This is a genomic window from Mycobacterium sp. 1245805.9 (assembly GCF_001672915.1).
In the GTDB taxonomy this organism is placed as follows: domain Bacteria; phylum Actinomycetota; class Actinomycetes; order Mycobacteriales; family Mycobacteriaceae; genus Mycobacterium.
The window spans coordinates 1-45,235 of the sequence record NZ_LZKR01000177.1 but is presented as its reverse complement, the minus strand read 5'-3'; the positions used below and the strand labels follow the sequence as shown (position 1 = coordinate 45,235).

Annotated in this window: 40 protein-coding genes and 3 pseudogenes; 30 read left to right on the top strand and 13 right to left on the bottom strand. The window is 70.6% G+C overall.

Going from position 1 to position 45,235, the window contains the following annotated elements; all coding sequences use genetic code 11:
* From A9X00_RS24150 to A9X00_RS24140, 3 genes and pseudogenes are all read left to right on the top strand, one after another.
* Positions 1–381 (top strand): MmpS family transport accessory protein (locus A9X00_RS24150; RefSeq protein WP_082975476.1); only part of this gene is annotated, 381 nt, incomplete at its 5' end.
* The gene (locus A9X00_RS24145) at positions 381–1,016 is read left to right on the top strand and encodes a DUF2561 family protein (protein ID WP_067159216.1); all 636 of its coding nucleotides are present in this window, start codon (positions 381–383) and stop codon (positions 1,014–1,016) included. The genes A9X00_RS24150 and A9X00_RS24145, both read left to right, overlap by 1 nt.
* Positions 1,017–1,141: 125 nt before the next feature.
* Positions 1,142–1,420, top strand: a pseudogene (locus tag A9X00_RS24140) (hypothetical protein); the annotation flags it as partial.
* Here A9X00_RS24140 and A9X00_RS24135 read toward each other — a convergent pair.
* Genes A9X00_RS24135 through A9X00_RS24120 form a run of 4 tightly spaced genes read right to left on the bottom strand, consistent with a single transcriptional unit; the run spans position 1,417 to position 5,763 of the window.
* Positions 1,417–3,075 (bottom strand): cytochrome bc complex cytochrome b subunit, encoded by a 1,659-nt coding sequence (locus A9X00_RS24135; protein WP_067159211.1) that lies wholly within the window; start codon positions 3,073–3,075, stop codon positions 1,417–1,419. The pseudogene A9X00_RS24140 and the gene A9X00_RS24135 overlap by 4 nt on opposite strands.
* Entirely contained in the window at positions 3,072–4,253 is a 1,182-nt protein-coding gene (locus A9X00_RS24130; protein WP_067159209.1) for a ubiquinol-cytochrome c reductase iron-sulfur subunit, read from the bottom strand. Before A9X00_RS24130 ends, A9X00_RS24135 begins: the two co-directional genes overlap by 4 nt.
* Positions 4,250–5,116: a cytochrome c gene (locus A9X00_RS24125; protein ID WP_067159206.1), complete on the bottom strand. Its 867-nt coding sequence runs from the start codon at positions 5,114–5,116 to the stop codon at positions 4,250–4,252. The genes A9X00_RS24130 and A9X00_RS24125 overlap by 4 nt, the downstream gene beginning before the upstream one ends.
* Positions 5,117–5,151: 35 nt before the next feature.
* Positions 5,152–5,763, bottom strand: a complete 612-nt coding sequence (locus tag A9X00_RS24120; RefSeq protein WP_066913412.1) for a heme-copper oxidase subunit III — start codon at positions 5,761–5,763, stop codon at positions 5,152–5,154.
* A gap of 137 nt (positions 5,764–5,900) precedes the next feature.
* On the opposite strand from A9X00_RS24120, the gene trpD reads away from it, so the two are divergent.
* A complete protein-coding gene (trpD, locus tag A9X00_RS32140; RefSeq protein WP_082975473.1) occupies positions 5,901–6,983 on the top strand; it encodes an anthranilate phosphoribosyltransferase in 1,083 nt (360 codons plus the stop codon).
* On the opposite strand, the pseudogene A9X00_RS24105 reads toward trpD, so the two are convergent.
* Positions 6,921–8,771, bottom strand: a pseudogene (locus tag A9X00_RS24105) (DEDD exonuclease domain-containing protein); the annotation flags it as partial. The gene trpD and the pseudogene A9X00_RS24105 overlap by 63 nt on opposite strands.
* A 138-nt stretch (positions 8,772–8,909) precedes the next feature.
* Between A9X00_RS24105 and A9X00_RS24100 the strand changes: the two are divergent.
* The 4 genes from A9X00_RS24100 (at position 8,910) to pimB (ending at position 12,546) form a co-directional block, all read left to right on the top strand.
* Positions 8,910–9,149, top strand: a complete 240-nt coding sequence (locus A9X00_RS24100; RefSeq protein WP_067159197.1) for a hypothetical protein — start codon at positions 8,910–8,912, stop codon at positions 9,147–9,149.
* 204 nt (positions 9,150–9,353) lie between these two features.
* On the top strand, positions 9,354–10,517 hold the full coding sequence (gene ripC / locus A9X00_RS24095) for a peptidoglycan hydrolase RipC (RefSeq protein WP_082975472.1): 1,164 nt from the start codon (positions 9,354–9,356) through the stop codon (positions 10,515–10,517).
* Between the two features lie 43 nt (positions 10,518–10,560).
* Positions 10,561–11,394: a hypothetical protein gene (locus A9X00_RS24090; RefSeq protein ID WP_082975475.1), complete on the top strand. Its 834-nt coding sequence runs from the start codon at positions 10,561–10,563 to the stop codon at positions 11,392–11,394.
* Between the two features lie 9 nt (positions 11,395–11,403).
* Complete coding sequence (gene pimB, locus A9X00_RS24085; protein WP_067159194.1) at positions 11,404–12,546, top strand: GDP-mannose-dependent alpha-(1-6)-phosphatidylinositol monomannoside mannosyltransferase; 1,143 nt, start codon at positions 11,404–11,406, stop codon at positions 12,544–12,546.
* Here the strand turns inward: pimB and A9X00_RS24080 are convergent.
* A complete protein-coding gene (locus A9X00_RS24080) occupies positions 12,543–14,348 on the bottom strand; it encodes a long-chain fatty acid--CoA ligase (RefSeq protein ID WP_067159225.1) in 1,806 nt (601 codons plus the stop codon). The two genes, pimB and A9X00_RS24080, sit on opposite strands and share 4 nt — an antisense overlap.
* Before the next feature lie 180 nt (positions 14,349–14,528).
* On the opposite strand from A9X00_RS24080, the gene A9X00_RS24075 reads away from it, so the two are divergent.
* The 5 genes from A9X00_RS24075 (at position 14,529) to A9X00_RS24055 (ending at position 17,923) form a co-directional block, all read left to right on the top strand.
* Positions 14,529–14,918, top strand: a complete 390-nt coding sequence (locus A9X00_RS24075; RefSeq protein WP_156772265.1) for a polyketide cyclase / dehydrase and lipid transport — start codon at positions 14,529–14,531, stop codon at positions 14,916–14,918.
* 103 nt (positions 14,919–15,021) lie between these two features.
* On the top strand, positions 15,022–15,459 hold the full coding sequence (locus A9X00_RS24070; RefSeq protein ID WP_067159188.1) for an SRPBCC family protein: 438 nt from the start codon (positions 15,022–15,024) through the stop codon (positions 15,457–15,459).
* Positions 15,452–16,711: an ArsA family ATPase gene (locus tag A9X00_RS24065; protein ID WP_197515251.1), complete on the top strand. Its 1,260-nt coding sequence runs from the start codon at positions 15,452–15,454 to the stop codon at positions 16,709–16,711. Before A9X00_RS24070 ends, A9X00_RS24065 begins: the two co-directional genes overlap by 8 nt.
* Complete coding sequence (locus A9X00_RS24060; protein WP_067159184.1) at positions 16,708–17,109, top strand: hypothetical protein; 402 nt, start codon at positions 16,708–16,710, stop codon at positions 17,107–17,109. The genes A9X00_RS24065 and A9X00_RS24060 overlap by 4 nt, the downstream gene beginning before the upstream one ends.
* 85 nt (positions 17,110–17,194) lie before the next feature.
* Positions 17,195–17,923, top strand: coding sequence for a 1-acyl-sn-glycerol-3-phosphate acyltransferase (locus tag A9X00_RS24055; RefSeq protein ID WP_067159181.1), 729 nt, complete (start codon positions 17,195–17,197; stop codon positions 17,921–17,923).
* Here A9X00_RS24055 and A9X00_RS24050 read toward each other — a convergent pair whose 3' ends face one another.
* On the bottom strand, positions 17,924–19,219 hold the full coding sequence (locus tag A9X00_RS24050; protein WP_067159178.1) for a glycosyltransferase 87 family protein: 1,296 nt from the start codon (positions 19,217–19,219) through the stop codon (positions 17,924–17,926).
* 89 nt (positions 19,220–19,308) lie between these two features.
* On the opposite strand from A9X00_RS24050, the gene A9X00_RS24045 reads away from it, so the two are divergent.
* Genes A9X00_RS24045 through A9X00_RS24035 form a run of 3 tightly spaced genes read left to right on the top strand, consistent with a single transcriptional unit; the run spans position 19,309 to position 22,149 of the window.
* The gene (locus A9X00_RS24045) at positions 19,309–20,193 is read left to right on the top strand and encodes a hypothetical protein (RefSeq protein ID WP_067159175.1); all 885 of its coding nucleotides are present in this window, start codon (positions 19,309–19,311) and stop codon (positions 20,191–20,193) included.
* Positions 20,194–20,213: 20 nt separating this feature from the next.
* Positions 20,214–20,726: a polyadenylate-specific 3'-exoribonuclease AS gene (locus A9X00_RS24040; RefSeq protein ID WP_067159172.1), complete on the top strand. Its 513-nt coding sequence runs from the start codon at positions 20,214–20,216 to the stop codon at positions 20,724–20,726.
* Between the two features lie 34 nt (positions 20,727–20,760).
* On the top strand, positions 20,761–22,149 hold the full coding sequence (locus A9X00_RS24035; protein WP_067159169.1) for a class II 3-deoxy-7-phosphoheptulonate synthase: 1,389 nt from the start codon (positions 20,761–20,763) through the stop codon (positions 22,147–22,149).
* A gap of 85 nt (positions 22,150–22,234) precedes the next feature.
* Here the strand turns inward: A9X00_RS24035 and A9X00_RS24030 are convergent, their stop codons facing one another.
* Entirely contained in the window at positions 22,235–23,434 is a 1,200-nt protein-coding gene (locus A9X00_RS24030; protein ID WP_067159166.1) for a protein kinase, read from the bottom strand.
* 68 nt (positions 23,435–23,502) lie between these two features.
* Between A9X00_RS24030 and A9X00_RS24025 the strand changes: the two genes are divergently transcribed.
* Positions 23,503–23,907 (top strand): Rv2175c family DNA-binding protein, encoded by a 405-nt coding sequence (locus A9X00_RS24025; protein WP_067159163.1) that lies wholly within the window; start codon positions 23,503–23,505, stop codon positions 23,905–23,907.
* Here A9X00_RS24025 and A9X00_RS24020 read toward each other — a convergent pair.
* Both A9X00_RS24020 and idsA2 read right to left on the bottom strand, forming a co-directional pair.
* A complete protein-coding gene (locus tag A9X00_RS24020; protein ID WP_067159160.1) occupies positions 23,894–25,405 on the bottom strand; it encodes an alpha-(1->6)-mannopyranosyltransferase A in 1,512 nt (503 codons plus the stop codon). The genes A9X00_RS24025 and A9X00_RS24020 overlap by 14 nt on opposite strands.
* Positions 25,406–25,409: 4 nt before the next feature.
* Positions 25,410–26,459, bottom strand: coding sequence for a bifunctional (2E,6E)-farnesyl/geranyl diphosphate synthase (idsA2, locus tag A9X00_RS24015; RefSeq protein ID WP_067159157.1), 1,050 nt, complete (start codon positions 26,457–26,459; stop codon positions 25,410–25,412).
* Between the two features lie 188 nt (positions 26,460–26,647).
* Between idsA2 and A9X00_RS24010 the strand changes: the two genes are divergently transcribed.
* A complete protein-coding gene (locus A9X00_RS24010; RefSeq protein WP_067159222.1) occupies positions 26,648–27,532 on the top strand; it encodes a mycobacterial-type methylenetetrahydrofolate reductase in 885 nt (294 codons plus the stop codon).
* Position 27,533: 1 nt separating this feature from the next.
* Here the strand turns inward: A9X00_RS24010 and A9X00_RS24005 are convergent, their stop codons facing one another.
* On the bottom strand, positions 27,534–28,181 hold the full coding sequence (locus tag A9X00_RS24005) for a DUF3153 domain-containing protein (RefSeq protein WP_067159219.1): 648 nt from the start codon (positions 28,179–28,181) through the stop codon (positions 27,534–27,536).
* A 125-nt stretch (positions 28,182–28,306) separates the two neighbouring features.
* The gene (locus tag A9X00_RS24000) at positions 28,307–28,915 is read right to left on the bottom strand and encodes an N-acetyltransferase (protein WP_067159154.1); all 609 of its coding nucleotides are present in this window, start codon (positions 28,913–28,915) and stop codon (positions 28,307–28,309) included.
* 327 nt (positions 28,916–29,242) lie between these two features.
* Between A9X00_RS24000 and A9X00_RS23995 the strand changes: the two genes are divergently transcribed.
* The 12 genes from A9X00_RS23995 to murC all read left to right on the top strand — a co-directional run bounded on the left by A9X00_RS23995 (position 29,243) and on the right by murC (position 44,857).
* Positions 29,243–29,644 carry a DUF3040 domain-containing protein gene (locus tag A9X00_RS23995; RefSeq protein ID WP_067159151.1) on the top strand — a complete coding sequence of 134 codons (402 nt, stop codon included), beginning with the start codon at positions 29,243–29,245 and terminating at the stop codon, positions 29,642–29,644.
* Between the two features lie 391 nt (positions 29,645–30,035).
* Positions 30,036–30,467, top strand: coding sequence for a division/cell wall cluster transcriptional repressor MraZ (mraZ, locus tag A9X00_RS23990; RefSeq protein ID WP_067159148.1), 432 nt, complete (start codon positions 30,036–30,038; stop codon positions 30,465–30,467).
* Entirely contained in the window at positions 30,442–31,611 is a 1,170-nt protein-coding gene (rsmH, locus tag A9X00_RS23985) for a 16S rRNA (cytosine(1402)-N(4))-methyltransferase RsmH (RefSeq protein WP_082975470.1), read from the top strand. Before mraZ ends, rsmH begins: the two co-directional genes overlap by 26 nt.
* On the top strand, positions 31,608–32,789 hold the full coding sequence (locus A9X00_RS23980) for a hypothetical protein (protein ID WP_067159140.1): 1,182 nt from the start codon (positions 31,608–31,610) through the stop codon (positions 32,787–32,789). Before rsmH ends, A9X00_RS23980 begins: the two co-directional genes overlap by 4 nt.
* On the top strand, positions 32,786–34,798 hold the full coding sequence (locus A9X00_RS23975) for a penicillin-binding protein 2 (protein WP_067159137.1): 2,013 nt from the start codon (positions 32,786–32,788) through the stop codon (positions 34,796–34,798). The genes A9X00_RS23980 and A9X00_RS23975 overlap by 4 nt, the downstream gene beginning before the upstream one ends.
* A 162-nt stretch (positions 34,799–34,960) precedes the next feature.
* Positions 34,961–36,487, top strand: a complete 1,527-nt coding sequence (locus A9X00_RS23970; protein WP_067159135.1) for a UDP-N-acetylmuramoyl-L-alanyl-D-glutamate--2,6-diaminopimelate ligase — start codon at positions 34,961–34,963, stop codon at positions 36,485–36,487.
* Positions 36,484–38,007, top strand: a complete 1,524-nt coding sequence (murF, locus tag A9X00_RS23965) for a UDP-N-acetylmuramoyl-tripeptide--D-alanyl-D-alanine ligase (protein WP_067159132.1) — start codon at positions 36,484–36,486, stop codon at positions 38,005–38,007. Before A9X00_RS23970 ends, murF begins: the two co-directional genes overlap by 4 nt.
* A complete protein-coding gene (gene mraY / locus A9X00_RS23960) occupies positions 38,004–39,083 on the top strand; it encodes a phospho-N-acetylmuramoyl-pentapeptide-transferase (protein WP_067159129.1) in 1,080 nt (359 codons plus the stop codon). Before murF ends, mraY begins: the two co-directional genes overlap by 4 nt.
* A 1-nt stretch (position 39,084) precedes the next feature.
* Positions 39,085–40,536 (top strand): UDP-N-acetylmuramoyl-L-alanine--D-glutamate ligase, encoded by a 1,452-nt coding sequence (gene murD / locus A9X00_RS23955; RefSeq protein WP_067159126.1) that lies wholly within the window; start codon positions 39,085–39,087, stop codon positions 40,534–40,536.
* A 6-nt stretch (positions 40,537–40,542) separates the two neighbouring features.
* Entirely contained in the window at positions 40,543–42,204 is a 1,662-nt protein-coding gene (gene ftsW, locus A9X00_RS23950) for a putative lipid II flippase FtsW (RefSeq protein ID WP_067159123.1), read from the top strand.
* Positions 42,201–43,391: an undecaprenyldiphospho-muramoylpentapeptide beta-N-acetylglucosaminyltransferase gene (gene murG / locus A9X00_RS23945; protein WP_067159120.1), complete on the top strand. Its 1,191-nt coding sequence runs from the start codon at positions 42,201–42,203 to the stop codon at positions 43,389–43,391. Before ftsW ends, murG begins: the two co-directional genes overlap by 4 nt.
* Positions 43,388–44,857: a UDP-N-acetylmuramate--L-alanine ligase gene (gene murC, locus A9X00_RS23940; RefSeq protein WP_067159117.1), complete on the top strand. Its 1,470-nt coding sequence runs from the start codon at positions 43,388–43,390 to the stop codon at positions 44,855–44,857. The genes murG and murC overlap by 4 nt, the downstream gene beginning before the upstream one ends.
* Here the strand turns inward: murC and A9X00_RS23935 are convergent.
* Positions 44,826–45,194, bottom strand: a pseudogene (locus A9X00_RS23935) (cell division protein FtsQ); the annotation flags it as partial. The gene murC and the pseudogene A9X00_RS23935 overlap by 32 nt on opposite strands.
* Positions 45,195–45,235: the final 41 nt, after the last annotated feature.

Below are 45,235 nucleotides of genomic sequence, written 5' to 3'. Positions count from 1 at the left end.
CCATCAGGTACGTCGCCGCCGCCACCGGCGACGAGCGCACCGGCGCCCCCGCCGGCGACCACCACGTCGGCAGCGGCCCCACCGCCGCCGGCGACCACGACCCCGACCGGTCCGCGGCAGGTGACCTATTCAGTGACCGGCACCAAGGCGCCCGGCGACATCATTTCGGTGACCTACGTCGATGCGTCGGGCCGGTCGCGCACCCAGCACAACGTGTACATCCCGTGGTCGATGACCGTGACACCGATCTCGACGTCTGACGTCGGATCGGTCCAGGCGTCCAGCCTTTTCCGGGTCAGCCGGCTCAATTGCTCGATCACCACCAGCGACGGAACGGTGTTGTCGTCCAACAACAACGACTCACCGCAGACGAGCTGCTGATGGTCAGCAGGTATTCCGCCTATCGGCGGGGTTCGGACACCATTCCGCCGGATGTCATCGATCGCATACTGATGGGCGCGTGCGCCGCCGTCTGGTTGGTATTGCTGGGCGTGAGCGTGGCCGCGGCCGTCGCGCTGGTGGATCTGGGCCGGGGTTATCACAAGACGGTCGGGGGATCGCACACCTCGTGGGTGCTGTACGCCGTCATCATCGTCTCCGCGCTGATCATCGCCGGGGCGATCCCGGTGCTGGTGCGCGCCCGTCGCATGGGTCTGATCGAGCCGGCGGCCCGGGCGCCCGCGCGCCCGCCGAGCCGCCCCCCGGTGCGCCTGATGGCGCCCGCGCCGCGCACCGCGGCCGAACGGGCCCGCCAGCCGCGGATGCAGGCGGCGGAGCCGGCCGCCGAGTGGTCGGGCGCCGCGGTGGACCGGATCTGGTTGCGCGGCACCGTCCTTCTGGCGGGAACGATGGGCACCGCGCTGATCGCCGCGGCGACGGCGACGTACCTGATGGCCGTCGGGCACGACGGCGGGTCCTGGGTGGCCTACGTGCTGGCCGGGGCCATCACCGCCGGGATGCCGGTGATCGAGTGGCTGCACGTTCGCCAGCTGCGCCGTATCGCCGACGCGCGCTAGCGCCGTACTCGCGACACTTGAACAGCGCACAACACGCCGGGACGTGTCGCAGCCTGGAGCCCGGCCGGCGCGGTGCGACGTCTTTCGTTTGTGGACGAGGCATTCAGAGGCAGCGAGGCGCTGCGCAGATACCGGTGCACGAAAACTGGCAACTGGTGGCCGTGCTGGACATGGGTTGGGAGGAGTACCAGGTGGCGGCCGAGTACGACGGCGACCAACATCGCGCCGACCGTCGGCAATATGTCCGGGACCAGGCGAGGCTGCGCAAGCTTGCCGACCTCGGCCGGATCGTCGTCCGGGTGATCGCCGAGGACAGGCGCTCGCCCGTCGCGGGCACCGCGAAACTTAAACCGCCGCTACGGTTTTCGTGTCGTGTGCGTGGTTTAAGTGTCGCGGAACGCTAGTGCTCGCTGTGCTCGCCGTTGGGCGAGCCGTTGAGGCTCTCCTGGTGCTCGCGCAGCGCGGTCAGCGAGCGGTGCTCGGCGGAGTGGGCCGCCTCGCGCAGCGCGGCGTCCTCAGACGCCGGATCGGCGAACAAGAAGCTGCCGCTGCCCGGCGTGCCCGCCGAGCCCAGCTTGTTCATTCGCTTGGGCAGCGCCGCGCCCTGGTATGCCAGCGGGATCGGGTGGCCGTGGTCGTCCACCGGTCCGAGCGGCTGATGCAGCTCGATGTAGGCACCGTGCGGCAGTCGCTTGATGATGCCCGTCTCGATGCCGTGCTCGAGCACGTCGCGGTCGCTGCGCTGCAGACCAATGCACCACCGGTAGGTGATGAAGTAGACGAACGGCGGCAGGATCACCATGCCGATGCGCCCGATCCACGTCGTCGCGTTCAGCGAGATGTGGAACTTGAACGCGATGATGTCGTTCATCGCGGCCAGGGTCAGCACCATGTAGAAGGCGATCGCCATGGCCCCGATCGAGGTGCGCACCGGAACGTCACGCGGACGCTGCAGCAAATTGTGGTGCGCGTAGTCGCCGGAGAACCGCTTCTCCAGGAACGGGTAGATGATCAGCAGGATGAACACCGCGCCCATGATCAGCGCGACCCACACCGGGGCGGGAATGGTGTGGTGCCAGAAGTAGAACTCCCATGGCGGCCAGATGCGGGCCAGGCCCTCCGTCCACATCATGTAGAAGTCGGGCTGGGAGCCCGCGGAAACCTGGGATGGCTTGTAGGGACCCAGGTTCCAGATCGGGTTGATCTGTAGCAGGCCGCCCATCAGGCCCAGCACGCCGACGATGGCCGCGAAGAACGCGCCGGACTTGACCGCGAAGATCGGCATCACCCGCACGCCGACGACGTTGTGCTCGGTGCGGCCGGGGCCGGGGAACTGGGTGTGCTTCTGGAACCACACCAGCGCCAGGTGAAGGCCGATGAGGGCCAGGATGATCCCGGGCAGCAGCAAAATGTGCAGCGCGTACAGGCGGGGGATCAGGATGGTGCCGGGGAAGTCGCCGCCGAACAGCGCCCAGTGCAGCCAGGTGCCGATCACCGGCATGCCCAGCGTGATCGACGACAGCGCGGCGCGCAGGCCGATGCCGGACAGCAGGTCGTCGGGCAGCGAGTAGCCGAAGTAGCCCTCGAACATGGACAGGATCAGCAGCAGTGAGCCGATCACCCAGTTCGCCTCGCGGGGACGGCGGAACGCTCCGGTGAAGAAGATGCGCGCCAGGTGCACCATGATCGCCCCGGAGAACATCAGCGCTGCCCAGTGGTGGATCTGGCGGACGAACAGGCCGCCGCGGACCTCGAACGAGATGTTCAGCGCCGATTCGTACGCGCGCGACATCTCGACGCCGCGCAGCGGTTGGTAGACGCCGTTGTAGGTGACGTCGACCATGGACGGGTCGAAGAACAGCGTCAGGTACACGCCGGTGATCAGCAGGACGATGAAGCTGTACAACGCGATCTCGCCCAGCAGGAACGACCAGTGGGTGGGGAAGACCTTGTTGAGCTGCCTGCGCACCGCCGCCGACGGGTGGTAGCGCGTGTCGATGTCCTCGCCTTGTTTGGCCAGGACGTCACCGATCTTCGGGGGACTCAGTTTGGGACTCATGTTGTCGTCCTCTCCCAGAATGCCGGACCGACGGGCTCGATGAAGTCACCGTTGGCGACCAGATACCCGTTGGAGTCAATGGTGATCGGCAGTTGCGCCAACGCCCGCGCGGCGGGGCCGAAGATCGGCTTGGCGAAATGCAGTGCGTCGAACTGCGACTGGTGACACGGGCACAGGATTCGGTAGGACTGCTCCTCGTACAGGGAGGCGGGGCAGCCCAGGTGCGAGCAGACCTTGGTGTAGGCGAAGAACTCGCCCCAGTTGAAGCTCTCCTGACCCTGACGCTTGACCATCCGCGGCATGTCGGTGGGCCGAATGCGGATGAGCATCACCGGGTTCCGGACGCCCATCTTGATCGCGGTCAGCTTCTCGTGGGACTCGGCGGTGGTGCCGTCGCCGTCGGACTCGCGCCACGGGAACACGGTCTCCATGCCGCCGGCGTCCATGTCCTCGGGGCGCATCTTGACGAACGGCGCTCCGGAATGCGAACCGGTGGCCCGCGCCAGGAAGATGGTTTCGCCGTGGTAGCGCGGGGTCCAGCCCGACGTCCACAGCTGGGCCTTCATGCCGTCGGCGGTGGGCACGACGGGCTTCCACGGGTTCTTGATCAGGCCGCCGGCAAACGCGACCAGGGTGCCCAGGCCGAACGCGCCCAGCCCCATGCCCAGCGACAGCCCGACGAGCTTGCGCCGGCCGATCGTCGAACCCTGGTAGGCGTCGCCCAAGTTCGCCACGACCGTCTTGCGGTCGATCTCGCGCGAGGCGCCGTCGTGGCGCTCCTGAATCGAGATCTCTTCCGGGATAAACCTTTTCTGGTAGAGCACGGCGCCGATCGCGATGCACAGGATCGACATCCCGAAGGTGAAGCCGTACAGCGGCGTGGCCAGCGAGTACAGGAAGTTGCCCGAGGCCTCCTTGGGCCGGTATTCCCACGGCCAGAACAGGAAGACCACCAGCAACGCCAGCCCGAATCCGCCGCCCAGCAAAAGCCAACGCGCCACCGAGCGCTCGGCGCGCTTTTCGGCCTTGGTGCCCTCGACGGGCCAGCGCGGCTCCTTGAACACGGTCTCGACGCCGTCGAGCTTGCCGCCCAGCGTCACCAGTTCCCGCTGCGACATCGCGGCGAGCGCCGCCTCGTCGGGCTCCCGGGCCACCGCGTCCTTATCGGTGTCGCTCATGATGCTCGCGCCCCAATCCACAGTGCCATTGCGATGGCGGCCACCATTCCGATGATCCAGAAGGCCATGCCCTCGGGTGCGGGTCCGAATCCGCCGAGGCCGTAGCCACCCGGCTGCCGTTCCTCGCTGACCGCTTTGACGTAGCCGATGATGTCCTTCTTGGCGTCGAAGGACAGCTGGCGGTCGGAGAACTTCGGCATGTTCTGCGGGCCGGTCAGCATCGCGGTCAGGATCTGCTGCTCGTTGGCGGGACCCAGGTCGGGCGCGTACTTACCGGACGACAGCGCCCCGCCCTTGCCGGTGAAGTTGTGGCACGACGAGCAGTTCAGCCGGAACAGGTCGCCGCCGCGGCCCAGGTCGTCGCCGCGCAGCGAGTGCATCGCCAGGCTGCCGTCGGGGTTGCGCGCGACGGTGGGTCCGCCGCCGTTGGCCTGCACGTACGCGCCGATCGCGTCGATCTGCGCCTCGTCGAAGATCGGTTCCTTGCGCGGCGCCTGCGCCTCGCCGCGCATCGCGGGCATCCGGCCGGTGGACACCTGGAAATAGACGGCCGCCTCGCCGACGCCGATCAGGCTCGGCCCGTGGTCGACGACGCCCTGCAGGTTGGCGCCGTGGCAGGACACGCAGGACGTGTCGAACAGCTGCTTGCCGTTGCGCAGCAGCGCCGACGCCGACTCGTCGGCGACGGCCACCTGCGGGGTGGGGGTCAGCACGGCCGCCAGGCCGCCGGCGATGGTCAACGCGATCAGCAGCAGCAGGCCCCCCGACAGCCGGCGCCGTAGGCGCCGTCGCGAGCGATCACGCTGCCCTTTTCGCGGCTGATCCCGCCGCGCACCGTTTCGGGTAGACCCCAGTTTCTTCAACCGAGCACTCCTGTCCGTCTAGGTCTAGCGCCGGCTCATCGAATGAAATAGATCACGGTGAACAGCGCGATCCACACGATGTCGACGAAATGCCAGTAGTACGAGACGACGATGCTGGCCGTCGCCTGAGCGGGCGTGAACTTGCTCATCGCGGTGCGGGCCAGCAGGAAGATGAAGGCGATCAAGCCGCCGGTCACGTGGAGGCCGTGGAAGCCGGTGGCCAGGTAGAAGACGGTGCCGTAGGCGCTGCCGGGGATGGTCGTCCCGTGCGACATCAGGTGGTAGTACTCGTAGCCCTGGCCGAGGACGAAGAACAGGCCCATCAGGAACGTGATCACATACCAGCGGCGCAGGCCGAAGACGTCACCGCGCTCCGCCGCGAACACGCCCATCTGACACGTGAACGACGACGCGATCAGCACGAGCGTCACCGGCACGGCCTGGTAGAGGTTCAATTCGGTGGGCGGCGGCGGCCACTTCCCGCCGGCCTGCGCCCGCGCCGTGAAATACATCGCGAACAGGCCAGCAAAGAACATCAGTTCGCTGGAAAGCCAAACTATGGTGCCGACGGCCACCATGTTGGGCCGATTCAGCGAATGCACTCGCGACGTGATCGCAGTACCCGAGGTCCCCACAGCGCTGGTCACATCCGCAAGTATGACGCTTTGTAGTTGTCGAACTCTACCCGGGTCGGAAATTTCGCGAATCGGCGTTTCCGGCGCCGCTACCGGCCCGCATGGAGCAACGGTTGGGAGCCGGGTGATCCTCGTGGGACCATCGGCGCGTGCCCGCGTCGTCCGAAGCCACCCAGACCCCCGGGGGAACCCGGTCGTGGTCCCGGGTCCTCGGACACCTGACGGGCGGGCAGGACCTGGCGCGGGGGCAGGCCGGCTGGGCCATGGACCAGATCATGTCGGGCGACGCGAGCCCCGCCCAGATCGCCGCGTTCGCGGTGGCGATGACGATGAAGGTCCCCACCGCCGCCGAGGTGGGCGAGCTGGCCGACGCCATGCTCAGCCACGCCCGCTCGTTGCCCGCCGCGGGGATCCCCGACGACGCGGTCGACATCGTGGGCACCGGAGGCGACGGCGTCAACACCGTCAACCTGTCCACGATGGCGTCGATCGTGGTGGCGGCCGCCGGGGTGCCGGTGGTCAAGCACGGCAACCGGGCGGCGTCGTCGCTGTCGGGGGGCGCCGACACCCTGGAGGCGCTCGGGGTGCGCATCGACGCAGACCCCGAGGAGGTCGCGCGCAGCGTCGCCGAGATCGGGATCGGGTTCTGCTTCGCGCCGTTGTTTCACCCGTCCTACCGGCACACCTCCGTCGTGCGCCGCGAGATCGGGGTGCCGACGGTGTTCAATCTCCTTGGGCCCCTTACCAATCCGGCCAGGCCGCGGGCGGGTTTGATCGGCTGCGCGTTCGCCGACCTCGCCGAGGTGATGGCCGGGGTGTTCGCGTCGCGCCGGTCCAGCGTGCTGGTGGTGCACGGCGACGACGGCCTCGACGAGCTGACCACCACCACGACGAGCACGATCTGGCGGGTGCAGGCCGGCACGGTGGACCGGTTGACGTTCGACCCGGCCGGCTTCGGGTTCGCCCGCGCCGAGCTGCAGGAGCTGGTGGGCGGCGACGCCCAGGCCAACGCCGCCGAGGCGCGCGCGGTGCTGGGCGGGGCCAAGGGCGCGATCCGCGACGCCGTCGTGCTCAACGCCGCCGGAGCGATCGTCGCGCACGCCGGCCTATCCAGCCGCGCCGAATGGTTGCCGGCGTGGGAGGACGGGCTGCGGCGCGCCTGCGCGGCCATCGATTCCGGGGCGGCCGAACAGCTGCTCGCGCGATGGGTGCGGTTCGGCCAGCAGCTCTGAGCCGCGCCGGGCCTGTGCCGGATCCTGTTGCGAGGCCACCCGCGCCGAGCGGGCCAGCGCCGCCCACGCCGACCAGGCGCCGGCCGACCGCACCGGCGACGCCCATCCGTCGTCGGTGGCGCCCGAGACCCGCACGATGCGCACCCCGGGCGCGGCCAGCCAGCGCGCGATGAGCGCCGTCTCCTCCACCAGCGCCCCGCCGAGCGGGGCCGCCGCGCGCAGGATCGCCTGTGCCCCAGCGTGAATGGCGTCTATCACCGGCATCGGCGGCACCCCGCGCCTGGCCGTGCCGGCCGCCGCGAGCTGGCCGTAGCGGACGACGGCCAGGTGGTAGCCGCCCTGACCGTCGGGCGCGGCGGCGATCAGCTCGGGCAGCGCGGCCAGCGCACGCAGCCGCGGGCCGCGCCACAGCGTCTCGATGGCGGCGGCGGTGCGGTCGCGCAGCCGCGCCGCGCTTTCGAAGTGCCGTTGCTCGGCAAGCGCTTCGACCTGGCGCACGGCGGCGGCCAGGGCGCCGTCGTCGAGTCCGTCGATCAGCGCCGCCACCCGCGCCACCGCCGCGGCGTACTGGGTCGCCGTGACGCCGCGCTGCGCCGGGCAGGGCGACACCTCGGCCTCCGGGCAGGCCGGCCCGTGCAGGGCCGAGCGGGCCAGCCGCGCGGTGCAGGTCCGGGCGCCGGTGAAGCGCGCCAGCACGGCCGCGGTGTCGGCGGCGTCGGCGCGGGACCGAAACGGGCCGACGGCGCGGTCGTGGCGCGGTGCCCGCACCGCCGCCAGCCGCGGGAACGCCTCGTCGGTGAGCGTCAGCCACCACCATCGCTGCGGGAACCTGGATCGCCGGTTGTAGGGCGGGGCGTGGGCGGCCAGCATCCGCAGCTCTCGGACGCCGGCCTCCAGCGCGTGCGCGCATTCGACGTGGTCGACGGCGCCGGCCAGCGTGACCATCTCCTTCATCCGGCCGCGCGGATCGGCGCCGGTGAAGTACTGGCCGACCCGCCGCCGCAGGTCGACGGCGGTCCCGACGTAGAGCACCTCGCCCGCCGGTCCGCGGAACAGGTAGACCCCGGGCCGGTGCGGCAGCCCCTCGGCCAGCACCTTCTTGCGGCGCTGGGCCGGTGTCACGTCGGGCAGGTAGGAACGCAGGTCTGCGTAGGTGTGCACGCCCTGGTTGCCGACTCGCTCGATGAGGGCGTGCAACACCTCGACGGTGGCGCGGGCGTCGTCGAGGGCGCGGTGCGTCGGCTGGGCGGCCGCGAACAGTCGCGCCAGCGCGGCCAGCCGCACGCTGGGGGCCTCCTCGCGGCTGAGCACCCGGCGGGCCAGCCGGACCGTGCACAGCACCGGCGGCCGGGGCCAGGCGATGTCGCATTGCCGCGCGGCGGCCCGCAGGAATCCGACGTCGAACCCGGCGTTGTGCGCGACCAGCACCGCGCCGCGGGCGAACTCGAGAAACATCGGCAGCACGGCGTCGATGGTCGGGGCGTCGCACACCATCGCCGTCGTGATGCCGGTGAGCTGAACGATCTGGGGCGGGATGCTGCGCTGCGGGTCGACGAGGGTGGCGAACTCGCCCAGCACGACGCCGCCGCGGACCTTGACCGCCCCGATCTCGGTGATGGCGTCGCACGGCGTGCCGTCGGCGCTTTTGGTGCGCCCGCCGGTGGTTTCCAAGTCGACGACGACGAAAGTCGTTTCGCGCAAGGGGAGTTCGTCGGCGGGGGAGGCGGCCGGGTCCCAGCGCGGGCCCAGGTCGGCGAAACTCAGCTGAGTCGCACCGCTCGCCCTCATGGCGGTGACGTTAGGCAACTCCACCGACAGCTGCGGGGTTCCCACGCCGGGCGGGATGCAGCCGGCAAAACATGTCGGTGGCCGCCGTTAGCGTGCGGGTATGAGCTTTGCGACGCCAGACCGAGAGGACGGCACCTGATGGCATACGGCAACAGCGCGGCGCACCCCGACGGGGCGGCGCCGGTGGTGATCGACTGCGACGACTGCGCGGTGCGCGGGCCCGGCTGCCGCGACTGCGTGGTCAGCGTCCTACTCGGGGTGCCGGAGACGTTGTTGCAGGACGAGCGGGAAGCACTCGAGGTGCTCGCGGAGGTCGGACTGGCGCCGCGGTTGCGCCTGGTGCCGATTCATCGCGGGCGCGGGTCTGGTGTAGCTTAATTGCCTTGTGCGCCAGAACCGCTGGACCGTCTTAGGGGATTGCCATCATTCACAAACGAATGACAGAAATCTTTCTGATTTCTTAACGGTCCCGCTTGGACAAACGCCGATATCGTTTCGTAACCTGTTTGAGACCTAAACTCGTCCGACGGCGCTTCGGCAGTGCCAAGCATCAGCCGTCCTAGGCCGTTTAAGGATGCAATTTTGAGCTTCGCTAGTAGGTACCCGCGTGCGCGTGTCATTACACGTTCTGCCCTCGGGACGTTAGCGGGCTTGACCGTCTTCGCGGGGACTTTTGCCGCGAATTCCTCCGCCGATCCGGCCGAGGACGCGCTGGCGAAACTCAACCAGCTGTCGCGTCAGGCCGAGCAGACCACCGAGGCGATGCACACCGCACAGCTCGACCTGAACCAAAAGCTGGCGGCCCAGCAGGCGGCGGAAAAGAAGCACGCCGATGACCAGGCCGCCGTGGACTCGGCGAAGGCCCGGCTGGCCGCCTTCCAGGGGGCCGTCAACAAGCTCGCCGCCGCGCAGTACATGGGCGGCCGCGTCGACGGCATGGAGGCCATGCTGACCGCGGCGTCGCCCCAGGGCCTGATCGACAAGCTGGCCGTGCAGCGGCTGATGGCGACCCAGATGCGGACGCAGATGGCGAACTACCGCATCGCCGGTGAGCAGGCCGCCAAGGCCGAGCAGGCATCCGCCAAGTCCGCGGCCGACGCGAAGAGCGCCGCCGAGCAGGCCGCCGCGGTACGGGCGAGCCTGCAGTCCAAGCAGAGCCAGCTGCAGGTGCAGATCGCCGTCGTCAAGTCGCAGTACGTGTCCCTGACGCCGGAGCAGCGCACCGCGCTCGCCGACCCAGGGCCCGTCCCAGCCGGTCTGCCGGCTCCGGGCGCGCCGGCGCCGGAAGCGGCGCCCCCCGGCGCGCCGCCCGGCGACGCTCCGCCCCTCAGCGCGATGATGCCCGGAATGCCCGGTCCTGGGGCGCCCGGAATGTTGCCCGGCGGCGGTGTGGGCGGAGGTGACCGCGCGACCGTCGTGCAGGCCGCGCTGACCCAGGTCGGCTCGCCCTACGTCTGGGGCGGCGCCGCACCCGGCGGGTTCGACTGCTCCGGTTTGGTGATGTGGGCGTTCCAGCAGGCCGGCATCTCGCTGCCGCACTCCAGCCAGGCGCAGGCCCAGGGCGGTCAGCCGGTGGCGCTGTCGGACCTGCAGCCCGGCGACGTGGTCACCTTCTATAACGACGCGTCACATAGCGGCCTCTATGTCGGTGACGGCATGGTGATCCATTCCTCCACCTACGGCCAGCCGGTGCGGGTGGTTCCGATGAATGCCGCAGGCCCAGTCCACGACGCCCGTCGCTACTGACCGTCCCGTCTGGCGTCGGCGGCTGCCGATCCTGCTGGCCTGGGTGTTTGCCCTCGAGCTGATTGTGGCCGCGGCCGTGCCCTTCGACGAGGCCGCCGACAGCAAGGCAAGACACGCGCAACTGATCACGCCCGCGCGCGGCCAGGCCGGCGCCGCGGCGAAATCGCTGGTGGTCGGCGATCGAACCGTCCGGCTGGTGGACCTGGGCGGCGCGGTCGGCGACCGCCTGCTGGCCCGGGTGGCGGCCAACATCGGGACCGCGATCAAGGCGGTCGAGGCCTTCTGGGGTGTCGACTGGCCGCGCGAGATCTCTGTGCTCGCCGCCGGCTCCGACGAACAGTTTCGCGCCGCGGCCGGCGGGGGACCGCCGTCACAGTGGGCCGACATCGCCGCCGTGACGGTCGCCGAGCGCGTCGACCCCGTGCGCCGGGAGGTGCTCGGCCAACGGATCGTGTTCGCGCCGGGCGCCGCCAACATGAATGAGGGCGCGCTGCGAATTGTCTTGACGCACGAGCTTTTTCACTATGCCGCTCGTCCGTACACCACATCGGACGCGGCGCAGTGGGTCACCGAGGGCGTGGCCGATTTCGTCGCCCGGCCGCAGACCCCGGTGCCGGCCGATGCGGTGCCGGTGCCGCTGACGCTGCCGACCGACGCCGATCTGGAAGCGCCCGGGCCGCAGCGCTCGCTGGCGTATGACCGCGCGTGGTGGTTCGCCCGGTTCGTCGTCGACACCTACGGGGCGCCCAAGCTGCGCGACCTGTACCTGGCCAGCTGCGGTGTTGGGCACACCGACGTGCCCACCGCCGTGCACGCGGTCCTCGACATCGACCCCGCCGGGCTGCTGGCGCGCTGGCACCAGTGGCTGGCCAGCTAGGGTACCCGGGTGAGCCGAGTCCTGCTGGTAACCAACGACTTTCCGCCGCGGCCGGGCGGCATCCAGTCCTACCTCGGTGAGTTCGTCGGCCGGCTGGCGGGCGCGGGCTCGCACTCCCTGCTGGTGTACGCGCCGCAATGGAAGGGCGCCGACGCCTTTGACGACGCGGCCGAGGTGGACGGATACCGGGTGGTGCGCCACCCGGGCACGCTCATGCTGCCGGGGCCGGGGGTGGACGGGCGGATGCGCCGGCTGATCGGCGAGCACGGCATCGACACCGTCTGGTTCGGTGCGGCCGCGCCGCTGGCGCTGCTGGCGCCGCGGGCCCGGCAGGCCGGGGCGACCCGGGTGCTGGCCAGCACGCACGGCCACGAGGTCGGCTGGTCGATGCTTCCGGTCGCGCGGTCGGTGCTGCGTCGCATCGGCGACGGCACCGACGTCGTCACCTTCGTGAGCCGCTACACCCGGTCGCGCTTCGCGTCGGCCTTCGGCCCCGAGGCGAGGCTGGAATACCTTCCGCCCGGCGTGGACACCGACCGGTTCCGGCCCGATCCGGCCGCGCGGGCCGAGCTGCGTGCCCGCTACGGGCTCGGGGAGCGGCCGACCGTGCTGTGCCTGTCGCGGCTGGTGCCGCGCAAGGGCCAGGACGCGCTGATCAAGGCGCTGCCGTCGATCCGGCGGCGGGTCGACGGGGCGGCGCTGGTAATCGTCGGCGGCGGCCCGTACCTGGACGCGCTGCGCAAGCTGGCCACCGACTGCGGCGTGGCCGAGCACGTGACGTTCACCGGCAGCGTGCCGGCCACCGAACTACCCGCCCACCACGCGCTGGCCGACGTCTTCGCGATGCCATGCCGCACCCGGGGCGCCGGCATGGACGTCGAGGGTCTGGGCATCGTCTTCCTTGAGGCCTCGGCGACCGGCGTGCCCGTCATCGCCGGCCTGTCGGGCGGGGCTCCGGAAGCCGTGCGGCACAACAAGACTGGGCTGGTGGTCGACGGCCGCTCGGTGGACGAGGTCGCCGAGGCCGTCGCCGAGTTGCTGGCCGATCCGCAGCGGGCCGCCGCGATGGGCGCGGCCGGCCGCGAGTGGGTGACGTCCCAGTGGCGCTGGGACACGCTGGCGACGCGGCTGGGCGACCTGCTGCGCGGTTAATCCTTCTCGTAGATCGATTCGATGTCGGAGGCGAACTTCTCGGCAACCACGTTGCGCTTGACCTTCATCGTCGGGGTCAGCTCGCCGGTGTCCTCGGTGAAGTCGACGGGCAGGATGCGGAACTTGCGGATCGACTCGGCGTGCGACACCGCCTGGTTGGCGTTTTTGACGGCGGCGTCGATCTCGGCGAACAGGTCGGGGTCGGTGGCCAGATCGCCAACGGACGCGTCGGCAGGCTTTTGATTGCGTTCCTTCCAGGGGCCGAACGCCTCGGGGTCGATGGTGATCAGCGCACCGACGAACGGCTTGGCGTCGCCCACCACCATGGCCTGGCTGATCAGCGGGTGCGCCCGCAGCTGGTCCTCGAGCACCGCGGGGGCGACGTTCTTGCCGCCGGCGGTCACGATGATCTCCTTCTTGCGGCCGGTGATCTTCAGGAAGCCGTCCTCGTCGAGCGCGCCCAGGTCGCCGGTCTTGAACCAGCCGTCGGTGAACGCGTCGCGGGTGGCCTGCTCGTTGTGCCAGTAGCCGCTGAACACCACGCCGCCGCGCACCAACAGCTCCCCGTCCTCGGCGATGCGCATGCTGTTGCCGGGCAACAACGTTCCGACGGTGCCGATCTTGACGTTGCCGACCTGGTTGACCGTGATGGCCGAGCTGGTCTCGGTCAGGCCGTAGCCCTCGTGGATGGTCAGGCCCACGCCGCGGTAGAAGTGGCCCAGCCGCGCGCCCAGCGGTGCACCACCGGAGACGGACGCGTGGCACTCGCCGCCCAGCGCCGCGCGCAGCTTGTGGTAGACGAGCCGGTCGAACAGCGCGTGCCGGGCCCGCAGCAGCAGGCCCGGTCGCCCGCCATCGGCGTGGGCCTGGCTCCAGTCGACCGCGGTTTGCACGGCCATCGCGAAGATGCGGCCGTTGCCGTCGTTCGCGGCGTTCTGCTCGGCGGTGTTGTAAACCTTCTCGAACACGCGCGGCACCGACACCACGACCGTCGGCTTGAACACCGCGAACATCGGCAGCAGGTTCTTGATGTCGCTGGTGAAGCCGACCGTCACCTTGTTCGCGCACGCGGACAAGGTCAGCGACCGGGCCAGCACGTGGGCCAGCGGCAGGAACACCAGCAGCCGCTGCCCCTCGTTCAGCAGGGTCGGCAGGCACTCCTTGGCGCCCCGGCTCTCGTAGAGCAGGTTGGAATGGGTGAGCTGGCAGCCCTTGGGCCGTCCGGTGGTGCCCGAGGTGTAGATCAGGGTCGCGGGGTCGTCGGCGCGCAGCGCGTCGAGGCGGGCGGTCAGCTCGGCCGGCTCGACGTCGGCGCCGGCCTCGGCCAGCTGCTCGAGCGCCTTGGGGCCCGAACCGTCGATGTGGAGCACCCGGCGCAGCTCGGGCAGCTCGGCGGTGAGCTCGGTGACCATGGCGGCGTGGGCGTCGGTCTCGGCGAAGGCCACCACGGCCGCCGAGTCCTGCAGCACCCAGCGCACCTGCTCGGCCGACGACGTCTCGTAGATCGGCACCGTGACCGCACCCACCGCCAGGATCGCGAGGTCCAGGATCGGCCACTCGTAGCGGGTGGCAGAAAAGATGGACACCCGGTCGCCGGCCTGCACGCCCAGGGAGATCAGGCCCAGCGCCGCGGCACGAACCTGCTTGGCCGCCTCGGCGCAGGTGACGTCGGTCCATTCCCCGTCGATCTGCCGTCGGAAGATGACGAAGTCCGGGTCGTCGCGCTCGTGCTCGAAGACCATGGCCGCGACGTTTTCGTGCTCGCCGACGGTAAAGCGGGCGGGGACGCTGTACTCACGCACTCTGGTGACCTCGATTGGCTCGTGATGTTGCCCGCCCATTGCGGGGCCGGCTTGCTGTGCCCAGCCTAATCCGCGAATTTGCGCAGCATGGCGGAGGTCGCCCGGGCCGCCGCGAGGCTTGCGGTGTCGCGCCGGGTCCCTACCCGCGGGCGATTCGGATCGGTGTGTGAAGCTATGGCGGTGAACAGCATTCAGATCGCCGACCAGACGTTCGTCGCCGCCGACGGCGCGCGGGTGGGCGCCGTGGTCGCCGACCCGTCGTCGTGGCGCCGGTGGTGGCCGGACCTGCGGCTGCAGGTCGTCGAGGACCGCGCCGAAAAGGGGATCCGGTGGACGGTCACCGGCGCGCTGACGGGCACCATGGAGATCTGGCTGGAGCCGTCGCTGGACGGGGTGGTGCTGCATTACTTCCTGCACGCCGAACCCAGCGGCGTGGCGGCCTGGCAGCTGGCAAAGTTGAATTTGGCGAAGATGACGCACCGCCGTCGGGTGGCGGGTAAGAAAATGGCCTTCGAGGTCAAAAGGACGGCGGAACGATCGCGTCCGGTCGGCGTTTCTCCGGTAGCTTAACCGGATCAAGGTTGCGCGGTAGGAGTACCGTTTCGCCCCGGAGGCCGGGGTAGTCCTTTACGTACGGGGCTTACTCGCTTGCGGGAGAGAGGGCATCAGCCAGGTGGCGGACAAGACGACGCAGACCATCCACATCGACGCCGATCCCGACACGGTCCTGGAGGTGATCGCCGACATCGATTCCTACCCGGAGTGGATCTCGGAATACAAGGAAGCCGAGGTGCAGGAGCGGGGCGCCGACGGCTACCCGAAGACTGTGCGCTTCGTGATGGACGCCGGCATCATCAAGGACACCATGGTCATGTCCTACCAGTGGCCCAAGGACCGCCAGTCGCTGAGCTGGACCCTGGTCTCCAGCTCGCTGCTGCGCTCGCTCGAGGGCTCATATCGCTTGGCGCCCAAGGGATCCGGCACCGACGTCACCTATGAGCTCTCCGTCGACCTCGCTCTGCCGATGATCGGCTTGCTCAAGCGAAAGGCCGAGCGGCGCCTGACCGACACCGCGTTGAAGGATCTAAAGAAACGAGTCGAGGCTGAGTGAGTCCAGCGCCACCCCGGCCCGGATCAGCCTGTTCGTTGGGAAGGGCGGGGTAGGAAAGTCCACCCTGGCAGCTGCCACCGCGGTCGCCGACGCGGGCACGGGACAGCGAGTGCTGGTGGTGTCGACCGACCAGGCGCACTCGCTGGGCGACGTGCTCGGTGTCCCCGTCCCGCCCAGCGGCCAGGGCGAGCTGGTGCGGGTCCTCGCCGATGACGCGGAGGCGGGCGGTGGCTTCCTCGACGCGCTGGCGCTGGACACCCTGGCATTGCTGGAGGCTCGCTGGCACGACGTGGTCAGCACGTTGGATGGCCGGTTTCCCGATTCCGAGTTGAGCACCATTGCGCCCGAAGAACTTTCGGCGTTGCCGGGCGTTCAGGAAGTGCTGGGCCTCTACGCGGTCGGGGAGCTCGCGGCCTCGGGGCGCTGGGATCGCATCGTCGTCGATTGCGCCTCGACCGCGGACGCGTTGCGCATGCTGACGTTGCCCGCCACCTTCGGGCTCTACGTGGAGCGCGCGTGGCCGCGGCATCGCCGGCTGTCCATCGCCGCCGACGACGCCCGCTCGGGTGCGATGGTGGAGCTGCTGGAGCGCATCAGCGCCAGCGTCGATCGCCTCAGCGAGTTGCTGACCGACGGCGACCTCGTCACCGCGCATCTGGTGCTCACCCCCGAGCGGGTGGTGGCGGCCGAGGCGGTGCGCACGCTGGGTTCGCTGGCGCTGATGGGGGTGCGGGTCGAGGAGCTGATCGTCAACCAGGTTCTGACCGAGGACGAGTCCTACGAGTACCGCAACCTGCCCGAGCACCCGGCGTTCTACTGGTACGCCGAGCGCATCGCCGAACAACGCGTCGTGCTCGACGAACTCGACGCCACCATCGGCGACGTCGCGCTGGTGCTGACCCCGCACCTGTCCGGCGAGCCGATCGGGCCAAAGGCGCTGGGCGCGCTGCTCGACAGCGCCCGGCGACGCGGCGGGGCGGCGCCGCCGGGTCCGCTGCGGCCCGTCGTGGACCTCGAATCCGGCTCGGGGCTTGGGTCCATATACCGTATGCGGCTAACGTTGCCCCAACTTGATCCCGGAGGACTTTCGTTGGGCCGAGTCGACGACGACCTGATCATCAGCGCTGGGGGGTTGCGGCGCCGGGTTCGGTTGGCGTCGGTGCTGCGGCGTTGCACAGTGCTCGACGCGCACCTGCGGGGCGGTGAGCTGACTGTTCGTTTTCGACCGGATCCGGAGGTGTGGCCTAAGTGAGTGGGGCACATGCCGACATCGGTCCGGAGCTGCGCAGGCTCGCCCAGGCGATCCTGGACGGGATCGACCCGGCGGTGCGAACGGCGGCGGCTTTGACGGCGGGCGGCGGGGTCGGGACCGGCAAGTGCCAGCAGGTGTGGTGCCCGGTGTGCGCGCTGGCCGCGTTGGCGACCGGTGAGCAGCACCCGTTGCTCACCGTGATCGCCAACCACAGCATCGCCCTGCTGGAGGTGATCCGCGGGATCGTCAACGACGTCAACGACATCGACCGTTCGCCGACACCGCCCGACGGGTCGCCCGGCGGCGGCGTCGGAGCGGAGCCCGACGGCGGCGCCTCCGCGGGAGACGGCGGCGTGAAGACCCGATACCAGCCCATCCCGGTCACCGTCGAGGAGTGACAGGCCCGGATAGAAGGTGGTCCCTTGCCCCGGGTATCGGTACAGTTGGCCAGAACACTGCGGGTGGCGGGCGAGAGGGAGGGCCATGTGGTATTGGCTATTCAAGTACATCCTGCTGGGCCCGTTGCTGTCCCTGCTTGGCCGGCCGAAAGTTGAAGGGCTGGAATACGTTCCGAGTTCCGGGCCGGCGATCCTGGCGAGTAATCACCTCGCCGTGATGGACAGCTTCTTCCTGCCGCTGGTGGTCCGGCGCCGGATCACCTTCCTGGCGAAGTCCGAATATTTCACGGGCACCGGCCTGAAGGGCTGGTTCAGCCGGTGGTTCTTCACCGCCGTCGGGCAGGTGCCGATCGACCGCACCGACGCCGACGCCGCCCAGGCCGCCCTCAACACCGCCGAGCAGGTGCTGAAGCAGGGCAAGCTGCTGGGCATGTATCCCGAGGGCACCCGCTCGCCCGACGGCCGGTTGTACAAGGGCAAGACCGGTCTGGCGCGGCTGGCGCTGCACACCGGTGTCCCGGTCATCCCCGTCGCGATGATCGGCACCAACGTGGTCAACCCGCCGGGCACCACGATGTTGCGCTTCGGTCGGGTCACCGTCCGGTTCGGCAAGCCGATGGACTTCTCCCGGTTCGAGGGCATGGCCGGCAACCGCTTCATCGAACGCGCCGTCACCGACGAGGTGATCTACGAGCTGATGCGCCTCTCCGGGCAGGAGTACGTCGACATCTACGCGGCCAGCTTGAAAGAACGCGGCAACGGCGCGGACCCTAGCGACGAGGCCGCGCGGATCCCCGAGACGGCCGCCGGCTAGCTAGCTCGCGGCCGAGACCGGCGTCAGCGGGCGTGCCGCCGAATCCCGTGACGTCACCCGCGCGGTGACGGTCAACCCGGCCGCGACGATGACCGCCAGGGCCCACCACACGTAGGACGCGCCGACGAGTTGGCGCCACCAGTTCGCGGTCGTCTCGTGGTGCTTGGGCAGCAGGTCGATCGGCGTCCATCTCATCAGCGCCACCCCGATGGCGCTGAGCGCGCCCAGCGCGATGTTGCGGCGCCGCCACGCCAGCACTGCGGTCACCAGCACCGTCGGCAGCGCCCATACCCAGTGGTGTGACCACGAGACCGGGGATACCACCAACCCGAACAGGGCGACGCAGATCACCGCCATGATGGGCTCGCCGGCCCGCAGCACCCGCCGCATCGCCCAGATCGTCGCCGCCAGCACCAGCAGGCACGCGGCCACCCACAGCGGGAACCGCTGGTGCTCGTCGAGCCCCAGCCGGGCCAGGGCGCCCGCGATGTTCTGGTCGGTGTTCAGCGCGGCCTCACCGATCCGGTCGGTGTGGTGGACGGTCCGGGTCCAGTACTCCCACGAATCGCTCCACGCCAGCGCGAAGCCCAGCAGGGTCATCGCCGCGAACGACGCCATGGCGGTCAGGGCCGCGCGATTGTCGCGGCGTAGCAGGAAGTAGAGCAGGAAGACCGCCGGGGTGAGTTTCAGCGCGATGCCCAGACCCAGCAGCACCCCGCGGGGCCATGGCGTGCGGCGCGGCACGCAGTCGGCGATCACCAGCGTCATCAGCACGACATTGATCTGGCCGAACGCGAAGTTGGAAACGACTGGCTCCAGCCAGGTCCCCGCGGCGGCCGTGATGAGCACCGCCAACCACACCCGGCGCAGCCACGCCGGGCCGCCGAGCACGGCCGAGGTGTTCCACACGTCGAGGCCGGTCAGCAGGATCGTGGTCGACACGATCAGCAGCACCAGCGTCAACACCGTGATCGCCACGCTGGCGGCCGGCATGTGCAGCCAGGAGAACGGGCAGAACACGATGGCGGCCAGCGGGGGATAGGTGAACGGCAGGTTCAGCCCGATGGGTGTGTGGAACTTCACGTCGCCGTGGTAGAGGGGATGGTTGTCCAGCCAGGCCTGGCCGCCCATCTGATAGACGTCGATGTCGATGCGGTACGGGGTATGCCCGAATAGCTCCGCTGCCACGTAATACATCGCCGCGGCGGCAACCAGCCAAGCCAGGCACCACAGCAATGCACGCCCGGCGCCACGTTCGCTCAGGAAAGCCACGCCGGGCGCCCGCCATCTACTCATGTCGAAAACAGCGTAATGGGTGCCGGCACCTCCGACGTGTCGCAGCGCGGCTCCCGCGTTGCCCGGAGCTGCGGGCGTACGTTTCTAGGGTGCTGCACTGGTTCGTGTTCGGGGTGGCCCACTGGTTCGCGCACGACATCATCGACCGCGGCCGGCTGCCGTTGCTGTGCTGCCTGGTCGCCTTCATCCTGACTTTTTTCGTCACGCGGACGTGCGTGCGGGTGATCCGCCATCGCGCCCTAACCGGTCGTCCGGTGCGATGGTGGCAACCGCGCAACGTCCACATCGGGGAAGTCCATATCCATCACGTGGCGTTCGGGGTGGTCCTGGTGATGCTCTCCGGTTTGACGTTGGTGACCCTGTCCGTCAGCGGGCAGGAACCCGAATTCACTTTGGCGGCAACACTTTTCGGGGTCGGCGCCGCGCTGGTCCTCGATGAGTACGCGTTGATCCTGCACCTGTCCGACGTCTACTGGGAAGAGGACGGCCGCACCTCGGTGGATGCGGTGTTCGCCGCGGTGGCGGTGGCCGGGCTGTTGATGATGGGGCTGCACCCGCTGATGTTCTTCCTTCCGTTCTGGCACGGCGCCGATGCGGTGGTGCTGCGCGCCGGGGTGGCCGGTGAGCTGGTGTTCACGCTGCCGCTGGCCGTGGTGGTGGTGCTGAAGGGCAAGGTGTGGACCGGTTTGCTGGGCATGTTCATCGTCGTGCTGCTGGTCATCGGCGCGATCCGGTTGTCGCGTCCGCACGCCCCGTGGGCCCGGTGGCGCTACACCACCCAGCCGGACAAGATGCGGCGCGCGCTGCAGCGGGAACGGCGGCTGCGCCGCCCGGTGGTGCGGGTCAAGCTGTGGGTGCAGTGCGCGATCGCCGGAACCCCGCGGCTGCCCGACGAGCGCCTGGTCGACGCCACCCTCGACCATGACGTGCACGCCGCACCGCCGCCGACGGGGCCCATCCTGATCAGCAGGTAGGCAGCTCATAGGCTTTCCAGGTGCGGTACTTCTACGACACCGAATTCATCGAGGACGGCCGCACCATCGAACTGATCTCGATCGGGGTGGTCGCCGAGGACGGCCGCGAGTACTACGCCGTGTCCACCGAATTCGACCCCGAGCGCGCCGGCAGCTGGGTGCGCGCCAACGTGCTGCCCAAGCTGCCGCCGCCGTCGTCGCAGTTGTGGCGCTCGCGCAAGCAGATCCGTGAGGACCTGGAGGAGTTCTTCGGCGTGGGCGGGGCCGAGCCGATCGAACTGTGGGCCTGGGTCGGGGCCTACGACCATGTGGCGTTGTGCCAGCTGTGGGGCGCGATGCCGGCGCTGCCCCCGGCGATACCCCGTTTCACCAGGGAAGTGCGCCAGCTGTGGGAGGAGCGGGGATCCCCCCGGATGCCGCCGCGGCCGCGGGACGCCCACGACGCCCTGGTCGATGCCCGCGATCAGCTCCGGCGATTCCGGCTGATCACCTCCGGCCGGGGCGAGGGGGACGTTCGCCCTGATCAGTCGTGATCAGGCACTGGTCGGACCCGGTTACCATGGACCGATGAACTGGACCGTCGACATACCGATCGAGCAGCTGCCGCCGCTGCCGCCGCTCTCGACCGAGCTGCGGGCGCGGCTGGACGCCGCGCTGGCCAAGCCGGCCGCCCAGCAGCCCAGCTGGGACGCCGACCAAGCCTCCGCGATGCGCACGGTCCTCGAGAGCGTGCCGCCGGTGACGGTGCCGTCCGAGATCGTGCGGCTGCAGGAGCAGTTGGCGCAGGTCGCTCGGGGCGAGGCCTTCCTGCTGCAGGGCGGTGACTGCGCGGAGACCTTCGTCGACAACACCGAGCCCCACATCCGCGGCAACATCCGCACCCTGCTGCAGATGGCCGTCGTGCTGACCTACGGCGCCAGCATGCCGGTGGTCAAGGTGGCCCGCATCGCGGGCCAGTACGCCAAGCCGCGGTCGGCCGACATCGACGCGCTGGGCCTGAGGTCCTACCGCGGCGACATGATCAACGGCTTCGCGCCCGACGCCGCCGCGCGCGAGCACGACCCGTCGCGGCTGGTGCGCGCCTACGCCAACGCCAGTGCCGCGATGAACCTGGTGCGGGCGCTGACGTCGTCGGGCCTGGCGTCGCTGCATCTGGTGCACGACTGGAACCGCGAATTCGTCCGGACCTCGCCGGCCGGCGCGCGGTACGAGGCGCTGGCCACCGAGATCGACCGCGGGTTGCGGTTCATGAGCGCCTGCGGGGTGGCCGACCGCAACCTGCAGACCGCCGAAATCTACGCCAGCCATGAGGCTTTGGTGCTCGACTACGAGCGGGCGATGCTGCGCCTGTCCGACGTCGAGGGCGGCGAGTCGCAGTTGTATGACCTGTCGGCGCACACCGTGTGGATCGGCGAGCGCACCCGCCAGCTCGACGGCGCGCACATCGCGTTCGCGGAGGTGATCGCCAACCCGATCGGCGTGAAGATCGGCCCGACGATGACCCCCGAGCTGGCCGTCGAATACGTCGAGCGCCTCGACCCGCACAACAAGCCGGGGCGGCTGACGCTGGTGAGCCGGCTGGGCAACAACAAGGTGCGCGACCTGCTGCCGCCGATCGTCGAGAAGGTGCAGGCCACCGGGCACCAGGTGATCTGGCAGTGCGACCCGATGCACGGCAACACGCACGAGTCGTCCAACGGCTACAAGACCCGTCACTTCGACCGCATCGTCGACGAGGTGCAGGGGTTCTTCGAGGTGCACCGCGCGCTGGGCACCCATCCCGGCGGCATCCACGTCGAGATCACCGGCGAGAACGTCACCGAGTGTCTGGGTGGGGCGCAAGACATTTCGGACACCGACCTGGCGGGGCGCTACGAGACCGCCTGCGACCCGCGGCTGAACACCCAGCAGTCGCTGGAGCTGGCCTTCCTCGTCGCCGAGATGCTGCGCGACTGAGTTCACCTTTTCTCGCGAGCGTGCGTGTTTGTACGCCGACACGCCGTGGGAGGCGTACAACTGCGCACGCTGGCCGGGGAGGAAACTACAGCAGTCCGTTGAGGTTGCTGCCGATCGTCCAGGCCACGGTGGCTACCAGCCCGGTGAGCGCGATCACGACGGCCACCCACACCAGCACCATCCGCCGCGCGTGCTGGCGGGCCCAGACGAACTCGCTCATCGCGATGCCCGCGAATTCGCCTGCGACGGGCTGGTATTCGTTCTCGCGGCCGTCGGCTTCGCGGGGGAGCTGTCGGGTGGGATTGCGGACCGGCGGCGCGGCCGGCTGGCGCGGTTGCGGTGCGGCGGCCGGGCGCTGGCTCATCCGGCTGTGGTGCAGCGCCGCCGATCTGTGTTGGGCGGAGTTGCGCGGCGCGGGCACCCGGAACTCCGGCAGCGCGAGTTCTTCGGCGATCGCCGCGAGGTCGGCGCCCATCTCGATCGCGTCGGCGTAGCGGTCGGCGGGATCACGCGCGGTCGCCCGCGCCACCAAGTCATCGAATTGCGTTGGCACGCCGGCGATCGCGGCGCTGGGCGCCGGCACATCGGTGTCCAGGCGCCGGTAGGCGATCGACAACGCCGAGTCGCCAGTGAACGGCGTGCGCCCGGTCAGCACTTCATAGGTGAGGATCCCGGCGGAGTAGACATCGCTGCGCGGGCCGGCGTTGCCGTCGCGCACCTGCTCGGGCGACAGGTAGGCGGCGGTGCCGAGAATGACGCTGGTGGAGGTGATTCCGGCGGCGGCGACGGCGCGGACCAGCCCGAAATCGGCGATCTTGACGTCGCCGTCGTCGGAGATCAGGACGTTCTCCGGCTTGACGTCGCGATGGACCAGGCCGGCCCGGTGCGCGGCGGCCAGCCCGCCCAGCACCGGCCGCAGCACCGCGGCCACGGCGTGCGGCGGCATCGGGCCGCGCTCGGCCAGCAACTCGCGCAGCGTTCCGCCCTCGATGAGCTCCATCACCAAAAACGGATGCCGGGCGTCCATGCCCTGGTCATAGACCGCGACCAGCCCCGGATTTTTCAGGCGGGCGACGGTGCGCGCCTCGAGCTGGAAGCGGGTCAGGAACTGGTCGTCGCCGGCATAGCGGGAGTCCATCACCTTCACCGCGACGGGGCGGTCGAGCCGGACGTCGAGGCCGCGGTACACCGTTGAGGTGCCGCCGCTGGCGATCCTGGATTCCACCCGGTAGCGGCCGTCCAGCAACGTGCCCTCCAAGGGGTCGCGGATCCCGGCTTCGCTCACCGGGCCATCGTAGGTGCGGGACGCGAAAACCTGGGTCCAAGGCGCTAAGCAGGGCCTACACTGGCGCCGTGAGCAGTATTCCGGCCGGCGACGACGTCCTGGATCCCGACGAGCCGACCTACGATCTGCCGGGGGTAGCCCAGGTGCTCGGCGTGCCGGTCAGCAAGGTGGCCCAGCAGCTGCGGGAAGGTCACCTGGTCGCGGTCAAGCGCGGCGGCGGCGTGGTGGTGCCGCAGGTGTTCTTCACCAAATCCGGTGAGGTGGTCAAGAGCCTGCCCGGGCTGCTGACGATCCTGCACGACGGTGGCTATCACGAGACGGAGATCGTGCGCTGGCTGTTCACCCCCGACCCGTCGCTGACGATCACGCGCGACGGCAGCCGCGACGCCATCAGAAACGCCCGGCCCGTCGACGCCCTGCATTGCCACCAGGCGCGGGAAGTGGTGCGGCGCGCGCAGGCTATGGCGTACTAGTCGCCGCCTCCGGAGCCCGGTACAGCGCGTACCAGGCGGCCAGCGCGCAGGCGGTGGCCAGCGAAAAGTGCAGCCACGAATACATGCCGTGCGACCCGTCGGGTTTGAAGATCACCATGACCCAGGTCGACAGGCCGCCGATGGCCGCGACGGCCCGTCGGGACTGCGTCAGCGGCGCCGCCACCGCCAGCGGCCAGGAGTAGTACCAGGGCAGGGCGGCCGGCACGAACAGCACCACGATCAGCATCGACCACGCGATTCCGGTCAGCGCGGCGCGGTCGTCGCGGCGGAACCGCCACCACAACAGCGGCAGTGACACCGCGATGATCGCGATGCCGATGAACCGGGTGATCCGGAGCGTGGCGTAGAAGTCGACCGCGAAGAAGCCGCTGCCCAGGGCGTGGATCAGGTTGGCGACCGCGGTCGGCACGGTCAGCCAGTTGATGATCTTCACCGACCCGGCCAACGCGGTCAGCCACCCCAGCCCGACGCCGGCCGCCGCCGACAGGATCGCGAACACGACCGCGAAGACCGCCACGGACGCCGCGGTGGCCGCCAGGAACGCCGGCAGCGCCCGGTATCCCCGCTTGTCGCGCAGGTGGCGCATCCACACCCACACCAGGAAGGGCAACGAGATTCCGGCGGTGGCTTTGACCGCGATCGCCGCGGTGATCAGCACGACGCCCAGGACGTGGCGGCCCTGGAAGGTGAGCGCGATGCCGGCGGTCATCAGGCCCACCATCAGCATCTCGTTGTGCACACCGCCCATCAGGTGGATGAGCACGAGCGGGTTGAGGACGCAGATCCACAGCGCCAGCGCGCCGTTAGTGCCCAGATGGTGGGCGAGCCGGGGGGCGGCCCAGATCAGCAGCGCCAATCCGGGCAGCATGCACAGGCGCAGCAGCATCGTCCCGGCGATCACGTGGTTGCCCACCACCATCGTGACCAGCTTGGCGATCAGGATGAACGCCGGCCCGTAGGGCGCCGTGGTGATCGTCCATATAGGACTCACGTTGTCCAGCAAGGGATTTGGATTGGCGACCGGGCCGACGGCGTAGGGGTCGAAGCCGTCGCGCAGCAGCGCGCCCTGCGCCAGGTAGGAGTACGTGTCGCGGCTGAAGACGGGCACCGACAACAGCAACGGCGCCAGCCAGAAGGCGGTGGTCGCCCGCATGGTGAACTCGGTTGCGGTCCCGCCCAGCGCGCGCCGGCCCAGCATCACCCACGCGATCAGCATGAGGCCCACGCCCGTCCACAACACGATCGAGGACAGCACCAGTCCGTGGCCGAAGCGCAGCCAGGACAGGTGCAGCGCCTCCAGCAGCGGGTCGTGCGGTTTGGTGCTGCCGGCGCCCAGCCCGCCCAGGGTGATCAGCACGGAGCCGAGGAAGCCCAGCTTCGCCGGTCGGGCCTCGGGGGTGGCGGCGAACGCGACGAGCCGCGAAAGGTGCTGAGCTACAGGGCGTTTGGCGGCCGGAGCCTGAGTGGGACTAGTCATCGGCTCAGGCGGACCGATTCGTGGCCATCCTGGCGAGCTCGGCCAGCCCCGCCTTGGCCGCCGCGTTGATAGGGGCCGCCGCGAGCGTGCCCAGCGCCCGTTCGGTCAACGCGGCGATGCGGTGCTCCGCCGCGGCCAACGCGCCCACCGATTCGATGACGTCGCGCAGTTCGGCAACCTGCGCATCAGTCAGCTGGGCACCGATCGAGCTGCGTAACCGGTTGGCCGCCAACGGGTCCGACTTGTCGGCCAGCTCGACCGCCTCGGCCAGCAGCACCGTTCGCTTGCCGGACCTCAGGTCGTCGCCGGACGGCTTGCCCGTCACGGCGGGGTCGCCGAACACGCCCAGCACGTCGTCGCGCAGCTGGAACGCGACGCCGAGGTCGGTCCCGAACTCTTTGAAGGCGGCCTGCACGTCGGGCCGGTCGGCGGCGGCGGCCACGCCCAGCTGCAGCGGCCGCGCCACCGTGTAGCAGGCGGTCTTGAAGGTGTCGACGTTCATCGCCGACGCGATCGACTCGGCGCCGCTGTTCTCGGCGACGATGTCGAGGTATTGCCCGCCGAGCACCTCGGTGCGGATGTCGGCCCACACGGGCTGGACGCGCCCGCGCGCATCGGGCGGGAGCGCGGCCCCGAAGACGATGTCGTCGGCCCACGCCAGCGCGAGGTCGCCGAGCAGGATGGCGGCCGACGTCCCGAACCGCTCGGGCGAGCCGCGCCAGCCCCGGTCGCGGTGCAGCGCGGCGAAGCGCACGTGCGCGGTCGGCTTGCCGCGGCGGGTGGAGGAGTCGTCGATCACGTCGTCGTGCACCAGCGCGCAGGCGTGCAGCAGTTCGAGCGCGGAAAACAGCAGCAACACTTCGGGTTCGGGCTCGCCGGTCGCCACCGACCGCCAGCCCCAGTAGGCGAACGCGGGCCGCAGCCGCTTGCCGCCGCCCAGCACGAAGTCCTCGAGGGCGCCGATCAGGACGTCGTAGTCGGCGCCGATATAAGCCGTCTGGGCGTGTCGGTCGTGCAGATATCGCCGGAGTTGCTCGGTGATTGCGCCGGTCAACTCGGCGGTTGCCGCTGCGTCTGAAGCTTTCAGGCTCAGCGCGGCGCCCCTTTCTGCTCGGCAGGTCCCTGGGCCGACAGTGTATGTCGCTTCGGATGCCCCAGTTGCTTCGACTGCCTCACTATTCCGCCCCTATGCTGGCGATCTGGAAGACAAGTCGTCCGGTGGATCTGATCGATAGGAGCCGCGTGACCCTCAACACCATCGCGCTCGAGTTGGTGCCCCCCAACGTCGAAGATGGCAAGGAACGGGCCCTCGAAGACGCGCGAAAAGTGGTGCGGTACTCGGGCGAATTCGGCCTCGACGGCCAAATCCGGCACGTGATGATCCCCGGGATGATCGCCGAAGACGACGATCGGCCCGTCGCCATGAAGCAGAAGCTCGACGTCCTGGACTTCTGGTCGATCATCAAGCCCGAATTGCCGGGGTTCCAGGGCCTGTGCACCCAGGTGACCGCGTTCATGGACGAGGTGTCGCTGCGCCAGCGGCTCACCGACCTGTGCGACGCCGGCATGGAGGGCGTCGTCTTCGTCGGCGTCCCGCGAACCATGAACGACGGCGAGGGCTCCGGCGTCGCGCCGACCGACGCCCTGTCGATCTATCGAGACCTGGTCACCAACCGCGGCGTGATCGTGATCCCTACCCGCGAGGGCGAGCAGGGCCGGCTGAACTTCAAGTGCAACCAGGGCGCGACGTACGGCATGACCCAGCTGCTGTATTCCGACGCCATCGTGGGCTTTCTGACCGACTTCGCCAACAACACCGATCACCGGCCCGAGCTGCTGCTGTCCTTCGGGTTCGTGCCGAAGGTGGAGAGCCGCGTCGGCCTGATCAACTGGCTGATTCAGGACCCGGGCAACGCCGCGGTGGCCGGCGAGCAGGAGTTCGTGAGGCGGTTGGCCGGCAGCGAACCGGAGCAGAAGCGCCGGCTGATGGTCGACCTGTACAAGCGCGTCATCGACGGGGTCGCCGAGCTCGGCTTTCCGCTGAGCATCCATTTCGAGGCGACCTACGGGGTGTCCGGGCCGGCATTCCAGACCTTCGCGGAGATGCTCGACTACTGGTCGCCCTAGGCTAGCCGGGCGGGTGGTCGCGCGGCGCGGTAAGCCGTGGTGAGCGGTCGCGGCTCATCCAGGCCAGCACCGCCACCACGCCGGCCGCCGCGAAGGACGCGATGCCCAGCCACACGCCGGCGCCGGTGAAGTTCCGGGTGTTCGGATCGGTGTAGCGGGCGTTGGCGCTCATGGTGGTCACCACGCCCGGTTTGAGCTTCCACGACACCACGTCGGCCTCGACGCGGTCGCCGTTGGTGGACGTCACGACGCCGGGGAAGGCGACCGTCAGCTCTACGTCGGCGTCGTTGTCGGTCACCGACGTCAGGTCCGCCCGGCCCTCGAGGATCACCAGGTTGCCGTTCCGGCGCAGTGACAGGTTCACCCCCTGGGCGTCGGGGTTCATGTTCGCCAGCTGCGGCAACTCGGCGAAGGTCAGATCGGAGAACACCGCCTGCGAGCCGACGTAGCCGTCGCTGTCGTAGTTCGACACGGCCACTTTCTGGCCGAACGGCAGGTTGTTGGTGTCGAGCTGCGGGCCGGTGTCCTTCGGCGTCTTCGGTTTGGCCGCCGCGATGATCTCGCCGGACACCAGGTCATCGGGCGAGATGGTGAGCGACGCCCGGACCCGTAGGCACCCGCCGGCCAGGGGCACGATCAGCAGCAGCATCGCGATGGCCAGGGCGCGGCGCCGCCGGGGTGTGAAGCCGCGGGGCCGAACCGGGGCGGGGCTGGCGTGCACGAGGTCATCGTGCCAGATCCGGCGCGCCGGGTGTGGCGCGCCGGGCGGTGTCGCTACAGCGGAAGGGTGCGGCCCAGGATCGCGAACGCGCGTGGGTCCCCGGCGAAGTGGTAGCGCCGGATGATGTCGGTGAAGCCCAGCCGCCGGTACAGCCGCCAGGCACGGTTCGGTTCCCCGTTGATTTCCGGCGTGGAAAGCAGCACGTTCTCCTCGGGGCGCCCGGCGAGCAGCCGGCGGGCCAACGCCTCGCCGAGGCCGCGGCCCTGCGCGCGGGGGTGGATGTGCAGCTCGGTCAGCTCGAAGTAGCTGTTCATCAGCCGGGCGATCTCCTGGGGCGGCGAGCCGCCGCGTTGCAAGCCCAGGACCACCTGCTGCTGCCACCACTGCCCGGGCGCCCCGGGGTAGCCGTAGGCCACCCCGAGCAGCGGGGCGTCGCTCAGTTCGGCCGGCGACGGGGCCTGGGCGCCGGGACCGTCGGGCGCCTCGGCCTCGACGGCGGCCACCCCCTGCCAGCCGTGCCGACGGATGTGTTCGAGCCACATTGCGGCCCGCTGGTTCTCGGTGCCGCGCGGGTATCGCATCGCTTCGACGTAGACGCCGAGGGCGTCGGGCAGACGGCGCTCCATATCGTTCGGCGGCAGATCGATGAGGAATATCGCCAACTCGCGGTGTCCTCCTCATCGGATGGCTTCAGGTGTGAGTTCGGCCCCGTGGCGCTGTCGCCATTATCCGACCCCCGCGGCCCGGCGCGCCCGGCGGCTGCGGGTAACGGCATGCCAACAGCGGGCCGAAACGTGCCGCTTCGGCAAGCGGGTTGCGGCGCACCGTGGTTGCGAGGTCTGCGGGCGTGCGAGCGCGGCCGGGATAGAATCGCTGCCGAACCAGTGGTACGCCGCAGATTGACCTCGTATCATTTGTGGTAGTTGCCCTTAACGGGCATCCGCGTGCTATCGATAGTTACGTGCCAAACTGTCGGCAAGGAGGGACGAATGCCACTCTCCGATCATGAACAGCGGATGCTCGATCAGATCGAGAGCGCCCTCTACGCGGAGGATCCCAAATTCGCGTCGAGCGTCCGCGGCGGAGGGTTGCGCGCGCCGACCGCGCGGCGGCGCCTGCAAGGCGCGGCGCTGTTCGTCGTCGGCCTGGCGATGTTGGTCTCCGGGGTGGCGTTCAAAGCCACGATGATCGGAAGTTTCCCGATTCTCAGCGTCTTTGGCTTCATCGTGATGTTCGGCGGCGTGGTCTATGCGATCACCGGCCCCCGGTTGGCGGGCCGGCCGGACCGTTCCGGATCGGCGCCCGGATCGGCGCGCCAGCGTCGCAACAAGCCCGGCGGCTCGTTCACCAGCCGCATGGAGGATCGCTTCCGCCGGCGCTTCGACGAGTAGCGGGCACAACGCGTCGCAAGGGGTAGCCATCACGGCTACCTCTTTTTTTGCGCTCGAGCGAGCGATGCGCGGGGCGTAGTTCAATTCGACTCCCAATCGAGCCCAAATTGAGCCCATCAGCCACGACACGCCCCACCGGGCCCCACCGAGGCGCCCCACTGCGCCCCACCCGCCGATTTCATGGCTTTGAAGTGCGATTTTCCGGTGCGGCGGTCGGGCGTCAACGGGACTCCGGGAGCCGTCGACCGGCGCCGCGACCGCGCTTGGTGGCGGACAAGCGGGAAAACTCGGCCGCGACACCCTAGAAATGGGGCGAAGTGGGGGATGGTGGGGTATGGTGGCTGAAGCGTTTGGGTGAGGCGAGAGCCGGGTCTCCACGGGAGGTGAGCTGGTGTTTCTCGGCACCTACACGCCCAAGCTCGACGACAAGGGGCGGCTGACGTTGCCCGCCAAGTTCCGCGACACGTTGGCAGGGGGGTTGATGGTCACCAAGAGCCAGGACCACAGCCTCGCGGTCTACCCGCGGACCGAATTCGAGGCGCTGGCGCGCCGGGCCAGCAAGACCTCACGCAGCAACCCCGAAGCCCGAGCCTTCCTGCGCAATCTCGCCGCCGGCACCGACGAGCAGCATCCCGACGCGCAGGGCCGCATCACCCTGTCGGCCGACCACCGTCGCTACGCGAACCTGACCAAGGACTGCGTGGTGATCGGGGCGGTCGACTACCTCGAGATCTGGGATGCGCAGGCCTGGCACGACTACCAGCAGACCCACGAAGAGAACTTCTCCGCGGCCAGCGATGAAGCACTCGGCGACATTATCTGAGGCGCATGCCCGTGCATCGTGGCCTCTGCCCGAACCGACCCTGGCGTACTTCCCCAACGCCAGGTTCGGACCTTCGGACAGGGACCTGGGTGCAGGGGCGCCTCTCCGGGAAGGCCTTGCGGTGGCTGAGAATTCGGATGACTTCGGGCATGTGCCCGTCCTGCTGGACCGCTGCGTCGAGCTGCTCACCCCCGCCCTGACGCGCCGGCACCCGGACGGTGGCGGCGCGGTCCTGGTCGACGCCACGCTGGGCGCCGGCGGTCACGCCGAGCGATTCCTGACCGACCTGCCCGGTCTGCGCCTGATCGGACTCGACCGCGACCCCAGCGCCCTCGACATCGCCCGGGCCCGACTGGACCGGTTCGCCGACCGGGTCACCCTGGTGCGCACGCGGTACGACGGCCTGCCCGACGCGCTCGCCGAATCCGGCTGTGCCGCAGCCGAATCCGTCGACGGGATCCTGTTCGACCTCGGCGTCTCCTCCATGCAGCTCGACCGCGCCGAACGGGGCTTCGCCTACGCCCAGGACGCGCCCCTGGACATGCGGATGGACCCGTCGTCACCGCTGACCGCGGCCGACATCGTCAACACCTACGACGAGGCCGCGCTGGCGGACATCCTGCACCGCTACGGCGAGGAGCGGTTCGCCCGCCGCATCGCCAAGCAGATCGTCGCCCGGCGCGCCCGCGCCCCATTCACCTCGACCGCGGAGTTGGTAGAGCTGCTGTACCAAGCGATTCCGGCGCCCGCCCGGCGCACCGGCGGACACCCGGCCAAGCGCACCTTCCAGGCGCTGCGGATCGCCGTCAACGACGAACTGACCTCGCTGCGCGACGCCCTCCCCGCCGCGCAGGACGCGTTGACGGTCGGCGGGCGCATCGCGGTGATGGCCTACCAATCGCTGGAGGACCGGATCGTCAAGCGCGTCTTCGCCGACGCGGTCGCGTCGCGCACGCCGGTGGATCTTCCGTTCGAACTTCCCGGCCACGAGCCGAGATTCCGGTCGTTGACCCGCGGCGCCGAGCGCGCGGACGCGGCCGAGATCGAACGCAACCCGCGCAGCGCCGCGGTGCGACTACGGGCGCTGCAACGGCTCGAGCCAAACGGGCAATCACGGCAGGCTAGCGGGAAGGGCGACTCATGAAGGTAAGGCGCGAGACGCCCAAGCGCCGGGCCGGACGCGACGGCGCGGCCCGCAAGGGCCGGCGCGCCGCGGGCGACTCGGCGTCCGCTCGCCGCACGCGGCCCGGGACCGCCTCGGCCAACGCCCGCGAGGGCCGGTCGCACAACTCCGGGCCGCAAACCAGCCCGATCGCCCGGCCGGTCGAGCGGTCGGGCCGGCCCAAGAACACCAGCCAGGCCAAGGCACGGGCGAAGGCACGGAAAGCCAAGGCGCCCAAGGTCATCCGTCCCCGGCTGACCGAGCGCCTGGCAACCCGGCTCGCGTCGATCGACCTGCGGCCCCGGACGCTGGCGAGCAAGGTTCCGTTTGTCGTGCTGATCATCGGCGCCCTCGGCCTGGGCCTGGGCCTGACGCTGTGGTTGTCCACCGATTCCGCCGAGCGCTCCTACAAGTTGAGCCACGCCCGCGAGAAGAACCGGATGCTGCAGCAGCAGAAGGAATCGCTGGAACGCGATGTGCGCGAGGCGGAATCGGCGCCGGCGCTGGCCGAAGCGGCCCGCAAACAGGGCATGATCCCGACGAGGGACACCGCGCACCTGGTCCAGGATCCGACCGGTAACTGGGTGGTCGTCGGCAGCCCGAAGCCGGCCGACGGCGTGCCGCCGCCACCCCTGAACAGCAAGATCTCCGACGCGCCCCCACCGCCTCCGCCGCCGCCGGCGCTTCCACCGGAGGTCCCGGTCCGGGTGATGCCCGCGCCCGGGGCACCCGGGGCGCCACCCGTGCCGGCGAGGTCGGGACCGGAGGCGCTGTTGCGCGCCCCGGACGGCTCGTCGACCGTGGGTGGCCAGCACCTGCCCGCGCAGCTGCCCGTCGCGCCGCTGCCGGGGATGCCCGGCGGGCCGGCTACCGGGCACTTCCAGGGTGTGGTGCCCGTGCTCCCGACGCCGGGGCTGCCGTCCCCCGCGGGCCCCGCGCAACCCCCGGTGCCCGCCGAGGTTTCGATCCCCATGGGCGGGCTGCCGATCCCGGCCCCCGCGCCGGTGCCCGCCCCGCTGCCGGCGGAGGTGCCGGTCCCGGTGCGCCCGGCAATGCCCGGCCCGGCCGCGCAGGCCCCCCAGGTTCCGCAACCGGGCGTGCCGGCTAACGGCCAGCAGTTCGTGCCCCCCATCGCCACGACGCCGGGCGCCGCCCGGTGAGCCGCGGCGAGGACGGGCGGGCGCGCCGGTCGCCGTCGGCGCGGCCGCCGCGTCGGCCCCGCAAGCCGCAGGAGCCCAAGGACCTTCGGCAACCGAAGAAGCCCCGTAAAGCCAAGCAGGCCAAGCAGACCCGCTCAGCCGAAGCCGCGGCCGTCGGACACTCGGCACGCGAGCGGCGCACCCGCCAGATCGTGGAGGTGGGGACGCGCGGCGCGTCGTTCGTCTTCCGGCATCGGGCCGGCAACGTGGTGATCGTGGTGCTGATGGCGGTCGCGGCGGCGCAGCTGTTCGTCCTGCAGGTGACCAACGCCCCGAAGCTGCGCGCCCAGGCGGCCGGGCAGCTGAAGGTCACCGACGTCGAGAAGGCGGTCCGCGGCAGCATCGTGGACCGCAACAACCAACAGCTGGCGTTCACCATCGAGTCCCGCGCATTGACGTTCCAGCCCAAGCGGATTCACCAGCAGCTGGAGGAGGCGAAGAAGAAGAACCCCGCCGCCCCCGATCCGCAGGAGCGGCTGCGCGACATGGCCAAGGAGGTCTCCGCCCGGCTGAACAACAAGCCCGACTACGCGACGGTGCTGAAGAAGCTGCAAAGCAACGAAAACTTCGTGTATTTGGCGCGCGCCGTCGACCCCGCCGTCGCCAGCGCGATCTCGGACAAGTTCCCCGAGGTCGGCTCCGAACGCCAGGATCTGCGCCAGTATCCGGGCGGATCGCTGGCGGCCAACATCGTTGGCGGCATCGACTGGGACGGCCACGGGCTGCTCGGGCTGGAGGACTCGCTGGATTCGGTCCTGTCGGGAACCGACGGCTCGGTCACCTATGACCGCGGATCCGACGGCGTCGTCATCCCCGGCAGCTACCGCAACCGGCACCGGGCCGTCAACGGTTCGACCGTGCAGCTGACCCTCGACGACGACATCCAGTTCTACGTCCAGCAGCAGGTCCAGCAGGCGAAGAATCTGTCTGGGGCGCACAACGTTTCGGCCGTCGTGCTGGACTCCAAGACGGGCGAGGTGCTGGCGATGGCCAACGACAACACCTTCGACCCCTCCCAGGACATCGGGAAGCAGGGCGACCGGCAGCTGGGCAACCTGGCGGTGTCCTCGCCGTTCGAACCGGGATCGGTGAACAAGGTGATCACCGCGTCGTCGATCATCGAGTACGGCCTGTCCAACCCCGACGAGGTGTTGCACGTGCCCGGCTCGATCCAAATGGGCGGCGTCAGCATCCACGACGCCTGGGATCACGGCGTGATGCCCTACACCACCACCGGCGTGTTCGGAAAGTCGTCGAACGTCGGCACCCTGATGCTCGCGCAGCGCGTCGGCCCGGAACGCTTCTACGACATGGTCCGCAAGTTCGGGCTGGGCCAGCGCACCAACGTCGGGCTGCCCGGCGAGAGCGCGGGTCTGGTGCCGCCCATCGACCAATGGTCGGGCAGCACCTTCTCCAACCTGCCTATCGGCCAAGGGCTTTCGATGACCCTGCTGCAGATGACCGATATGTACCAGACGATCGCCAACGACGGCCTGCGGGTGCCGCCGCGGATCATCAAGGCCACGATCGCGCCCGACGGCACCCGGACCGAAGAACCGCACCCCGACGGTGTCCGGGTGGTGTCGCCGCAGACCGCGCAGACCGTTCGGGGCATGTTGCGCGCCGTCGTGCAGAGCGACCCGATGGGCTACCAACAGGGCACCGGGCCGGCGGCCGCGGTGTCCGGCTACCAGATGGCCGGCAAGACGGGGACGGCCCAGCAGATCAACCCGGGCTGCGGCTGCTACTTCGACGACGTCTACTGGATCACGTTCGCCGGCATGGCCACCGTCGACAACCCCCGCTACGTCGTCGGCATCATGATGGACAACCCACAGCGCAACGCGGACGGCACGCCCGGGCATTCGGCGGCCCCGCTGTTCCACAACATCGCGGGCTGGCTGATGCAGCGCGAGAACGTGCCGCTGTCCCCGGATCCGGGGCCCCCGCTGACCCTGCAGGCCACCTAGCCTCTCCGCCGCGCCCTCTCCGCCGCGACGGTGCGTGTCTGTACGGCGACACGCGGCGGAGGGTGTACAACTGCGCACGCTCGCCCGGGAACGCCTCGCGGCCGGCGCCCCTCGGTAGGGTGTCATGGCCGATCAAAAGGACCACGCGGGTGGACGGGAGGTGTGTCGGTGTCCACGGATTTGCGCCCCAGCGCCGGCGCCGGCGTCCGGTTGCCCGTCCTGGCGGCCCGGGTCGGTGCGGTGATGGCCCACGGGGTGGCCGTCCCCGACGTGCCGGTCACCGGCGTGACGCTGCGCGCCCAGGAGGTGCGGCCCGGTGACCTCTACGCCGCCCTGCCCGGCTCGACCACGCACGGCGCCCGGTTCGCCGGCGACGCGATCGAGGGCGGCGCCGTCGCGGTGCTCACCGACGCCGCCGGGGTCGCCGAGATGGGCGAGGCGGCCGCGACCCTGCCCACCCTGGTGCACCCGTCGCCGCGCGGCGTGCTGGGCGGCCTGGCCGCCGCCGTGTACGGCAACCCGTCGGAGAAGGTCACGGTCATCGGGATCACCGGGACGTCCGGCAAGACCACCACGACCTATCTGGTCGAGTCCGGCCTGCGCGCCGGCGGGCGGACGCCAGGGCTCATCGGCACCATCGGCATCCGCGTCGACGGCGCCGACATCCCCAGCGCGCTGACCACACCCGAGGCCCCCGCGCTGCAGGCGTTGCTCGCGGCGATGGCCGAACAGGGCGTGGACACCGTGGTGATGGAGGTGTCCAGTCACGCGCTGTCCCTGGGCCGGGTGGACGGCACCGGATTCGCGGTGGGCGCGTTCACCAACCTGTCCCGCGACCACCTCGACTTCCACGGCACCATGGCCGACTACTTCGAGGCCAAGGCCGCGCTGTTCGACCCCGAATCGCCGCTGCGCGCCCGCCGGGCCATCGTGTGCATCGACGACGACGCCGGCCGCGCGATGGCCGCCCGCGCCGAGGAACCGATTACCGTCAGCGCCGCCGGCGAACCCGCCGACTGGCGCGCCGTGGACGTGGCGCCGATGGGCGCCGGGGGACAAGAGTTCACCGCGGTGGACCCCGCCGGCGTGCACCACCGCGTCGGCATCCGGCTGCCCGGCCACTACAACGTCGCCAATGCCCTTGTGGCGCTCGCGATCCTGGACGCGGTGGGCGTCTCCCCGGAGCAGGCGGCCCCGGGGCTGCTGCAAACCCGCGTCCCCGGGCGGCTGGAGGAGATCGACCGAGGCCAGGATTTCCTCGCGCTGGTCGACTACGCCCACAAGCCCGAGGCGCTGCGCGCGGTGCTGACCGCCCTGGCGGGTCCGGAGCGCCGGCTGGCGGTGGTGTTCGGCGCCGGCGGCGACCGCGACCCGGGCAAGCGCGCGCCGATGGGCGAAATCGCCGCCGGACTGGCCGATTTGGTCGTCGTCACCGACGACAACCCCCGCGGGGAGGACCCGGCCGCCATCCGCCGGCAGATCCTGTCCGGGACCGCGGCCGGCTCGGCGAAGGTCGTCGAGATCGGCGACCGCCGGGCCGCGATCGAGCACGCGGTGGCCTGGGCGGCCCCTGGCGACGTGGTCCTGGTCGCGGGCAAGGGCCACGAAACCGGGCAGCAGGGGGCCACCGAAACCCGTCCGTTTGACGACCGGGTGGAGCTGGCCCGCGCGCTGGAGGCCCGCCGGTGATCGACCTGACCGTCGCCCAAATCGCCGAAATCGTCGGCGGCACACTGGCCGACATCGCACCGGCGGACGCCGCCGAACTGCGCGTCACCGGGACCGTCGAGTTCGACTCGCGCGCCGTCGGCCCGGGCGGGCTGTTCCTGGCGCTGCCGGGGGCCCGCTCCGACGGCCACGACCACGCGGCTTCGGCAGTCGCGGCCGGCGCGGTCGCCGTGCTTGCGGCCCGGCCGGTCGGGGTGCCCGCCATCGTCGTGGCCCCGACCGGGGCGGGCGACACCCGGGCCGGGGTGCTCGAGCACGACGCCGACGGCTCCGGCGCCGCGGTCCTGGCCGCGCTGGCCAAGCTGGCGCGGGCGGTCGCGGCCGAACTGGTCGCCGGCGGGCTGACCATCATCGGGATCACCGGCTCGTCGGGAAAGACCTCCACCAAGGACCTGGTGGCCGCCGTGCTCGCGCCCCTCGGCGAGGTGGTGGCCCCGCCGGGGTCGTTCAACAACGAGCTGGGCCACCCCTGGACGGTGCTGCGCGCGACGCGGCGCACCGACTACCTCGTTCTCGAGATGTCCGCGCGGCACCCCGGCAACATCGCCGCGCTGGCCGAGATCGCCACCCCGGCGATCGGCGTGGTCCTCAACGTCGGCACCGCCCACCTCGGCGAGTTCGGCTCGCGCGAGGCCATTGCGCGAACCAAATCCGAACTGCCACAAGCAGTTCCGCCATCTGGCGTCGTCATCCTCAACGTCGACGACCCGGCCGTGGCGGCGATGGCCGACGTCACCGCCGCCCGGGTGGTCCGGGTCAGCCGCATGAGCCAGACGGACGCCGGGCCGAGCGACGTGTGGGCCGATGGAGTGTCGCTGGACGAACTGGCCCGCCCGCGCTTTACCCTGCACGCGATGGACAGCGCCGCCCCGGTACAACTCAGCTTGTTCGGCGACCACCAGGTCACCAACGCGCTGTGCGCCGGCGCGGTCGCGCTGCAATGCGGCGCCGGCATCGAGCAGGTCGCCGACGCGCTGGCCGTGGCGGGGCCCGTGTCGAGCCACCGCATGCACGTGACCACCCGCGCCGACGGCGTCACGGTGATCGACGACGCCTACAACGCCAACCCGGATTCCATGCGGGCCGGGTTGCAGGCGCTGGCCTGGATCGCCCACGGGCAGGCCGAAAAGCGCAGGAGCTGGGCGGTGCTGGGCGAGATGGCCGAGCTCGGCGACGACGCAATCACCGAGCACGACCGCATCGGCCGGCTCGCGGTGCGCTTAGATGTGTCTCGACTCGTTGTCGTCGGAACCGGGAGGTCGATGAGCGCCATGCACGGCGGCGCGGTCTTAGAAGGGGCAGGAGGCGCGTGGGGTTCCGGTGAGCGAGGCTCCGTTAATGTGCCCGACGGCGACGCCGCGCTGGCGCTGCTGCGGGCGGAACTGCGGCCCGGCGACGTCGTCCTGGTCAAGGCGTCCAACGCCGCCGGCCTGGGCGCGCTCGCGGAAGCGCTGGCGGCCGACACCGGGGCGCGCCCGTGAGACAGATCCTCATCGCGGTCGCGATCGCGCTGACCGTGTCCATTCTCTTGACCCCCGCGCTGATCCGGCTGTTCACCCGCCAGGGCTTCGGCCACCAGATCCGCGAGGACGGCCCGCCCAGCCACCACACCAAGCGCGGCACCCCGTCGATGGGCGGCGTGGCGATCCTGGCCGGCATCTGGGCGGGATACCTGGGCACCCACCTGGCGGGCCTGGCGTTCGACGGCGAGGGCATTTCCGCGTCGGGTCTGCTGGTGTTGGGCCTGGCCACCGTGCTGGGCGTCGTCGGGTTCCTCGACGACCTCATCAAGATCCGCCGGTCGCGCAACCTCGGGCTGAACAAGACGGCCAAGACGGTCGGGCAGATCGTCGCCGCGGTGCTTTTCGGCGTGCTGGTGTTGCAGTTCCGCAACGCGAACGGCCTGACACCGGCCAGCGCGAATCTGTCCTACGTGCGGGAAATCGCCACCGTCACACTGGCTCCCGGGTTGTTCGTGCTGTTCTGCGTCGTCGTCGTCAGCGCCTGGTCCAACGCGGTTAACTTCACCGACGGCCTGGACGGGCTGGCCGCCGGCTGCATGGCCATGGTCACCGCCGCCTACGTGTTGATCACCTTCTGGCAATACCGCAACGCGTGCGTCACCGCGCCGGGCCTGGGCTGCTACAACGTGCGCGACCCGCTGGACCTGGCGCTGATCGCGGCCGCCACCGCCGGCGCCTGCATCGGCTTCCTGTGGTGGAACGCAGCGCCGGCCAAGATCTTCATGGGCGACACCGGCTCGCTGGCGCTGGGCGGCATCATCGCGGGCCTGTCGGTCACCAGCCGCACCGAGATCCTGGCCGTCGTGCTGGGCTCGCTGTTCGTCGCGGAGGTCACCTCCGTCGTCCTGCAGATCCTGGCCTTTCGCACCACGGGGCGCCGGGTGTTCCGGATGGCGCCCTTCCACCACCATTTCGAACTGGTCGGCTGGGCCGAGACCACGGTGATCATCCGCTTCTGGCTGCTCACCGCGATCACCTGCGGCCTGGGCGTGGCCTTGTTCTACGGTGAGTGGCTGGCCACGATCGGAGCCTGACGTGCTTGAGCCCTTGGTTGCGGGGGCGCCCGTGCTGGTGGCCGGCGGCGGCGTGACGGGCAGGGCGGTGCTGGCGGCCCTGACCCGGTTCGGTGCCGTTCCCACCTTGTGCGACGACGACCCCGAAACGCTGCGCCGCTACGGCGACGACGGCGTCGCGACCGCAACGACGTCGAGCGCGGCGGAAAGGGTCGCCGACTACGCCCTGGTGGTCACCAGCCCCGGCTTCTCGCCGACCACGCCGCTCCTGGCGGCAGCGGCGACGGCCGGCGTGCCCATCTGGGGCGACGTCGAGCTGGCCTGGCGCCTCGACGCCGCCGGGCACTACGGGCCGCCGCGCCGCTGGTTGGTGGTCACCGGGACCAACGGCAAGACCACGACGACGTCGATGCTGCACGCGATGCTGGTCGCCGGCGGGAAAAGCAGCGTGCTGTGCGGCAACATCGGCGACCCGGTGCTCGAAGTGCTGGACCGGCCCGCCGACCTGCTGGCCGTCGAGGCGTCCAGCTTCCAGCTGCACTGGGCGCCCTCGCTGCGGCCCGAGGCCGGCGTCGTGCTCAACATCGCCGAGGACCACCTGGACTGGCACGCCACGATGGCCGAATACACCGCGGCCAAGGCCCGGGTGCTCGGCGGCCGGGTGGCGGTCGTCGCGCTGGACGACGCCCGGGCCGCCGCGCTGCTGGACACCGCGTCCGCGCCGGTGCGGGCCGGTTTCCGGCTCGGCGAACCGGCCGCGGGCGAACTCGGCGTGCGCGACGGGCTGCTGGTCGACCGCGCCTTCGCCGACGACCTGGCCCTGCTGCCGGCCGAGTCGATCCCGGTGCCCGGCCCGGTCGGGGTGCTCGACGCCCTGGCCGCGGCGGCCCTGGCCCGCAGCGTCGGCGTGCCGGCCGAGGCGATCGCGAGCGCCGTCGCGACCTTCCGGCTCGGCCGGCACCGGGCCGAGGTCGTGGCCGTCGCCGAAGGGATCACCTACGTCGACGACTCCAAGGCCACCAACCCGCACGCCGCGCAGGCGTCGGTGCTGGCCTACCCGCGGGTGGTGTGGCTGGCCGGCGGTTTGCTGAAGGGCGCCTCCGTCGACGCCGAGGTCGCCAGGATCGCATCGCGGCTGGTCGGCGCGGTGCTCATCGGCCGAGATCGCGCGGAGGTTGCACAGGCGTTATCGCGACACGCGCCGGATGTCCCCGTCGTCCACGTTGTGACAGGCGAGGATGCTGATATGGATGCGACTGCTGTGGTTCCTGATGCTTCTGTGACAGAAGTGAGACCTTCCGACGGCGATCTCGGCGCTCGCGTCATGACCGCGGCCGTGGCCGCCGCGCGGGACCTCGCCAAGCCGGGCGACACCGTGCTGCTGGCACCGGCCGGCGCGTCGTTTGACCAGTTCGCCGGTTACGCCGCCCGCGGCGACGCGTTCGCCGCCGCCGTCCGCGCTGCGACCCGGTAACTGACGGTGGGAAACGCGCTGACCCGGCGGCTGCGCCGGGGCAAGGGAAGTAAAGAGACCGCCGCGCTCGAACAGGCCGATGCGGAGTCGGAGACTTCGGACGCCTCGATCGATGAGGACGCGACCGACGCCTTCGAGCCCGCCGAGAAGCCCTCGGGAGGCGCACGGGCCAGGTTTGTGTCCCTGCCGGCCGGTCTGCGCGGCCGCTTCGGCGCCTGGCTGGGCCGGCCGATGACGTCGTTTCACCTGATCATCGCCGTCACCGGGCTGCTGACCACGCTGGGTCTGATCATGGTGCTGTCCGCCTCGGGCGTGCGCTCCTACGGCGCCGACGGGTCGGCGTGGGTGATCTTCGGCAAGCAGGTGCTGTGGACGATCATCGGGCTGATCGCGGCCTACGTCGCGATGCGCGTATCGGTGCGCTTCATCCGGCGCGTGGCCTTCACCGGCTACCTCGTCACGATCATCTTGCTGGTGCTGGTGCTGGTGCCCGGCATCGGCAACCTGGCCAACGGCTCGCGTAAGTGGTTCGTGATCGCCGGCTTCTCGATGCAGCCGTCCGAGCTGGCCAAGATCGCGTTCGCAATCTGGGGCGCCCACCTGCTGGCGGCGCGGCGCATGGAGCGGGCGTCGTTGCGCGAGATGCTGATCCCGCTGGTCCCGGCCGCCGTCATCGCGCTGGCGCTGATCGTCGCCCAGCCCGACCTGGGGCAGACGGTGTCGCTGGGCATCATCCTGCTGGCCCTGCTGTGGTACGCGGGGCTGCCGCTGCGGGTCTTCGTGACCTCGCTGCTGGCCGTCTTCATGGCCGGCGCGATCCTGGCGATGTCCGCGGGGTACCGCTCGGACCGGGTGCGGTCCTGGATCAACCCCGAAAACGACCCGCAGGACACCGGCTACCAGGCTCGGCAGGCCAAGTTCGCGCTGGCCCACGGCGGCATCTTCGGCGACGGCCTCGGCCAGGGCGTCGCCAAGTGGAATTACCTGCCCAACGCCCACAACGACTTCATCTTCGCGATCATCGGCGAGGAGCTGGGCTTCATCGGCGCGTTCGGGCTGCTGGCCCTGTTCGGCGTCTTCGCCTACACCGGGATGCGGATCGCGCGCCGCTCGGCCGACCCGTTCCTGCGGCTGCTGACCGCCACCACCACCATGTGGATCCTCGGGCAGGCGTTCATCAACATCGGCTACGTGATCGGCGTACTGCCCGTCACCGGCCTGCAGCTGCCGCTCATCTCTGCAGGCGGAACATCCACGGCCGCAACGCTTTTCATGATCGGGATCATGACCAACGCGGCCCGGCACGAACCGGAGGCGGTGGCCGCGCTGCGCGCCGGTCGCGACGACAAGGTGAACCGGTTGCTGCGGCTGCCGCTACCCCAGCCGTACGTGCCCAGCCGCGTCGAGGCGTTCCGCGATCGCAAGCGGGTGGGCCCGCAGGCCGCCGGCAAGGGGCCCAAGGCGCCCGCGCGCAAGGCGCCCCGCGCCGCCGACGCCCCGGTGCGGGGGGCCGCAGGCCGAAAGGCCGCCCGCCCGGCACGCCAGTCTGGGGGCGGCGCCCGCGGGCGGGGAGGGCATCATGGATCTGGCCAGCGCTACGCCGGCCAGGGCGCCGGCCAGCGTAAGGCACGGCGAACTCGCGCATTGGAAGGTCAGCGTTACGGGTGAACGGCACGATCAAACAGCCGGCCGGCGGGCTGGGGGCAAGCCCCTCGCCCGCCGGTGCTGCATCATCGGCCCGTGATTCCCTCTCGGTCGTGCTCGCCGGCGGCGGGACGGCCGGCCACGTGGAGCCCGCGATGGCCGTCGCCGACGCGCTGCGCGCCCTCGACCCGCGCGTCCGGATCACCGCGCTGGGCACCGCCCGCGGCCTGGAAACCAGGCTGGTCCCCGAGCGCGGCTATCACCTCGAGCTGATCACGCCCGTCCCGCTGCCGCGCAAGCCCAGCGGTGACCTGGCCCGGCTGCCGCCGCGGGTGTGGCGCGCGGTCCGCGAGACCCGCGCGGTGCTCGACGCCGTGGACGCCGACGTGGTGATCGGCTTTGGCGGCTACGTGGCGGTGCCGGCGTACCTGGCCGCCCGCGGCATCCCCGGGCTGCGCCGCCGCGTGCCCGTGGTGATCCACGAGGCCAACGCCCGGGCCGGCATCGCCAACCGCGTCGGCGCGCGCACGGCCGACCGGATCCTCTCGGCCGTGCCGGATTCCGGGCTGCGCGGCGCCGAGGTGGTCGGGGTACCGGTCCGGGAGACCATCACCGCGCTGGACCGCGCCGCGCTGCGCGCCGAGGCGCGCAAGCACTTCGGCTTCGCCGACGACGCCCGGGTGCTGCTGGTGTTCGGCGGCTCGCAGGGCGCGGTCTCGCTGAACCGGGCGGTGTCCGCGGCCGCCGCCGACCTGGCCGCCGCCGGTGTCGCCGTCCTGCACGCCCACGGCCCCAAGAACACCCTCGAGCTGCGCACGCCCGAACCGGGCGACCCGCCCTACGTGGCCGTGCCCTACCTGGACCGGATGGACCTGGCGTACGCGGCCGCCGACCTGGCCATCTGCCGATCGGGGGCGATGACGGTCGCGGAGGTGTCGGCCGTCGGCCTGCCTGCCATCTACGTGCCGCTGCCGATCGGCAACGGCGAACAGCGGCTCAACGCGTTGCCGGTGGTCAACGCCGGCGGCGGCATGGTCGTCGCCGACGGCGATCTGACGCCGGCGCTGGTCGCGCGCGAGGCGGGCGGGCTGCTCAACGACCCGGCGCGGCTGGCGGCGATGACGACGGCCGCCGCGCGGGTGGGACACCCGGACGCGGCGCGACGGGTGGCCCAGGCGGCGCTGGACATCGCGGCGCGGAGGCGAGGGTGACCGGCGACCAGCTGCCACCCGAGCTGCGGCGCGTGCACATGGTCGGCATCGGGGGAGCCGGGATGTCGGGCATCGCCCGCATCCTGCTGGACCGGGGCGCGCTGGTGTCGGGGTCGGACGCCAAGGAGTCGCGCGGCCTGCACGCCCTGCGGGCCCGGGGCGCGCTGATCCGCGTCGGCCACGACGCGTCGTCGCTGGATCAGTTGCCGGGCGGCGTCACCGCGGTCATCACCACCCACGCCGCCATCCCGAAGACCAACCCCGAGCTCGTCGAGGCGCGCCGGCGCGGCATTCCCGTGGTCCTGCGGCCCGCCGTGCTGGCCAAGCTGATGGCCGGCCGCACCACGCTGATGGTCACCGGCACGCACGGCAAGACGACGACGACGTCGATGCTGATCGTCGCCCTGCAGCACTGCGGGCGCGACCCGTCGTTCGCCGTCGGCGGCGAGCTCGGCGAGGCCGGCACCAACGCCCACCACGGCAGCGGCGACTGCTTCGTCGCCGAGGCCGACGAGAGCGACGGCTCGCTGCTCGAGTACACGCCCAACGTCGCCGTGGTCACCAACATCGAGACCGATCACCTGGACTTCTACGGCAGCGCCGACGCGTACGTCGCGGTGTTCGACGCGTTCGTCGAGCGGCTCGCACCCGGGGGAGCGCTCGTCGTGTGCACCGACGACCCGGGGGCGGCGGCGCTGGCCGAGCGCACCGCCGAGCTGGGCATCCGGGTGCTGCGCTACGGCTCCGCGGGCGAAGGCCTGGCCGCCAGGCTGCTGTCGTGGGAGCAGCAGGGCACCGAGGCGGTCGCGCACATCCAGCTCGCGGGCGAGGAACACCCGCGCGTGATGCGGCTCTCGGTGCCCGGGCGGCACATGGCGCTCAACGCGCTGGGCGCGTTGCTGGCGGCGCTCGAGATCGGGGGCGCGGCCGACGACGTGCTCGACGGGCTGGCCGGATTCGAGGGCGTGCGGCGCCGATTCGAATTGGTCGGCACCTCGGGAACCGGTCCGGAGGCGGTCCGGGTGTTCGACGACTACGCCCACCACCCCACCGAGATCGCGGCCACGCTGGCCGCGGTCCGCACCGTCCTCGAGCAGAGCGGAGACGGTCGCTCCATCGTGGTGTTCCAGCCCCATTTGTATTCGCGCACAAAGGCTTTCGCCGCCGAGTTCGGTCGCGCGCTGGACGCCGCCGACGAAGTGTTCGTCCTGGACGTCTACGGCGCGCGCGAACAACCGCTCACCGGCGTCAGCGGGGCCAGCGTCGCCGAGCACGTCGGCGTGCCGGTGCGCTACCTGCCGGATTTCTCCGCGGTCGCCGAGGAGGTCGCCGCGGCCGTGGGCCCCGGCGACGTCGTCGTCACCATGGGCGCCGGCGACGTGACGCTGCTGGGGCCGGAGATCGTGACCGCGCTGCGGCTGCGGGCCAACCGCAGCGCGCCGGGCAGGCCGGGGATACCGCGATGACCGAGCCGACCGAGGCCAACCCGCCCAGCCCGACGCCGACGACGGCCACCACCACGCTGATGAGCAGCATCTTGAGGCCCCGGACGACGCCGCGGGTCGCGGGTTTCGGCTGGTTGACGATGCGCCCGCTGGCCTGGCGCTTGGCCTCGCGGCGGGCCTCCTCGATGGCCCGGGCGCGCGCCTGCGCGGCGCGGCGCTCGGCCCGTTCGCGGCGGGCCCGCCGGCGCGGGCCCTCGAATTCCGCCTGCTCTTCGGGCGCGGCCTCGCCTTGCTGCCCGGTCGCGAGGGGTTCGGTGATCACGCCGTCGTCGGCGTCGGGCTGGGGCTGGTGCTGTATTTCACGCCCGCGATGTCGGTGAGCGTGAACGTCGTCACCGG

Excerpts from the sequence above, each read along its gene's own strand:
- A9X00_RS24035 (WP_067159169.1), top strand. The coding sequence starts at position 20,761 with ATGAACTGGACCGTCGACATACCGATCGAGCAGCTGCCGCCGCTGCCG.
- A9X00_RS24130 (WP_067159209.1), bottom strand. The coding sequence starts at position 4,253 with ATGAGCGACACCGATAAGGACGCGGTGGCCCGGGAGCCCGACGAGGCG.
- A9X00_RS24100 (WP_067159197.1), top strand. The coding sequence starts at position 8,910 with ATGGCATACGGCAACAGCGCGGCGCACCCCGACGGGGCGGCGCCGGTG.
- rsmH (WP_082975470.1), top strand. The coding sequence starts at position 30,442 with ATGAAGCACTCGGCGACATTATCTGAGGCGCATGCCCGTGCATCGTGG.
- A9X00_RS23995 (WP_067159151.1), top strand. The coding sequence starts at position 29,243 with ATGCCACTCTCCGATCATGAACAGCGGATGCTCGATCAGATCGAGAGC.
- A9X00_RS24055 (WP_067159181.1), top strand. The coding sequence starts at position 17,195 with ATGTGGTATTGGCTATTCAAGTACATCCTGCTGGGCCCGTTGCTGTCC.
- A9X00_RS24005 (WP_067159219.1), bottom strand. The coding sequence starts at position 28,181 with ATGCTGCTGCTGATCGTGCCCCTGGCCGGCGGGTGCCTACGGGTCCGG.
- A9X00_RS24050 (WP_067159178.1), bottom strand. The coding sequence starts at position 19,219 with ATGAGTAGATGGCGGGCGCCCGGCGTGGCTTTCCTGAGCGAACGTGGC.
- A9X00_RS24020 (WP_067159160.1), bottom strand. The coding sequence starts at position 25,405 with ATGACTAGTCCCACTCAGGCTCCGGCCGCCAAACGCCCTGTAGCTCAG.
- A9X00_RS24135 (WP_067159211.1), bottom strand. The coding sequence starts at position 3,075 with ATGAGTCCCAAACTGAGTCCCCCGAAGATCGGTGACGTCCTGGCCAAA.
- A9X00_RS23980 (WP_067159140.1), top strand. The coding sequence starts at position 31,608 with ATGAAGGTAAGGCGCGAGACGCCCAAGCGCCGGGCCGGACGCGACGGC.
- A9X00_RS24145 (WP_067159216.1), top strand. The coding sequence starts at position 381 with ATGGTCAGCAGGTATTCCGCCTATCGGCGGGGTTCGGACACCATTCCG.